A 57671-nucleotide genomic window follows, 5' to 3' on the forward strand; every position below is an offset into this window, starting at 1 on the left:
TAAATCAGACGAAAAACATCCCTTCACCGTTAAAACCGACAAGTTTGATGTGCTGGTTACCGGTACCCGGTTTAATATCAGCAGCTATGCCGACGACCCAAAAGTCAGCGCCACGCTGGCCGAAGGAAAAATTCAGCTTACCGCCGGAGATCACCAGCCGATCGGATTAAGCCCCGGCGAAAAAGTTAGTTTTGATCAGAAAAGCATGATTCCGGTTTTGGAAAAGGCCGATGTTGAATCGGAACTAGCCTGGGTGCACAACGATTTTATTTTCAAAGAAATTTCTTTTCCCGACCTGATTCGACGGTTGGAGCGTTGGTACGATGTCAAATTGGTGTACCAGGGAGCTGAATTCGATGCGATGACTTATACCGGGCGGTTTAAAAACCAGGAAACCATCTGGCAGGTACTGGATGCCTTAAAGCTAACCACTCCGGTTGATTACAAAAAGATAAATTTCAGGGAGTTTGAACTAAGCCTTAAGCCGATGTAAATAAAAAGGAAAGGCGGTTTGTCGCCACAACATCCCGCCTTTTAAAACAATCACATATTAATTGTCTAAACATTACAAATGTATGAAAAAAAAGCGTAATGAGGAGGATGATGTCCAACGGGCTAATCTTCCCAAAATCATTCGAATTATGAAACTAATCTGTTTGTTTATGTTGGTGGCGCTGGTGCAGGTATCAGCGTCAACCTACTCGCAAAACACGAAACTAAACCTAAGCGGGCAGAACCTGAGCATCGAGCAGGTTCTGGGACGCATTGAAGACCAATCCGAATTTTCTTTCTTTTACAATGCCAAAGAAGTGGATCTGTCAAAAACAGTTACGGTAAACATCAAAGATCAGCAGATTGATCAGGTGTTGAACGACCTGTTGGAGGGCACCGGGTTGACCTACACCATCAACAATAAGTTGATTGTTATTCACAAACAACAAAGCGCCGAATCGGGCAAAATGGCTGCTCAGCAGCGGAATGTTTCCGGTAAAGTGACCGATTCCACAGGAGCTCCGCTTCCGGGTGTCAGCGTGGTGGTAAAAGGTACAACCTCCGGCACCATCACCGATTTCGACGGGAACTACCAGCTCTCCAACCTTCCGGCCGATGCCACCCTGGTGTTTTCGTTCGTGGGGATGAAGAGCCAGGAAATACTTGTTTCCGGAAAATCAGTTATTGATATAAGGATGGTTGAAGAATCGATTGGGATTGACGAGGTGGTGGCTGTGGGGTATGGAACGATGAAAAAATCAGACCTTACAGGTTCTGTAACATCTGTATCTTCAACCAAATTAGCTGCTTATCCTGCATTAGGAGCGACACAGGCACTACAAGGGCGTGCTTCAGGAGTAATGGTTACTTCAAGAAATGGTGAACCGGGAACTCAGCCCCGTATTCGAATCCGCGGAGGTACTTCAATTAATGCCAGCAGCGAACCATTATATGTGGTTGACGGCTTTGCTGGAGGTTCGGTACCTGCACCTGAGGATATTCAGTCGATTGAAATTTTAAAAGATGCCTCGGCTACAGCTATTTACGGATCAAGGGGTGCAAATGGGGTTGTACTGGTAACCACCAAAAGCGGTAAATCAGGTAAAACAAACATTGAACTTAATTCTTCATATTCTGTTCAGCAGATTGGCAAAAAATTGGATATGCTGAATGGGCAGGAATTTGCAGAAATGATGAATGATTTGTACAAAAACGACGGATTAACAGCAATTCCTTTTCCAAATCCGCAACAATATGGTGAAGGGACCGATTGGCAGGACGAAATATTCCGGACAGGTATATTACAGAACTACCAATTATCTGCCAATGGTGGCAAGGAGAATTTCAGATTTTATACTTCTGCTAATTACTTTGGGAACAAGGGGACGGTGATCAATTCAAACTTTAACCGGATTTCAGGATTAACAAACTTAGATGTTGACTTTAACGATCATATTAAGTTCGGAACCAAGATGAATTTTACCCGCACAACGCAGGATGGTGTAAGGACTCAGGAGGCAAGCGGGGGAACGACTGGTACAGGAGTGGTTACTGCAGCATTAAAATTCGAACCGGTCCAAGGTGTTTATGATGAGAACGGAAACTATACTCGTCACAAAATTGGGGATCCGCATGATAATCCGGTGGCTATTGCGAAGGAAAGGGAAAATAACATCGTTATCGATGTTTTTCAGGGAAATTCGTATGCCGAAATTGATTTGATGAAAGATTTGATATTCCGGACCACGGTTGGGGTGCAAATTTTAAATTCAAGAAACGGGCTATATGTGCCAACGATATTGAAAGATGGTGAAAACTTTGGGGGTATTGGTTCAATTTCGTCGAATAAAAACACCATTTTGCTGAATGAAAATTACCTGACTTACAACAAAGCTATCAACGATTTAAATAAGTTAAATTTTATGGCAGGTTATTCCTACCAGTCAAACCGGAGTGAATACTGGAATGCGTCTAACCAAAATTTTATTACCAATTCATTCTCGTTCTGGAACCTGGGCGGTGGTTCCAGATTTCAAAATCCTTCATCAAGTTTAACTCAATGGGTACTTGCTTCTTTCTACGGAAGGTTAAATTACAATTTTGCCAATAAATACCTGCTTACGTTCACCGGACGTTATGATGGTTCATCACGTTTTGGGGTAAACCACAAGTGGGCATTTTTCCCATCTGGAGCATTTGCATGGAATGTGAAAGAAGAGCCATTTATGAAGAAAATATCGGAACTGAGTCATCTAAAATTAAGAGCAAGTTATGGAATGACCGGAAATACCGAGATTGGTTCGTATCGATCACTAGCTTTGTTTACACCCTCCACAACAGTCATTGATGGAACTCCGGTTAACGCTATTATGCCCAGCACTGTTGCAAATAAAAACTTAACTTGGGAAAGTACTTCTCAAACTGACGTTGGATTGGATGTGGGATTATTTAACGAACGTTTGATTTTTACAGCCGATTATTATTACAAAAAAACTGAAGACCTTTTGTATAATGTTCCACTTCCCGAATATTCCGGATACACTACTTCTTTGCAAAATATGGGCAGCGTATTAAATAAAGGCTGGGAATTCTCTGTGTCAACTGTCAATCTGAACAAATCATTGAAATGGAATACCGATTTCAACATCTCATTTAACAGAAACAAAATACTTGCTCTGGCAGGTGGTGATGTCTTGTATTCAACAGTACCAGGACACATGCTTTCTTCCGATTCACAAATACTTAGAGAAGGAGAAGTTATAGGCGCATTCTATGGTTGGATATTTGACGGAGTTTATCAGCAAGGAGATGATTTTAGTGCTGAGCCAAATAAAAAACCGGGAAACATCAAATATCGTGATGTAACAGGACGTGATGAGAGTGGCAAGCTTGACGGCAGACCGGATGGATCAGTTAACATGGACGACCGTGTTATCATTGGAAATCCCCATCCCAATTTCATTTTTGGATTGAACAACGATTTTAGATATAAGAATTTTGATCTAAATATTTTTATACACGGTAGTGTTGGAAACGACATGATGAATTATACCCGCATGGAACTAGATTGGATGGCAGGGAAAAGCAATGCGACCAAGGACGCTCTTGACCGATGGACACCAACAAATACAAACACTGATGTTCCTATGGCTTCAGGAGGAAATAAAGCTGAAGTGTCAACTCGCTGGGTTGAAGATGGTTCTTATGTCAGGTTAAAAAATCTTGCATTAGGTTATAATATAGAGGGAAGTATTTTGAATAGGCTTAACATTTCAAAACTTCGGGTCTATGTAAGTGCCCAGAATATGATTACGATCACCAAATACACTGGGTACGATCCTGAAGTTAGTTTCAGGGATTCGAATACCAATGTTGGCCTTGATTATGGGAGCTATCCCAATGTGAAGTCTTTAACATTCGGTGTTAATATCGGTTTGTAAATCGTAAAAAGCTAAAAATATGAAAATGTTTAAGAAAATTATTATAACGAGTTTATTCCTCTCAATTATGTTTGCATGTACTGATCTTGATGAGGAACCAATAGGATTGTTAGCTCCCCAATCATTTTTTAAGACGCAGGCTGATGCTGAAGCTGCTGTCATGGGAGGATATTCCTGGATTGCAAGTGAGTTTCTTTATGGACGGAGGCTTCTGATTGTCCTCCAGTTAGCTGGTGATATGTGCGACATAGGCGACATAGGAACTCCGGCTCAACGTGTTCAGATAAATAATTTCACAGCAGACTCAAATAATGGAGCGGTTACTGACATGTGGCCAGCTTTTTATCAGGTTATCGGGGCCGCAAATTCTGCAATTAGTGGAATACCTGGGGTTGAGATGAATGAAGATTATAAAAACCAGTTAATTGCAGAGGCTAAAATGATCAGGGCACTTTGCTATTATCACATGGTTCAGCTATGGGGTGATATTCCATATATGGGCGAATTTGTTTCGAATCCTGCTTCAATAAAGGATATATCAAAAACACCTGCATCAGAAATTTACAAACATATTATCGCTGATTGTGAGGAAGGCATTAAATATTTGCCTGACACCTATATAAAAGGTATTAGGAGCAGACCAACCAAAGGGGCTGCCAAAACCATGCTGGCTTCAGTGTACCTGACCACGAAAGACTACGCCAAAGCTGCACAATATGCCGAAGAAGTGATTAATAATGCTTCTGTTTACGGGTATGAGCTACTTGCAGATTATCAGGATTTATGGAAAGCCGTAAATGGCGACCACAGTGAACAAATATGGGCTGTCGATTTTAAAGGAAGTTTCCAGGGAGCGACTTACCCTCAGCAGGTCGATTTCATGGCTCCTATTACTGGTATTAGAGATGCGGATATGCAGGGATGGAGCGTAGTTGTAGCTTCTCCGGGAGCATATGCAAGTTTCGATGACCAGGACTATCGGAAAAAAGTTAGTTTCGTAACCGAAACACCGGTAAAAGGAGTAATGACTCCTTATACAGAATGGAGATGGCCGCGTATTCATATTGCTAAATGGTGTTTATATCCGGGTGCTTCGGCTGCCGATGGAACATTATCCGATCATAATTACAATATTTTCCGTTATGCTGAAGTATTGTTGATCGCTGCGGAAGCAATTAATGAGGCCAGTGGAGGCCCAAATGCTAAGGCATACGAATACATTAATAAAGTACGGGCACGCGCAAGAAATTATGACGGCGAACAGACCGAATTTCCGGCTAATCTGATTCCGGGAATGTCTCAAGCTGATTTTAGGGCTGCGGTTCGTGAAGAACGTCGTGTAGAACTTGCGTTTGAATGGAAACGGTGGTATGACATTAAACGCTGGGACATTGGACCAGAAGTTTTCACAGGAACAAACTCGTATGAACCACACACCAATTTTCAGAAATTCCATTACTTACTGCCTTTGCCACAGGACGAACTTGATCGCAATCCTAATTTGCTTCCGCAAAATGAGGGATATTAACTATCTAATTTTGAGGTTTAAATCTAAGGCCAGATTAGTTGAAATTTTGTTTGGTAGTTTTGTGAAGGCAGATATTAAATGAATTAATTAAGAAAACCCGGAGAGAATAAGTTTCTCGGGGTTTCTTAAAATTTTTAATATTAAGAGACTGTTTCAATTTTATTTATTTGTTCCATTAGGAACAAAATATGGGTAGAAATTGAATAATCTTTGATGATGAGGATGTATCAAAAGTCCTTAATCTTTGGGAATCTGGTCACCCCGAATTTATTTCGGGGTCTGTCATTCAACGGGTTGAGATCCTGATCCGGCAACTGCCGGACAGGATGACTCTATTCAAGGCTTTTGATACAGCCTTAACAGAGTGAATAACAATTTTTCTACCTATATATCTTTCCCCCGGGAATTTTTAAACAGTCTAAACTATTCATGAAAAATTACAAAAAATGAACACAAATATTTGAAAGTTAAGAATGAAAACGTATTTAAATATTTTATCTAAAATTTTTAATCCAATGAGTTTTAATCCAATGAGAATGACGAAATTAGCGTTCCTGTTCCTGCTTTTTATCAGTGTTTCGGTGATGGCTGGAGACAATAGCACCGACAAGCTTTTTAAAGATACTTACATAAAAAAGACCATGAAAAAAGCGCTCAACTGGCAGCTCGGGCACCCACTACATCAACTTTACGACTGGACCAACGGTGCATTTTATGCTGGAGTATTTGCTGCATACGAAACGACAGAATCGAAGAAAATCTGGAAAGAACTGGTTAGAATAGGTGAGCAGAACGAATGGAAGCCGGGACCGCGATTACAGCATGCCGACGATCATGCTATTTGCCAGATTTACATAGATATGTACCGGGTTTCAGGCGATAATAAAATGATTGGGCCGTTTACAGAAATCATGGATAATTTTATGCAGACTATCTATGAAGGTGAAGGAATGGAACGGATAACCTGGTGGTGGTGCGATGCCTTGTTTATGGCTCCGCCGGCATTTGCAAAATTGGGTGTTACGCTAAACGACGATAAATACCTGAAACTGACTGATAAACTTTGGAAGGAGACTTATGACCTTCTGTGGGATAAAGAAAATCACCTGTATGCCCGAGATGTTTCATACAAATGGGATGAGCCGGGTGTAGAACCAAAAAAAGAAGCTAATGGTAAAAAAATATTCTGGTCGCGCGGAAATGGCTGGGTGATGGGAGGATTGGTAAGGACCCTTTCTGAACTACCGGTCGACTACCCAAATCGCGATTTCTACATTCAAAATTATAAAGAAATGGCTGCCATGATTGTATCTCTACAGCAGGAAGACGGTTTGTGGCGCTCGAGTCTGCTCGATCCGGAGTCATATCCGGGTGGTGAGGCCAGCGGATCGGGTTTTTACACTTATGCGTTAGCTTGGGGAATCAATAATGATATTCTTGATCGGGAGACTTATTTGCCAGCGGTTATTAACGCATGGATAGGACTGAATGGATTGATACAACCGGATGCCCGCGTTGGCTGGTGCCAGCCGATTGGCGCCGACCCGCGTAAAAACTTTAGTGCCGATAGCTGGGAAGTGTATGGTACAGGAGCGTTTTTGCTGGCCGGAAGTGAGGTCGTGAAACTAGATATTAAATAAAGTTCTGTCAGAGTGAAATATTGAAATTTTTTTATGCTTTATTTTAGGTTACCAGCATCACGGATAATTTATTGAATATACGAGAGTAGGCCAGAGTTTTACAATAAATTCTGTCTGAATCCCCCGATAACGCGCGATTTGATGGAAGATTGCGCTGTAATGGGTTTTTTCAAATACTCATGTACTTGCCCGTAAGATACTAGTATAATCAGATCGAGACGGGAATGAACAGGTTATTTATCCTATCAGGCATGTGTTTGTTATCTTGTAAAGAGAAGTCACAAAACTTATAAGGAGAAGTTCGCAAACTTATACTGAGAAGTGATGAGCACAGATACGGAGAAGTTCTGAAACAGATCAAGAGAAGTTTGCCGACTTATACGGAGAAGTTTGTATGTGCCTGCTCAACCGGGTCGGATTGGCCTGAATCAGAAGTATAAAAACCCCGGGACCAACCGATGGTTCCGGGGTTGTAAAAACCGTTCAAGCAGGCTCGCTTCGCCTCTGCTTAAGGCCGTGTTTTTGGCCAAAGCTTCGGCGATTTCTTTCACACTTTTTTGTCCTATCCGCTTGGGGGAGATGTACCATTTTCGGGCCCCTTCAGTATCCCACGGATTGATTCGCTGAACTTTTTTATGTAAAATTGACATGATATTCTTTCGAATGGCAGACGTCAAATTTTTGAATTGTGGCCTGAATTGAATGGTAGATTTTATTTTCCAGGCTCATCGACCCTTTTCCCGCAATGGGAGCAGATTTGCCCGGATTTTTTGCGCTCAATCTTGTTCATAAAGCCGGCGCATCAATCCGGTTGGTAAAGCAACCAGGCCTGCCCATAATAGCGATCAACCCGCTCAGCAGCTTACCCAAGGCCGTAACCGGGTAAACATCTCCATATCCCACGGTGGTTAATGTGGCTATTGCCCACCAGAAAGCGGCGAGTATATTCGGGAAAGCATCCGGTTGTTTTTCTCCTTCCAGGTAATACATGATAAAAGAAGCAACCAGTAGGGTAATATCCCATAACCGGGATGCCCCATGTGGCATTACCTTAAAAATGGTTAGCGCCGGAATTTTACTCTTGTCCGCAACATTTTTTGTACTTCTTCCCGCTTCCGCAAGGGCAAGGATCGTTTCTGCCAATTTTTGCTTCTGTTCTTACCGAAACAACGCTTCCCCTGTTTTCCTTTTTCGCTTTGGAATTTTCGTTTAACGCAAGCGTTTGTTCAGGATCGAGCAATTTTTTGAATAAGGATGTGTCGAAACGATGATCGACAGGTTTGCCACCTTCGATAATAAATTCTGAAAGTTCCCCGATATGTTCCAATTCATCAGCTATTTCCACCTTTAGTTTTGCAAATTCAAAGTCAGTAAATGATACACTTTTCTGAAATATTTTTCCCTCTTCTTCAAATTCGGTACTTGAAATACCATCGGGTTTTCCCCAACGATGTACAAAATCGGAATTCCATAGCTCTTTTGTAAATTGTCCGATCACTTTGCCTTTTAATACCCGCGATGCCCTTAAGAAGTTATCGTAAGTTTTCTGGCTAATCAACCCAATCGATAATAAAAAGTCATAAATGTAAACACTCCCCCAGAGTATCGCGATCATTTCAGATCGATTATCAACGAACATGCTACCAGATAAAACGGCCAGGTACTTCTCGTATTCTCCGGGATTGACTGAAAAGTACTGATCCGGATCCCGTCTTTTTTTACCACTGTTTTCTTCCCAAAATGCCAACAATTTATCCCATAAGCTGCCACTGAACATAAACGTAAAATTGTGGCTGTACATGTATCTCAAAAAATACCCTTGTAGTGTTAACACGAACAATTTCCTTTTTTTCTCGGCGAATGCTTTTATTAAATCTTCGTTTTGCAAAATTGATCCGAAAAGGCCTTCTTCAATGAATAAAAACGCGTTTTCATCAAAATTAAAACCATACTGGTCGAGGATTACATTTAAGGCGTCTTTATCAAATACGTTTTCTTTTTTATATTTCTGATAAAATTGTTCCAGGGTGATGTATAACTTGCTCGTGGCTAAATCATACGCCGCACTGCCAATTAGCTTATCTGAATTTTCAACCTCATTGTAGTTTGCCGTGATCGCCCTATCCAGAATATTGGCGCGTTGGTAGAAAAGAAGTTTTTTAAAACAAGTCAGGTAGGCGTCAAAATCGTGCACCGGTTTTTTTATAAAATTGGAAAAGGCATTTTCAGCTTTTTCTGTTTCACCGTGAAAAAGATAATAGTCAACCAGGAATTCATCAAAATATTGAAAATATTCTTGATATAACTGACTTTGTTTGTCTTGGATTAACTTTGTGAATTTCAGTACCTTATCAAATTGTTTGGCCGTTTCGTGATGCCCCTTCATCTCTAAAATGACTTCCCCTACATCATAATTTTCCAGAAATTCCTCCGGTAATTTTTGGGAAAAGAAGTCACAGGTGATATCATAAATTTCAAAAATATCCTCATGGGTATATTTGTTCCAAAATTCTTCTGTTGTCATTCTATGTCTGTTTTCAGCAAAATTAAGTGTAATTATTTTGGAATTAGATGATGTTTCAATGAAGTTCTTCACAAGAAATGAACAACCCGCGATGAGACATATTCGTTCTAAAAACGATTTTCAGGGGATTGTTATTCTTCAGAACTGATTTTGGAATTGAAGTGATTATATTTGTTACGCGGTTGGTTATAAAACCGGCATATTAACTGTGCCTCCTCAAGCGGATTGTTTTTTGGAAGAAGATTTACACATATCAGATCGGCAACTTGTTTCATCGGTAAAACGAGGTGATCATGCTGCATTCAATCAGTTATTCCATAAATACGGGCCCTCGTTGTTTTCGTTTGTCGCGGGCATACTCAAAGACGACTATGTCGCGGAAGAAGCGGTACAGGACGTTTTTTTAAAACTGTGGGAAAAACGAAGCGAGTTGGATGTTCGTCTTTCGCTTAAAGCCTATCTGTTTACCATTGCCGTGAATATATCCCGCAAATATTACCGCAAAAAACTACTGGAAGAAAAGTACAAACAGGAACTGGCTTTGGAATTAAATTTTAACAGCAGTTCGGATCTGAGCGTGGCGGATTTCAAGAATATGCTCGAGCACATCGACCGGATTATTGAGTTGCTTCCGCCAGCCCGGCGCGAGATTTTTATTTTAAGCAAAAAACAGGGCTTAAAAAACCCGGAAATTGCCAAAATGTTAAACCTGTCGGAGCAAACCGTAAAAAACCAGTTGGTAGCTGCCCAAAAATTCCTACGGACCGAGGCATCAAAATATGATATAAGCCCCGGTGGTTTATACCTGTTGATCATTTTTTTTACCCGGACATAGTACGTTTTCTTTTCTTGTGGATATAACAGGAAAGCAAGACGAAGAAAATGAGATTTGATTCAAGCATACTCAAGAAATACCTGAACGGAAAATTTTCATTGGATGATAAACGAATTGTGGATGAATATTTCGCCGATGACCGATATGCCCGCTTGTTGGACGCCGGGTTGAACGAATACTGGCAATCCTGTTCCGAAAGTCCTTCCGGTAAGGAATTTGATACCCTGCTCGATAAAATCAATCACCGGATACTTCTTCAGTCTGCGCCAAAAACCAGTAAGCTTAGCCTGCTCTGGCAATTTTATGCGCGGGTGGCAGCTATCCTGCTTTTGCCGGTTCTTATCCTGTCGGTTTATTTTATGCTTCAGAATGAGGATGTTGTTTCTGATGCGGTTTCTTTTGTCGAAGTTCACTCGCCCTATGGTTCCCGGACCAGGTTTTCGTTACCCGACGGTTCAACCGGATGGTTAAACGGAGGCTCATTGATCCGGTACCCGGTTCAGTTTGGGGCCGAGCGAAAAGTAGTTATCGATGGTGAAGCTTTCTTCGAGGTAGCCAAAAATCCCCAATCTCCCTTTATTGTTGATGCCAATTCCATCCGGATCAAAGTGCTGGGAACATCGTTTAATATTGTTTCATACAAAGCAGATTCAATTTCGGAAGTTGTGGTGGCTTCGGGCAAAGTTGAAGTTACGGGAGAAGAACAAGGGTTTAAACAGTTGTTGCTCCCTTCTGAAAGACTGGTGAGCAACCGGGTAAATCAACAGCTAAGCAAATCGAGTGTCCATGTTGAGAACTATATTTCCTGGAAATCAGGCCAGTTAATATTTATGAACGATAAGCTCGACGAGGTTGTCCGGAAACTGTCACGGTATTATCATGTTGATATCGAAGTTCAGGAAGATGTGAGCAAAACACAGCAGTTCAGGGCAATCATGCAACACGAGAGCATCGATGAAATACTCCGGTACATGAAACTGACGATGGATATTGATTACATCATCCGCGAACGGACTGCCGGCGAGGACGATCTGGTTTCGAAAAGAAAGATTGTCATTACAAAAAAATCATAAAAACTGAAAATGCCTATGATATAATATCCTGAAATGATAAAGTCAAAAAAAGGAAGTGCGGCAAACACTTCCTTCCAATTGATTAGCGAGTTTCCACATTATTTTAACTCTACTAAAAATTCAAATTTATGAAAAAAAAACGAATTGGCCGGGCAGGTGAAAACTGGCCGCTAAAAAAAATTTTACGTACAATGAAACTGTCAGTTTTTTTGTTTCTATTAAGTGTTGTGCAAGTCATGGCAACCAGTACATACGCACAAACTACCAAACTTTCAATTGATCTGGATAATACGAGCATTGAGCGGGTACTCCTCGAGATTGAAAATCAATCGTCGTACAAATTCATTTATAATAAAGAAAAAGTAGATGTTGAGTCGCGGGTAAGTATACAACTCAAAGACAAGACGATTTCGGAAGTCCTTGATCGGTTGTTTGCAGGAGCAGACATTGGCTATTTGATCATGGGTAACCAGGTTGTTTTGACCAAAAACCAGGTACAAAGTACGCAACCGCAAGGCCTGTCTGGGAAAGTGACGAACGCTGCCGGAGAACCGGTTCCCGGGGCTACTGTTGTCGTGAAAGGTTCGACCATTGGTACCATTACCGATTTTGACGGAAATTATACCTTAGCCAATGTGCCTTCAAATGCCACCCTGGTTTTCTCATTCGTGGGGATGAAAACCCAGGAGATCCAATCGAATAACCGGCAAAGCATTCATGTGGTGTTGATTGAAGACGCGATTGGCATTGAAGAGGTGGTGGCGATTGGTTACGGAACCATGAAAAAAAGCGACTTAACCGGCTCAATCGGAAGTGTAAAATCTGAAAACATTGTTTCCAGGGGATCTACCTCGGTGATGGAAGGATTACAGGGCCAGGTGGCCGGTGTTAACATCCAGCAGGTTTCCAGTCGTTCGGGCGACGGATTCAGCATCCAGATTCGCGGGAAAAGCTCCATGCAGGGAGGCGAGCCTTTATATGTTATCGACGGAGTGGTATGTGACAACATGAACTTTCTGAACCCGATGGATATTGAGAAAATCGACGTTTTGAAAGATGCTTCGTCAACGGCGATTTATGGTTCGCGCGCCACAAACGGTGTGTTGATGATTACGACAAAAAAAGGAACCGATCTGTCAGATAAAACGAAAACAATTGTGAGCTACGATGCATACTTTGGCGTGAAAAAAACAGCTTACATGCCCGATTTTATGGATGGCGATGAGTTTCTGAAATATCGTTTTTCACGCTACGTGAGTTCCTCGATGAATGCTACCACCGGCGCCACCAGTTGGAACATGACCGAAGCCAATTTCCGGAATTTCTGGGGTGGCGACAGCCCGGTAATCAAACAATTTTATGCCGACAAGAACTACACCGACTGGACCGATATTGTTCTTAGAGACGGACAACAACAAAACCACTTTGTTAATATTTCAGGAAACGGCAAGGATATTAGTTACCGTGTCGGGGTCGGCTACCAGTCCGAAAAGGGAATGATTTATGATAATTATGAGCGCTGGAATATGAAAGCCAGTTTCGATTCCCGGATTTCGGATCAATTAACAGTCGGTTTTAATACCAATTTAGCTACTTCACTTCAAAACAAAGGCAGCCAACGATCGGTGCAAACCGGATTCAATATGACGCCTGTGATGCCGGCCTATTATTGGGAAGGTGAACATGCCGGCGAATTAATCCTTCAACCCGGAAAAGATGAAGCAGTATATCCCGCCGGAGGGGGCCCGACTTCTACGCTGAATCCGGTTGTCGACCGCATGAATTCAACCGACGATGTCCGTGCCTATTACGTGATGGCGAATACCTATTTGCAATTTACACCGGTAAAAGATGTTGTTTTAAAGACCACTTTCTCCCCGATGTACACGAAGGAGCATAACGGTGTTTTTTATGGCGTTGATACCGAAAACAGGCGTGGTAAAACGAATTATGCCGAAGACAACAGCGACGAAGTATTTTCGTACACCTGGGACACCCAGGCAAACTACCTGAGAAAAATCGGAGATCATAATTTTAATCTGTTAGGCCTGGTGAGTGTTTACAGTCAAACAATGGAAGGCAACAACATGACCGTTGTTGACATGCCCTTTGATGTAAAATGGTATAACCTCTCGTCCGGAACGGTTCAAAACCAAGGCAGTTACTTCGAAAAAATTACGATGCTTTCGTATGTCGCTCGTTTGAATTATGATTACAAGGGAAGGTATCTGGCCACGATCTCCAGCCGCTGGGATGGCAGTTCAAAATTCAAGAAAGAGAACCAGTGGGGGATGTTCCCGTCGGCGGCTTTGGCCTGGCGTATGTCCGAAGAGAATTTTATGGATGCAGCCCACTGGTTGACAAACCTGAAACTTCGCGTCAGTTATGGTATTACCGGAAACAACGCGCATGTAGGTCCGTATGACACCCGCGCTTTGGCCGATACCAAATATTATTACAATTTCGGCAACACCATTGCCAACGGTTACGGCTATAGCCTGACAAACTCTGAACTTACCTGGGAAAAAACAAACGAAATTAACTTCGGTATCGATTTCGGACTTTGGGATAACCGGGTGTTCGGCTCTGTCGATGCTTATCACAAAATATCGGAAGATTTGTTGATGGAGATGGATACGCCCTTTGAACTGGGCTCGTCAACCGGTTCCATTTGGAGCAATGTAGGGAAAGTAAAAAATCAAGGGGTTGAAGTCCAGCTAACGACAGTTAATATCCGAAAAAAAGATTTTACATGGACAACATCCTTCACTTATGCCCGGAACAAGAACGAGATTCTTGAATTAAACGGAGGCAAGGAAGATCTGACCGGAAACTGGTGGTTCATCGGTCAGCCGATTGATGTGGTTTACGGCTACGTGTTAGACGGGGTTTGTACCGCTGAAGAAGCAGCTGCATTTGCTGCCGATCCAACAAAAAAGACGAAGTTTTATGAAGGAGAAATGAAAATTAAAGATGTGGACGGATCAGGAACGATTGACCCGAGTGACAAAACCATTCAAGGTCATGTAAATCCGACCTGGACCGGTAGTTTGATGTCTAATCTCAATTATAAAAACTTCGATTTTTCTTTTAGCATATATACTTCGCAGGGAAGTAAAGTGTACAGCCCGTTTATGGGGAATTTTGCCAGCTACAGCAGTCGTGGGACACAGCATATTCAAATGGATTATTATATTCCCGACGGGGCGCCTGTTTTAGGAGAAAATGGTACGATTAGTTCTCAAAATGGCACTCATTACGGTTCCTATCCTTTCCCAACAGGGGGGGCGAATAATGCAGGGGCCGGATCTTTCTGGATTAACAGCAAAGATGGCAGCCAGTATTTTGTCGACAATTCGTTTGTCAAAGTAAAAAACATCACGTTGGGGTATACCCTTCCAAAGAACCTGGTTTCCAAAGCAAAAATTTCGGCTTTCCGGGTTTATCTCAATGTGCTGAATCCATTCACTTTTACCGATTACAAAGGTTTTGACCCGGAGTGGGCCGACGCTGAAATTAGTGATGGTTCGGGCGGTGTTAGCTCCAGGACCTATCAAATTGGTGTAAATGTTAAATTCTAACTCAAAAGACGATTAAGTTATGAAACAAAAATATTTGATCATGGCATTTGCCATACTCCTGTTCACCGGTTGTTCCGATTTTCTTGAGCCTGATATTCGTTCCAGTGAATCAACGACGGGCTTTTACGCTACATCTACTGGTTTTGAGAGTTTAACCAATGCTGCCTATTCTTCTCTGAGAGATTTATACAACATACAGCCACTCCTGTTTTCTGCTGGGACCGACATTTATGGTGACGGAAAATCTCAGGGGGTGATCATGAACCATTATCGGGCTTTAACAGCCACCGAAGGTATTGTGCAGACTTTTTATCAGAATTGTTACAAGGGTATCCAGCTGGCTAACAGTGTAATTCATTACGGAGAAACGACAGAGGAATCGTCCGTGCGAAAACAATACATTGACGAAGCCCGGTTTATCCGCGCCTGGTACTACTTTCAGTTAGTACAGCAATTTGGTGAAGTAGCGCTGAATACGAAAATGTTCGACTATGCCGAAATGAGCCATGAGCGTACGGATTTGGGAACGATCTATTCGTTTATTATTGATGAGTTTACTTATCTCATTTCCGGGAATTCTTCATTGCTCGAACGAAGCGCTTCGGGTGTAGGACGTGCCAACAAACGGGCAGCTGCTTTCTTTCTGGCAAAAGCATACCTTACGCGGGCCTGGTTGAATGGCCAGGGGTATGAATCACTGGAAGAGAATATTGCTCAGTCGTCTGATTTTTCGAATGCTGCCACTTATGCCATGCAGGCGATTAACGGCGAAGCTCCTTCTTTATCCATTGAAAGTGTTTTTGATTTTAAGAATGAGAGTAACTCCGAGATATTCTGGTCGGTTCAATTTGATTATTCAGCAGTAGAAGACCCTTCCGGCGACGGCAGTTATCAGCAAGCTCAATTTGGCGCCTATCTGGGAGGTTCTGAAAATGCCCGGAATAAGGCAATCGATGGTAATCTGTCTCCTTTCCTGCGTTTACACCAACTCTATCACAAAGGAGACGGGCGCTACGAACAAACGTTTATGCAGGAATTTCATACCTGGTATTTCGATTATTATACGGCCCGAAACACTTCGCCAATAAAAATTTACTATGCTCCTGCATGGGCAACCGATGACGATATCGCAGCCTGGAAGGCAAACGACCCGTATGGGCTTAAAGTAAACACTTTGATTTCGAAGACAATTGCTCAGGGAGGTATTGCTCCTTCAAACGGCGCTGCCGAAAGCTATTTCAACCGTCGGAATATGGACTTCGGCGTACCTTGTATCAAAAAATTTGACGATTATTCCGAGACTTCGCTCAGCAACAGAAGTACAACATGCAGTATGCACGATGTGGTTGTTGCCCGTTTGGGTGAAGCATACCTGATTGCCGCAGAGGCGTATCTGAAAATGGATAAACCTGAACAGGCAGCTCCGCTGGTCAATACCTTACGTTCGCGTCCGGGAACAATTAAAGCAGGTTTTGAAAACAGCTTGACTGTCGCTGCCGGTGATATGACTCTCGATTTCATCCTCGATGAGAGGGCCCGTGAAATGGCGGGAGAGTATGTGCGCTGGACTGATTTGAAACGCACCCATAAATTGATTGAATATGTTGTAGCCTATAACGAGGACGGAATCAGCGAGTCAAACATGAAAGGTGATGACGGGAATTACAAGTTCCTTCGTCCGATTCCGCAAATGGCTATCGACCGGAATCAGGCTGATATAGCGCAAAATCCGGGATATTGATCATTTTCTTGAAGCCCGCAAATACCGGGAAACATCCGCAGATTGACCTTATTCGGACGAAGGGGCGTCCTTCCGAATTCTTCAATCAACTTTTCGATGTTTTGCCCCGGTATCGGCGGGCTTTTTTTCTTGTATATTTGAAGGAAACCTGACTTTTAATTCAAAAAACAACCTATGCAGACAAAATCATTCAACAGGTGGTACATGTACGCAATTTGTGTCGTGTTCATTATACTGACAAGCGCTTCCTGTCAACCGAAAAAGGCGGAACAGGGCATTGACCGGTATGCTTTGGTAAGCCGTCATAACCCGCTGATTGACGAATTTGATCCGCTGGCATCCTTGTCGGTTGGTAACGGCAACTTTGCTTTTACAACCGATTTAACCGGTTTGCAAACATTTTACAAAGAGTACGAGGCCGGCGTGTCGTTGGGTACCATGTCGAACTGGGGATGGCATACTTTTCCCAACACCGAAGGTTTCGATATTTCCGAGAGTTATCAATATCACGATGTGAATGGTCGTAAAATTCCCTATCAGAGTCAGCTGCGCGATTCGCCGAGAGCGGTTGCCGCCGTGAATTATTTCAGGGAGAACCCCCATCGGCTGCATTTGGGACTGATCAGGTTGGTTATCCGGAAAGCCGACGGGAACGAAATCACGATCGACGATGTGCAGTTGCCCAGGCACCGGTTAAATCTTTGGAACGGAGAGCTGACCAGTGATTTCGAGGTAGAAGGGAGACCGGTGAAGGTCCGGGTTTTTGCCCATCAGGAGAAGGACCTGATTTCGGTTCAAATTGAATCGCCGCTCATTCAGTCAAACCAATTGGCGGTGGAATGGCTCTTTCCGTACGGGGCGGCTGCACATACTCACGCGGGTTATGACCTGAACGCAGCCGAAAAACATCTGTCAAGCCTGGAAGAAGACGGCCCAAACTCGGCTTTGATCCACCGGCAGCTGGACAACGATCATTATGTGACCAAAATAAGCTGGAACGGCGAGGCGAAGCTTGAAAATCCTGCCCGGCATCAGTTTGTGCTGGAGCCGGCTTCCACTGAAAAACGATTTGAATTTAGCTGCCTGTTTTCACCGGAGCCAATCGTGGACGAATTACCTGGCTTTGATTCTACCCGGCTTGAAAATGAAACTTCGTGGGCAGATTTTTGGAATACAGGCGGCGCGGTTGATTTTTCGGAATGCACCGACCCGCGGGCCAGGGAACTGGAGCGACGGACGGTTTTGTCGCAATACCTGACCAAAATTAACGGTTCCGGAAGCTTGCCTCCCCAAGAAACGGGGCTGACCTTTAACAGTTGGTACGGCAAGTTCCACCTCGAAATGATTTGGTGGCACAGTGCTCATTTTTACAACTGGCAACGTCAGGGGCAAATGGCTGGTCAGTTGAAATATTACAAAGACATTTACCCGCAATCTCTTGAATTTACCCGCTTGCAAGGATACAAAGGAGTGCGCTGGCCCAAAATGGTTGGCCCCGATGGCATCAATAGTCCTTCGTCAGTCGGCTCTTACCTGATCTGGCAGCAGCCTCACCTGATTTACCTGGCAGAGCAACTGTACCAGTCTGATCCGGCTTCGGGAGTGACGGAGGAATTTGCTGATCTGATTTTTGCGACAGCCGATTTTATGGCCGATTTCGCCACCTTCGATGAGGAAACAAACACTTACCGCTTAGCGCCGCCCCTGATCCCGGCCCAGGAGCACTGGAACAAGGAAACAACCGTTGATCCGCCCTTTGAACTGGCCTATTGGTATTGGGGACTGACGGTTGCCCAACAGTGGAAAGAACGGCTCGGGCAAAATCCTGATCCGAAATGGGAAGAAGTCCGTGGCCAACTGGCTGCTCCGCTGGCAATCGACGGCCTTTATATGGGAGTCGGCAATGCGCCCGATTCGTATACCGATCCGAAAAATATGCGCGATCATCCGATGGTGTTGGGCGCCCTGGGGATGTTACCCGTTTGGGAACAATTTGATCAGGAGACCATGCGTAACACCCTGAAATTGATTATGGAAAGATGGGACTGGCCGCATACCTGGGGCTGGGATTACCCGATGGTTGCTATGTGTGCCACCCGTTTGCTTGAGCCTGAGCTGGCGTTGGAGGCCTTACTGAAGGATGTGCAAAAAAATACCTACCTAAAGAATGGTCATAATTACCAGGATGACCGACTGCGTATTTACCTTCCCGGAAATGGCGGCTTTTTGAAAGCGATTGCGCTGATGTGCGCCGGTTGGGAAGGTTGTGACACCAAAAATCCCGGTTTTCCGAATGACGGGAACTGGAACGTGAAATGGGAAAACCTGAATCCCGATTTTTAGTTGTAATTTGCTGAAAAACCTAATTGTCCTGATCATTATCAGCTTTAAGATCCAAGGACGGTTTCGGTTCACCGAAGATCATCAAGCGAAAATCCCTTGTAATCAATTGACTGAAAGGGATTTTCGACGAAGAGCCTCTCACGGGACTCGAACCCGCGACCTGCTCATTACGAATGAGCTGCTCTACCAGCTGAGCTAAAGAGGCAATTTGGTCCGCAAATATATGAATTTGTCTTCATATGAATGAAACGAACCACGGCCAAATTTAATCAATAAAGAACAGATTCGACCTAAATTTGAAAAATTCATTTCCCTTTAAGATAAAAAGAAATCCCGGGTAGCAAGTAGCCAACCGGGATCTTTTATTTTTCAAAAATCAATCTGTTTTAATTGATTAATAGGCATTGATGATTGCCAGAAAATCTTCGGCTTTCAACGACGCTCCGCCAATTAATCCGCCGTCGATATCCGGGTTGGCAAACAATTCATTGGCATTTTTGGGGCTACAGCTTCCGCCATAGAGGATTGAAGTTTCTTCAGCTACCGCAGCGCCAAATTTGTCAGCGATCAGTCCGCGGATAAATGCCAACATCTCCTGAGCTTGTTCCGAGCTGGCAGTAACACCTGTTCCGATAGCCCAGATGGGTTCGTATGCAATCACAATTTTCGAGAAATCTTCGGTCGAAAGATTAAATACGGTTTCTTCCAATTGTGTCTTCACGAAATCGTTTTGAGTTCCGGCGTTGCGGATATCCAGGGCTTCACCACAGCAGTAGATCGGGGTTAATCCGTTTGCTAAAGTCAGGGCAACCTTTTTATTCAGGATTTCGCTGGTCTCGCCGTAATATTCACGTCTTTCAGAGTGGCCTAAGATCACGAATTCAGCGCCGGTCGATTTAACCATAGCCGCAGAAACTTCGCCGGTGAAAGCGCCTTTTGCCTCGGCTGCACAGTTTTGGGCAGCTACGCCAACGCGGCTGTTATCAACCGCTTCAACAACTTTCGTTAAATGGGTGAAAGGCGTTCCTAAAACAACAACGACATCTTTGGCGCCTTCTTTGGCGACCAGTTCGTTTACAGCTTTTGCTAATTCAACACCTTCCTGTAAGGTCGTATTGCATTTCCAGTTACCGGCAACAACTTTTTTTCTCATTTTTGTTTATTTTGATGGATAGTGATTTGAGAATTTTAAAATATCGGCGCAAAAATAGAAAAAGGTGGCCACACCACCTATTATTTCAAAAATGAGCTCACGAATTTAACTATTGTTTAAACCGCGGGTTTAAAAGCTTAATATATGCCAACCTTCTTTAATATAGGCGGTTAGTGGTATTCCCATGGGTTTAACGTCCAGGTCCAGGTCATTCAGTTCCTGCACAATTCCGTACATGTGGGCACAGGTCATACAAGCCTCAACTTCAATCCCCATTTCCATCATTTTTTTTATATCGGCCTGAAGATCTTCATCTTCGGCTAACAATTTGGCCGATGGTCCCCACACAATCAGGACAACTTCGTCGAACCAACCCTGACGTTTGGCATTCTTGGTGTACATGAAACATACTTTCTCAGCAACTTCGGGATCGGCGCTCGACCAGATTACCGCCAATTTATTACTGTTGTCGTCTTTGTTTTTCGGAGTCTGGGCCATCGTATTCATCACAATCCCAACAGCAAACAGCACAAAAAATAGAAATTTCTTCATCTTAAAAATTTGGAGGGCGGCAATTTATCAAGCTTTCGACTAATATCAAAACAGCCGCGGCAATTTTAACATTTCTTAATTATTTGTTATTATTCAAATTGAACAAGTTACCTGAATTATTTACAATCCGAGGTGTTTTCGTACTCCGTGAAATGATTCTTTTTGAGGTTTTTTTATCTTTGTGGCGTGTTTTATAACATGTCAGTTTTATCTTAAAACAAATTCAACATGATTTCATTCTTTAAAACTCCTCAAAGCAGCGTCATTGCTGTTCAATCAACTAATTTATTTGCTGATGCCGACATTGAAAAACTGGTTTGGCTGTTTGGCGAAGCAACTTATGTTGAAGGTGAATCACTGTCTGGCTGGTTTGTGGGGCCGCGAAGGGAAATGATTACCCCCTGGAGTACCAATGCGGTTGAAATTACCCAGAATATGGGTATTTCGGGGATTATACGCATCGAGGAGTTTGTAGAAGCGCCCGATCAGTCGGCTGGTTTTGATCCCATGTTGCAACGGATGTACCAGGGATTAGGGCAGGAAATCTTTACCATAAAAAAACAACCGGAACCAATTATCGAGGTTGATGATATTGCCGCATATAACGAAAAGGAAGGCCTGGCGCTGAGCGAAGATGAAATCAGCTACCTGAACGAAGTCGCTGAAAAGATGGGACGTAAACTGACAGACAGCGAGGTGTTTGGTTTTTCACAGGTGAATTCGGAACACTGCCGGCACAAGATTTTTAACGGAACATTCGTGATTGACGGCGTGGAGAAGGAGATGTCTCTTTTCCAGTTGATTAAAAAGACTTCGAAAGAAAACCCGAATAAAATTATTTCGGCCTATAAAGATAACTGCTCGTTTGTGCAGGGGCCGGTGGTGGAACAATTTGCGCCGAAAACGCAGGACAAACCCGATTATTTTGAAGTAAGAGATATTGAGACCGTGCTTTCTCTGAAAGCCGAAACACATAACTTTCCGACAACGGTTGAGCCTTTTAACGGGGCGGCAACCGGAACCGGCGGTGAAATACGCGACCGGATTGCCGGGGGAAAAGGGAGTTTGCCAATTGCCGGAACAGCGGTGTACATGACTTCGTATCCGCGCACCGAAGATGCCCGCAGTTGGGAACAGGCCACCGAACCGCGTCCGTGGTTGTATCAAACACCCGAAGAAATCCTGATCAAAGCATCGAACGGGGCCAGCGATTTTGGCAACAAATTTGGCCAACCGCTGATTTGCGGCTCGGTGCTCACCTTCGAACATTTCGAAAACTACAAAAAATACGGTTTTGATAAAGTGATTATGCTGGCCGGAGGGATCGGTTTTGGTCGTAAAAAAGACAGTCTGAAAGATTTGCCTAAAAAAGGGGATCAGGTGGTGTTGCTTGGCGGCGATAACTACCGGATCGGCATGGGTGGCGGCGCTGTTTCGTCGGTAGCTACCGGCCAATTTGAAAACGCGATCGAACTGAATGCGGTGCAGCGCGCGAACCCCGAAATGCAAAAGCGAGCCTACAATGCGATTCGTGCCCTGGCCGAGTCGGACGAAAACCCGATTATTTCCATCCACGACCACGGCGCCGGCGGTCACCTGAACTGCCTGTCGGAGTTGGTGGAAGCGACCGGCGGATTAATTGATACCGCCAAATTGCCTGTTGGCGACCCGACCTTATCGCAAAAAGAAATGATTGGCAATGAGTCGCAGGAACGTATGGGGCTGGTGATGCACGCAAAAGATGTGGACTTGCTGCAGAAGATTGCCGACCGCGAACGGGCTCCCATGTACGTGATTGGCGAAGCTACCGGCGATATGCAGTTCACCTTCAAAAACTCGAAAACCGGCGAAACGCCCATCGACTGGCAGTTGGCTTACATGTTTGGTAATCCGCCAAAAACGGTTCTGACGGATACGACCGAAAAAGCAAAATTTGCCGGCCTGGCGTACGATCAGGCAAAGATTGAAAGCTACCTCGAAGATGTGCTGCAACTGGAATCGGTTGCCTGTAAAGATTGGCTCACCAACAAAGTCGACCGTTCGGTAACCGGGCGGATTGCCAAACAACAGGGAGCCGGAAAATTGCATCTTCCGTTAAATAACCTGGGGGCTATTACGCTCGATTACCAGGGAGAAAGCGGTTTTGCCACCTCCATTGGCCATGCGCCGGTTGCCGGAATGGTTGATCCGGCCAAAGGTTCGGTCCTTTCAATCGCCGAAGCGCTGACCAACATCATCTGGGCGCCTATGCCGGATAAATTAAGAAGTATTTCGTTGAGCGCCAACTGGATGTGGCCGGCAAAAAACCAGGGTGAGAATGCCCGTATTTATGAAGCCGTGAAAGCTGCCAGCGATTTTGCCTGCGCCCTTGGCATTAATATTCCGACGGGAAAAGATTCCATGTCGATGACGCAGAAATATAAGGACGACGTGGTTTATGCGCCGGGAACAGTAATTATTTCGGCTTCGGGCGAGGTAAGCGACGTGCGAAAAATTGTGGAGCCGGTGGTTGTCACCGATGCGGGCAAACCGCTTTATTATATCGACTTTTCTTCTGACTCGTTTGCTTTGGGCGGAAGCGCTTTCGGGCAGATCATCAATAAGATTGGCCAGGATGCCCCGACAGTGGCTAAGCCTGCATATTTTGTAAATGCGTTCAATGCCATTCAGTCGTTCATTGAAGATGAACTGATTCTGGCCGGGCACGATGTGGCTTCGGGCGGTTTGATTACCACCTTGCTGGAAATGTGTTTCAGCGATAACGAAAGCGGCCTGAACCTGGATTTGACCGGTCTGGGAGAGGAAGACAGTGTGAAAGTGTTCTTCAACGAAAACCCGGCGATTGTTATCCAGGCGGCTGACGCTGCGAAAGTGGAAGCCGGTTTGACCGAAGCCGGCATTCGTTTTGTGAAAATAGGTGCGCCGTCGGCCAAACGCGAACTGACAGTGAAGAACTTCAGCCAACAATTCGAATTGGATATCGACTCGTTGCGCGAGTTGTGGTTCAAAACTTCGTATTTGATGGACCGCAAACAGAGTGGCGAAAAACTGGCCCTGGAGCGTTTCCGGAATTACAAGAAAAATGAACTGAGCTACGACTTTAAAAACTTCACCGGCAAAGCGGCTGATTACGGGATCGACCTCAAACGCCGTAAACCGGGTGACGTGAAAGCAGCCATCATTCGTGAAAAAGGGGTAAACGGCGACCGTGAAATGGCGTACATGCTTTACCTGGCCGGTATCGACGTGAAAGACGTGCACATGACCGACCTGATTGCAGGGCGGGAAACGCTCGAAGATGTGAACCTGATTGTTTTTGTGGGCGGATTTTCCAATTCCGATGTGCTGGGCTCGGCCAAAGGTTGGGCCGGCGCGTTTAAATATAACGAGAAAGCCCGCGTGGCGCTCGAAAAATTTTACAAACGCGAAGATACGCTGAGCCTGGGCGTCTGCAACGGCTGTCAGCTGGTGGTTGAACTGGGGTTGATTTATCCGGAGCATGAAAAAATGCCGAAAATGCTTCATAACGAATCGCACAAGTTTGAGTCGGCCTTTGTAAGTGTTGAAATTGCAGAGAATAATTCGGTGATGCTGAAAACCATGGCCGGAATGAAGCTGGGCGTTTGGGTGGCTCACGGTGAAGGGAAATTTAGCTTCCCCTATGCCGAAAGCGAATACCATATTCCCTACAAGTATGCCAACCAATTTTATCCGGGAAATCCGAACGGTTCAGACTATCACGCGGCGGCTATTTGTTCGAAGGACGGCCGTCACCTGGCCATGATGCCTCACCTGGAAAGGGCTTTCGGCCCCTGGCACTGGCCGTATTACCCGGCTGCGCGGAAACAGGACGAACTTACGCCCTGGATCGAGGCATTTGTTAATGCACGGGAATGGATCCGCAATCATAAAAAATCACTGGCTTGATGAAATGTAAAACAGGAGATTTTTCTTTGTTTATTCTTTCACCACCAGTTTGCCGGTCAACAGTTCGCTGTTGTAATTTATAATGTCGGGTCAGGTTTAAACTGACGGTCTGAATCAGAACAAGAGATTCACCCTGCCGTGAAAATTAAACTTCTGCCAGTTTATCTGTTTATTGTTGACTGATCACTGTTGACTTGACAATAAACGCCGTCTTTCCAAAACTATAACTTAATCTTTTGAAAATTATGCATTTAAATTTTCACCATGATCAGTTAATCTTTTGGACATGATCTGTTCTGATTTTTAGGCCAATTATATTACATTTGACCCTAATTAACCTAAAATAACGAATGGCGTTCGAGTGTCGTCAAGTATAGACTGGCGGTCTGAATCAGAACAAGAGATTCAGCCTGACGTGAAGATTAAACTTCTGCCTTCTGCCTGTTTACGGTTGACCCGGCACGGATGCCGGTAATTTATTAACATCATGAAACAAAATCAATTATTGATCTTTCTGGCGGTAAGTGTATTCTGTTCATTTACGGCGTTTTCGCAACCGGTAAACAAATTATCCAAAAAGGAGAAAAAGGACGGTTGGGTGTTGTTGTTCAACGGGAAAAATTTTGACGGCTGGCGCCAGTGCAACGGGACTGAAATGCCTGCCAACTGGCTGATTGAAGACAATGCCATGAAAGTTTTCACCGGCGAAGCCAAAAATCCGGGACAAGGTGCAAACGGCGACATCCTTTTTGGCGATAAAAAGTTTAAGAACTTTGAACTCTCCATTGACTGGAAGGCCGGTAAGATGGCCAACTCGGGAATCTTTTACAACGTTCGCGAAGTTCCCGGGAAACCAATTTATTACGCGGCGCCCGAAGTTCAGGTGCTTGATAATGCGGATGCAACGGATAACAAAGTTGCCAGCCACCTGGCCGGTTCTCTTTACGACATGATTGCCGCCGATCCGAAAACGGTTCATCCTGCCGGTTCATGGAATACCATTGTGATCACCGTGAAAGACGGTTCTGTGGTACATCGGCAAAACGGGACCGACGTTGTTTCTTATACCTTGTGGACGAAGGAATGGGATGAGCTGGTAGAAAACAGTAAGTTTAAGAACTTCCCGGGATTTACCGAAGGGATTTCCAAAGAAGGATATATCGGCTTGCAGGACCACGGTTATACCGTTTGGTTCAGGAACATTAAAATCCGCGAACTGTAAGGCATTGTCCTCTTTAAAAAGATACAGGTGGCTTACCCGGGGGTAGCTCACCTGTATCTTTTTTGCAAAAACGGAGCAGGAATCCTGCCCGGCAGTCGCTTATAAATCACCAATAATAATGGATGGTATTTTCAATAAGATGTTGGTTGCCTGTTCGAGGCGGGCATTGTCTTTTGCAAAGCACAGCCGGAGGTAGCGTCCCCTGGTTTTTTCGTGATAAAAGGCCGAAACAGGCATGGTGGCTATGCCAAAATCACGGGCCAGCCGTTCTGCAAAAACAGTATCGGGCTCGTCCGACAACCTGGAATAGTCAATCAGTTGAAAGTATCCGCCCTGCGCAGGCTGAATGTTGTACAGGCTGTTTTCGAGCAGGCGGATAAAATAATTTCGTTTTCCCTGGTAGTACTCTGCCAACTCTTCCGACGGATAATTACGGGGCAAATAATCGGCTAAAGCATACTGAAACGGGGTATTGACGTTATATACCTGGAACTGCTGCATTTTACGGAATTCTGCCATCAGCTTTTCGGGGGCCAGGCAGTACGAAATGGTCCATCCGTTGATGTTGTAAACCGGACCCAACGATGATACGATGAAACTGCGTTCGATGAGTTTCCGGTAACGGGAGATACTGTGATGCACCTGGTGGTCAAACACGATCGATTCAAAAACTTCGTCGCTCAGAATGGTGATGTTTGTTCCGTTGGTGAGTCGCTGCAATTGCAGCATGTCCTCTTCCGACATCACGCTTCCTGTTGGATTATGGGGCGAATTGATGATGATCATCCGGGTTTTGCTGGTAATCATTTTACGGAGTTCTTCCCAATCAATCTTAAAGCCGGGCGATTTCAGTTGAACATAAACCGGCTTTCCACCGTTCAGGATGATCGAAGGAACATACGATTCAAAAGCCGGTTCAAAAACGATGACTTCATCTTCTTCTTTTACCACCGCGCTGATGGCCGTATGTATGGCCTGAATGGCGCCCGCTGTTATGGTGACTTCAGTTTGCGGATTATACTCGTACCCGTAGCTGCGGGCTACGCGGGCAGAAATTTCTTTACGCAACTTGTAAAGACCTTCCAGCGGCGCGAAATTATTGTAGCCGGATTTCAGGTAACTGACAGCCAGGTCAAGTAATTCATCGGGACAGGGAAAATCAGTTTTTCCGATTGCCAGATCAAGTGCGCCCGTTTCTTCAATGAGACTGCTGACAGAAGAAAATATACTGCGCGTTGTATTAGGAAGTTTTGATTGAACCATATTAAAAAATCAGGCGGCAAAATTAATTTAAAGCGCCGGGTTGTGTTTGAATTTTCAAATTTACGCAAAAATTAGACTTGGCGACTATTTTAAAACTTCTTTTAAAACAGCTAAAGATTTTATTTCTCCCGACAAATCCATATGGATCCGGTAATATTCCAGTAAGCCCGACAAAAGTTCTGTTCGGTGACGATTCAACAAGGGAAGCTTTTCCAATTCACTCAGTTCGAATTGAGATAATTCGGCAAATTTTTGGGTCGTTTCAACCCCTAAAAAATGATTGTGAACCGGTTCTTCCTGTTTGAATGATGCAGAAACCAAATCAAAAAAGCGAAAATCAGAACGGAGAGGCATTTGCGGGGCCACACCCAGATAGCGGGTCAGGCGAAACAGAAAAGCGACCAGGAAATTTTGCATGCCTTCATCCTGCAAATCGAGCAGCCGGGCTGCATGAAACACAAAATTAAACAGCTCAGGATTGGCTTCTTCTTCCTTCAGACATTTCATCAGAATTTCGGCGATAAAAATTGCCTGTGAGCTTTTGATGATATTGAACGGAAGATGGTCGAACGGTACGGCAATACGCGCGTTTTTCAGCCGCTGGATGTTTCGTCCGGTCTTGTGGTAAACCTCCAGATCCAAGAGGAACAAGGGCTGAAACAGGTTAATTTTCAGATCAGACTTTTTCGACCTCAGCCCGTTGACGATGTAGGATTGCTGGCCGAATTTTTCGGTGTAAATCCGGGCGATAATGCTTGAATCGGAATAATGAATGTAATGCAGGAATATGCCTCTTGTTTTTTCGAGCACGGTGTTTTTGTTTATTGGCGTTTAAAGGTATGTATCTTAGTTTCTGTGTTTTTCTGTTATATTATCAACGATTCAGAAAAGCGACTAATTTTTGCACGGCCCGGGCCCGGTGGCTGATTTTATTTTTCTCAGCCAGGTCCATCTCTGCAAAACTTACCTGGTACCCATCCGGCTGAAAAATCGGGTCGTAGCCAAAGCCTTCGGTTCCTTTTTTTTCTTCCAGTATTTCTCCGTCAACAGCGCCGTCCATGCGGGTTTCTTTCCCGTTTATGACCACCGAAATTACGGTACGGAAGCGGGCTTTTCGGTTTTTTGTTCCGTTCAACAAGCGCAATACTTTCTCCATATTGGCTTCAGCATTTTTGTCTTCGCCGGCATAGCGGGCCGAGTATACGCCGGGATCGCCGTTCAATGCTTCAATTTCCAGCCCGGTGTCATCGGCAAAACAGTTATAACCGTATTTGTTGTAGATGTAAAACGCCTTTTGCGACGCATTTTTTTCCAGGGTCGGACTGGTTTCCGGGATGTCTTCCGTGCAGCCGATATCTGTCAGGCCCAGCAGTTCAATCTCATCTCCCAGGATATGCCTGATTTCTTTTAATTTATGTTGATTGTTAGTGGCAAAAACAAGTTTCATTTGTCCTGTATTTTTATGATGTTCCTCCATGTTTGAGAAGTCAAATTTACAAATTTCAGTAAAATATAAAGAGGCGTAAAACAAAGCTGATCAATAAAAATTTTAACTTTGAAAGACATATCATCAAAATCGGTTATTATGAGATCAGCTTTGTTTTTGATTATTTTTTCACTGTTTTCAGTCTTACTGGTACAAGCACAGGATGACGGAGAAAATACCGGTAAAACGGGTCAGGAAAAACTTGTTTACAAGTTTAATATCAAAGAAAACATTGCACCCGCTATCTGGCGCCAAACCAAGCAAGCCTTTGCCGAAGCCGACAGTTTAAAAGCCGACCTGATTCTGATTCACATGAATACCTATGGCGGAACGGTCCTCGATGCTGATTCCATTCGCACAAAGATTATCAATCATCCGATCCCTGTTTATGTTTTTATCGACAATAACGCCGCCAGCGCCGGGGCGCTGATATCCATTGCCTGCGACAGTATTTACATGCGAAAAGGAGCATCCATCGGGGCGGCAACCGTGGTTAACCAAACAGGCGCGCAAATGCCCGATAAGTACCAGTCGTACATGCGTTCGATTATGCGGGCCACCGCCGAATCGCATGGCGGCGACACGATCATCAGCGGGAAAGATACCACATTTCGCTGGTTTCGCAATCCGCGGATTGCCGAAGCAATGGTCGACGAAAGCGTGTACATCAAAGGAATTATTGATACCGGCAAGGTGTTGACCTTTACCCCGACCGAGGCGATGAAACACGGCTTTTGTGAGGGAATAGCCGAAACAGTACCCGAAGTGCTGGAAAAGATTGGCGTTGAAAACTACCGCATTGTAGAGTATAAACCCACCATGCTGGAGAAGATCATTGGCTTTTTGGTTAATCCGATTGTTTCCGGAATTTTGATCATGGCCATTTTAGGAGGGATTTATTTTGAGATGCAGACTCCCGGAATTGGTTTCCCGCTGGTGGTTGCCATTATTGCTGCTGTTACCTATTTTGCCCCCTTATATCTGGAAGGTCTGGCCGAACACTGGGAAATTCTCTTGTTTGTTGTTGGTCTGATACTCATCGGGATTGAGATTTTTGTTTTACCCGGCTTTGGTGTAGCCGGAATCCTGGGCATCTTGTTTAGCTTTACCGCCTTGGTATTGAGCTTGCTGGATAATGTGCATTTTAATTTCGAGGGCGTAAACCCGGAGAAAATTACCACGGCGCTCACCACCGTTGTGATCGGACTTTTTACCGGCTTTGTACTGAGCCTGTTTCTTAGTAAACGTGCCTTTTCAGCAGACCGGGGCATGTTCAAAAACTTATCTTTACACGAAACCCAGGAAAAAGAGAAGGGTTTTGTAGGGGTAGATACCGGTATCAAAAGGTTGACCGGAAAAACAGGAACGGCCTATACCGTTTTGCGTCCTTCCGGAAAAGTGCTGATTGAGGGAAAGATTTATGATGCCGTTTCTAATTTGGGCATGATCGATAAAGGCGAAACGATTATCGTGGTAAGGGATGAAGCGGCCCAATTGTATGTCGAAAAGGCATAAGACAATTTGTTATTCGTTGATCATTTATCTGAACACCGGAACAGAAGATGTATACTTACCGATATCCGCGGCCGGCCATAACGGTTGACGCCATTGTGCTGAAGCGTGAAACGAATGAGTTATTGCTTATTCAGCGCGCGAAAGAACCGTTTGCCGGCAAATGGGCTTTGCCCGGAGGTTTTGTTGAAACGGGAGAGTTACTGGCCGACAGCTGTAAACGCGAGCTGGAAGAAGAAACCGGTTTAAAATTGCTGGAACTCATTCAGTTTAAAACCTACGATGCCCTTGACAGGGACCCCCGCGAACGGATTATCTCTGTTGTATTTTACGGTTTTGCCGACCGCGATGCGATGGCCATCGGCGCCGACGATGCCATTCGTGCGGCCTGGTTTCCGCTTGATCAACTTCCGGAACTGGCCTTTGACCATGCGTTGATTATTTCGGAGTTTAAGGCAGAGCTAATCCCGTAACCAGGGAAATCGCATTTGGAAAAATATTCGCAGGGGAGGCTATGAGCGAAAAGCTGTCCCGTCGCTGTGAGGAGCGATGCTTTTTAATAAAATTTCATAACTGGCCGATCCGCAGTTAAACAGCAAATCGATAATGCTCAGGTTGGGCATAAAACCGAATTTGTCGTCAAAAACCTGCGAGTAGGGCGCCGGCGAAAATGAAATATCCGCCTGGTTTTTTTGCTGTTTTGGCTGAATGGCTTCCCTGAAATTCAGACATCCTTCCGGAACTTCTTCAAACTGTTCGGTAAGACGGATTTCCGGGGTAATTTCCAGGATATCAAACACGACCTGCAGCAATTGGTTATTGAAATCGAGTAGAAAATCAAAGCGTTTTTCGTAGAAAGGCCGAAAATCGGCCTCAAGGATTTCAAAAAAAGGAGAGGTATTGTAGGCCGAAACAATGGCTTGCCAGTGAATGTGCGGCCAGTTGGTGTCGTATGAAATACGGAGATCTATGATCTTTTGTCTGGGACTGCGTCCTTTTTCCACCGGAATAATCAGCGGTTCAGGTCCATTGGCTGCCAGAATAATGGTCCGGTTCCGGTAAGTTTGTTTTATGAAATGCTCCTGGCTTTCCATCCAAACCGTCCGGCAGCTTAAAAACTTTGTGAGGTATTGAACGGGCGGCAGATAAGCCGTACTTAAAAGAATTTCCGGTCGCATCGGTATCATCAGCTAAAAAAACCTTTTTCAGATCCGCCGGTGATTTCAATCCCTTCCGGATGATTATCTTTTTCAGACGGTTCTTCTGTCAGTTCATCAATTTCTTCCTGTTGCGCACGAACCTGTGACTTCAGTTTTAATATCCCGGGATAATAAAGCACGAAGGCAATCACAAAACCAAGAATCAGGCTGACTATCAGCGCAAGGATCAGCGGAATATCGCTGATTTGCCAAAAAAGCAGCTTTACAGTGATTAAGGTCGAATTTTGCAAGGTGAAAATAACCAGCAGCAAAATCAAAATCAGGACAAAAATAACTCCGGCAGCCATGATATTTCTTTTTTCTGAAAAGTATGAAAAAAAGGGCAATCAACCAATCGGATAATTGCCCTTTTACGGAATGAACCCCTAAAATATCTTTTTTAATGAACAAGTTTAAACAGGCGGTTAAAACGGATTTTTCCAGGCAAGCTCTTTTCTTTGTCTAACGACAGCCAGATAAATACGGCTTTCCCAACGACATGATCTTCTGGAACAAATCCCCAATAGCGCGAATCGGCCGAGTTGTGGCGGTTATCGCCCATCATCCAGAAATAATCCATCCCGAAGGTATACGTAGTGGCTGCAGCGCCGTCAATATAAACGGTATTGTTTTTCACCGACAGGTCGTGCCCTTCGTATAGGTCGATAATGCGCTCGTAAAGAGGAAGATTGTCGGTGGTCAGGCTAATCGTTTTTCCTTTTTTCGGGATTTCGAGCGGACCGAAGTTATCTACATTCCAGGGGTAATTTTCGTGGAACGGGAAAATGTTTTTATCCCAGTTGCCGGCAGCCATGTTGACCTTTTTTACCGAGGTTACATTGCTCAGTTTCTCAATTTCGGCCACTTGTTCGGCCGACATCGGGAACAAAAACTGCGAGCTGTTAAATACCTGCTGGTCGGCGCGTGAGATGCCGATTTTTTCGAGCGTTCGTTTATTGATTCCTGTCCCGTTGGTGGTAACAATGTAGTCGTACTGGACGCCGGAAAAATGTTCCTGCTCTTTCCCGTTGACATAAACCTGCCCGTCTTTGAGTTCGATCACATCGCCAGGCAAGCCAATGCAGCGTTTGATGTAATTTTCGCGTTTATCAACCGGGCGGCTGATAATTTCGCCGAAGGTGCGCGTGTCGGACCAAACCCGTTCGCGCCCATAGTTGCGCACCAGGTTGTAATAACTTTGCGTGGGCATATTGGTTGCCACCGTGTCGCCTTCGGGAAAATTGAATACCACGACATCGTTGTTTTTTACCTCACCAAAACCTGCGATTCGTTTATACGGACGTTGAATCCATTCGGAATAGGATTTTGTTTTTTGGGTCAGCGGCATGGTGTGGTGGACAAAGGGGAAGGAGAGTGGCGTGTTGGGCAGTTTGGGTCCGTACGATGTTTTGCTGACAAACAAAAAATCGCCGACCAGCATGGATTTTTCCATCGATGAGGTGGGGATGGTGTAAGCTTCGATGAAAAACATCCGGATGAAGGTAGCGGCAATCACGGCGAAAATGATGGCGTCGACCCATTCAACCACCTTGGTTTGTTTTCCGTCAGGCGGGTTTTTCTTTTTCCAGAATGCCCAGTGAACTTTTTTGGTAACATACATGTCGAACAGGATTGCCAGGCCGATAAACCACCAGTAGTTTTCGAGCCACAAAACCCACAAACTGTAGATCAGTCCGACAAGGATGAACTTGAACCATTTGTTGGTTAATATATTTCTCATAAGGATATATTTTAAGATAAGTTTAACAGATCGTTCATGCTTAAAAGGCCTTTTTTGCCGATGCTGAATTCGGCTGCCAGCACGGCGCCCAAGGCAAAGCCCTGCCGGCTTTTGGCGCTGTGTTCAATCAGGATGTGGTCGACATCTGATTCGTATTTAATGCGGTGAATGCCCGGAACCTGCCCTTCCCTGATCGCACGGATGTGCATTTGATCGGCGGTTTGGGGCTCATCAAGCGTCCACGATTTTTTTCCCGGATGATTTTCAAATAAACCTTCGGCCAGCGTAATGGCTGTTCCGCTCGGGGCATCCAGTTTCTGGGTGTGGTGTACTTCTTCCATCCGAACGTCATATTCCGGGCGGGTTGCCATTAATGCAGCCAGCTTTTCATTCAGGGCAAAAAACAGATTTACCCCCAGGCTAAAGTTCGACGCGTAAAAGAAAGTTCCTTCCCGCTGGTTCATATCCGAAATAACCTCACTTTTCCTTTCCAGCCAGCCGGTTGTTCCGCTTACAACGGGGATGCCAGCCTTAAAGCAAAGTTTATAATTGTTGATTGCCGAGTCAGGGATCGTAAATTCGATGGCTACATCGGCTTTCTTTAAATTATCAATGGTCAGTTCGTGTTGGTTTGTAATGTCAATTTTCAATACAATTTCATGACCGCGGTCGAGGGCAATCTGTTCAATGATTTTACCCATTTTCCCGTATCCAATCAAGGCAATCTTCATATCTTAAGTCTAAATATTATCAATCTTTGGGCTTGATTTCTGTTCCATAAAACGGCTTGTCGGGCGAATCAGGCTGTTCCTGTCTTCCCGTATTTCGACAAAGCTTACAAAGATATAAATTACAGGCTAAAACTATCATTTGTTTGAGTCCGGTTCATTTTTTTTCGATAAACCGGCCCGGAGTTTCGGTATAAAACGTATCGTGGTCCTTTTTTACAGATCAAAATACTTTTGTAGATTTATCAAAATTTTTAGGGTATCAGAATCAACTTGCTGGATGGGTATGGATAAAAATATCGGATTAGTGGCCACGGATTTGGATGGGACCCTGTTGCGGAATGATAAATCAATCAGCCCGGAAGACCTGGATATGTTACATCTGCTGGGCGAACGGAAAATTACGCGGGTAGTGGCTACAGGGCGCAATTACCTGAAAGTAAGGGAGGTTGTTCCCGATCATATTCCCTTTGATTTTGTCGCTTTTTCGTCGGGGGCAGGTATTTTCGATTGCCGGAACAACCGTTTGCTCTATCAGCAAAATATTCCGAAAGATACGGTCAATATGATACTGAGCTTGCTTATCTCGAGTAATTTGAACTTTCATTTGTTCCGCGAGGTACCCGATAACTTCAGGTGCTGGTATCACCGGGGAGCAGAGATTTGTCACGAGTTTGAGCGTTATTTTACCTATCATAATTCGGTGTCGGAAGCGCTTCCCTCCAGTGGTTTGATCGATTCGGATGCCTGCCAGTTCCTGGTTATTTTTAAAGAAGCCGAACGGTTTTATGAGCTTAAAGATATTTTGGAACAGCGCTTTGACGACATAAAAGTATTGCGGGCAAGTTCGCCTTTACTGACGGGTTATGTTTGGATGGAAATTTTTCATGCGGGCGTTTCAAAAGGGAATGCCATCCGGTATTTGTGCGATTATCTGAATATTCTTCGGGAAGCAACTTTTGGTATTGGCAACGATTACAACGATCTGGATTTACTCGACTTCACCGGCTTTTCGTACCTGGTTGCAAACGGGCCCGACGAATTAAAACACAGGTACCGTCCGGCGCCAAGCAACGAAGCCAATGCATTCAGCGAAAGCCTTAAAAAGCATTTGTAATGAGATGACACCGACAGATACTTATTTAAAAATAAAATATTAAACTATGAAGCAGCTTTTCAGTTTTCTGTTTTTATTGTTGTCCTTGTTTGGCGTTGCCCAGCAACCGCAGGACAGCTTACTTCCGATTGATCACAAGGTTAGCAAAGGCGTTTTGGAAAACGGGATGACCTATTACGTGCGGTCGAACAGTACGCCCAAGAACAGGGCCGATCTGTACCTGGTGGTTCGCGCCGGTTCAATTGATGAAGATGATGACCAACAGGGGCTGGCTCATTTTGCCGAACACATGGCCTTTAACGGTACAAAAAATTTCCCAAAAAATGAATTGATCAAATACCTCGAATCCATCGGAATGGAATTCGGGCCGGAGGTAAACGCGTATACCAGCTTCGATGAAACCGTTTATATGATTAAAGTTCCGCTGGATGAGGACGAATACATCGAAAAAGGCCTCCAGGTGTTGTACGACTGGGCTTGCCAGACGACCGACTCGGATGAAGAAATTGAAAAAGAACGCGGCGTCATTCATGAAGAATGGCGTGGTGGCCGCGGCGCTAACGAACGGATGATGCAGAAATGGATTCCGGTTTTATTGCACGAAAGCCGCTATGCCGAGCGCCTGCCGATTGGAAAGATTGATATCATCGACAACTGCCCCCCGGAAGCTTTACGGCGCTACCGGAGTGACTGGTACCGGCCTGATTTGCAGGCAGTAGTGGTTGTAGGTGATTTTGACCAGGAAGAAATGGTGAAACGGGTCAAAGATAAATTTTCAGACATTCCTGCAACGAAAAAACCAAGGGAAAAAGAAATTTTTGCCATTCCCCGACATGCTGAAACCCTCGTTTCGGTAGTGACCGATAAGGAAGCCAGGTATCCCGTCGCCAACATCTACTATAAACATCCTTTGAAAATAAGTAAATCCCTGGCAGACTACCGTGAAGGAATTAAACATAGCCTGTTTAACGGCATGATCAATAATCGCCTGCAGGAATTGGCCCAATTGGCTGATCCTCCCTTTATTACCGCCGGATCGGCCTACGAAGAGCTTTTTGGTCCGGTAAGTGTTTACAGTTCCGGCGTTTTATGTCAGAACGGGCATATTGAGCGGGGGCTAAAAGCGGTTGTCGAAGAAAATGAACGGGTGATGCGTTACGGTTTTACCGCTTCCGAACTCGAACGGATGAAAAATGCCTTGCTGGCATCTATCCAAAAATCATATAACGAACGGGACAAGCAACGCTCGGAAGCTTATGCCGAAGAATATAAACGAAACTTTTTGATGACCGAAGAACCGATCCCGGGTATTGAAAACGAATTTTTGTATTATCAGCAGTTCCTTCCCGGAATTAGCCTGGATGAAGTGAATGCCCTGGCGAAGAAATGGATTACCGACGAAAACCGGGTTGTGGTTGTCACGGCGCCCGAAATTGAGGGTGTAAAGGTTCCGTCGGATGACGAGATCCTGGCCATCCTGAAAGACGTTGAAAACAGCCATTTGGTCGCATACGATGACGTTGTCGCCGATAAACCCCTGATTGATCAGGAAATTACCCCCGGGAAAGTTGTTGGCGAAAAACAGCTCGATGAAATTGACGCCCTGGAATGGACCCTTTCGAATGGCGCCGTGGTGGTACTGAAAACAACCGATTTTAAAGATGACGAAGTGTTGTTTACCGCCTATAGCCTGGGTGGAAAATCGCTGTACGGACAGGAATATGATATCTCGGCCGATTTCGCGGCTACCATTGTCGCCATGAGCGGAATAAGCGGATTCGATAAAGTGACCCTGGATAAAATGATGGCCGGCAAGGTTTTCTCTATCTCACCTTTTATCCGCGACCTGACTGAAGGTTTTTCGGGCCGTTCGTCGGTGAAGGATTTGGAAACCATGATGGAAATGCTTTATCTGTATTTTACCGATTTGCGTGTCGATTCGCAGGCATTTTCGTCGTACATGAGCCGGTACGCCAGTTTTATTGAAAACCGGGTGGCCTCTCCCGAAGATGCCTATAACGATACCCTCCAGGTGGTGTCGGTCAATTATCACCCAAGGAAACGGCCTCTGACCAAAGAAATCCTTCAGGAGGCCAGCTTTGAGGCGATTGAAAAAATTGCCCGCGAACGTTTTGCCAATGCAGCCGACTTCAAATTCTTTTTTGTTGGAAATATCGATCCGGAAACCTTTAAACCCGTGGTTGAACGGTATATTGGCGGACTACTTTCTTCGGCAGAACGTGAAAATTGGGTCGACATGCAGGTGAAATCGCCCGATGGGGTGATTGAGAAAACGGTTTTTCGCGGGCAGGAAGAGAAAAGCCTGAGTCACATTACATTTCACGGCAACTTCAATTATTCCAGGGAAAACCTGGTGATGATTGATGCATTGGGGAAAATATTGTCAACCCGTTTGCTCGAAGTGATCCGCGAGGACAAAAGCAGCGTGTATTCCATCGGCGCCAGGCCGTCGGTTGAAAAAATGCCCGTTCCGAAATACAGTATGTCTATCTATTACGGAACATCACCCGAAAAAGTAAAAGAACTGCAGGAAGATATCTTCCGCGAAATCGCGGACATTGCAGGGAATGGTTTGTCGGATGAAGACCTGCAAACAGCAAAAGAAAAAATGCTCAGGGAACGGGAAAATAACCTGCGCGAAAACAGTTTCTGGCTTTCGGTGATCAATAACGGATATTTATACAAGGATGGTGATTTCAGTGATTTTTCAGGTTATGAAGAGCTGGTTAATCAGTTGACAAAGGGAAAAATCATGGAGGCTACCAAAACTTACTTCAATTTTGAGAATTATTATCAGGTCATCCTGAAGCCGGAACTGAAATAGAACCAGGCCTGTGCCAAGCGGATGATGCGGATGTTTATTGATTATACGATCAACTGCTATCCGGATCATCCGCCTGAATAATATTCCGTTTCTTTCATGAATTAAACCAATCTCAAAAACCGGAGTCAAAGCAACCGAGTGACAAACAAGTTTATTTTTCATTTAAACGAATAAATATGAAAAAGCTTTTTTTGATAACAATTCTATTTCTTGGTGTATTTTCTCTGGCACAGGCACAACGGGGTACCGGCGAACGTCCTTCTCAGGCGGGAGGCGAACGCCAGCGGATGGACCCGGCAGAACGGGTTGAACGTCAAACCCAACGCTTAAAAGAGACCCTGTCTTTAACCGATGAACAAACCGTGAAAGTGAAAGCAATTTTTACAAAGTATAGTGAAAAGCAGCGCGAAGCTTTCGACAAGGCTCGGGCATCAGGCGAGGAATTTGATCCTGAGAAAATGCGCTCGCAAATGCAGGCAACGATGGCCAGCCAGGACAACGAAATTAAAGCCTTGCTGACTGCCGAGCAAAAAGTAAAATATGAGGCCCATATCAAAGAGCGGCAGGAGCGAATGCAAAATTTTAGAGGGGGAAGGCCTGGAGACAATTAGTGGCGGATCTTTTTACCCGCTAAAAAGGCTGTCAGAAAAACGCTTTAATTCAGACGAATCATTGAATTTGCTTTTTTTTGACAGCCTTTTTGTTTACTTTTCGATTTGTTGAATCAAGCGGCCGGCTTCAGCCAACTCATCATATCGGCCTAAATCCATCCAAACCGATTCGGTATCTTCGAAAGCGATTATTTTCTCGCTTGCCGCCAGGCGCAGGTATAAATCAATAATAGAAAATTTCCCGTTTTCGGTGATTTTCCCGGGTAGTTTGGGGTCAATCAGGTGGATACCGCTGAAAGCCAGTTGCCGGGAGTCATCGGTTGCTCCGGGGCGGCTGATCTTCAGTTCCCCGGTCTTTACATTTTTCCAACCCGATAGTTGCCGGTTCCGGTCAAAAAGCAAGTACCGGGAGGTAACGCGGTTTCTGACAACCAGGCTGGCCAGCGCCCCCGATTCTTTGTGGGCCTGCAACAGCCGGTTGAGGTTTAAGTTGGTCAGGATGTCGACGTTGATCAGCAAAACCGGTTCATCGCCCTGCAAATAGCGTTTTGCGTGTAAAATACCTCCGCCGGTATCCAGCAGGGCATCGCTTTCGTCCGAAACCGAGATCCTGATCCCGAAGTTTTTGTTTTGTGCCAGAAAACCGGTGATTTGCTCCGGAAAATGGTGGACATTTATCGTGATATCGCTGATACCATACGATTTTAAATAGCAAATACTTCTTTCCAGCAAAGTTTTCCCGGCGATTTCGACCAAGGCCTTGGGCCGGGTTTCGGTCAGGGGTTTTAGCCTCGTACCAAGTCCCGCTGCAAAGATCATTGCTTTCATAGTTGGAGTTTAGATATGAGTACGAGTACCGAGTACTGTTGACTTACCACTAATTGCCATTAGACATTAGTCATTAGTCATTAGTCATTAGACATTAGTCATTAGTCATTAGACATTAGTCATTAGTCATTAGACATTAGACATTAGTCATTAGTCATTAGTCATTAGTCATTAGTCAATAATCAATAATCGATAGTTTGTCTTCGTTCTGATTCGTGTGCCGGCTACCTGGTTAAGCCATGTTTTTTTGTAAATCGACCATTTTAATGGCGGTTACCGCAGCTTCGTCTCCTTTGTTGCCCAACTTGCCTCCTGCCCGGTCAAGCGCTTGTTGCTCGTTATCGGTTGTTAGTACGCCAAAAATGAACGGTTTGTTATATTTCAGGTTTAAGTCGGTTGTTCCTTGAGTAACGCCCTGGCAAATAAAGTCGAAATGGCGGGTTTCGCCATGTATGACGCAGCCAATCAGGATGATCGCATCTACTTGCGTGTATTCTGCCATAAATTGTCCGCCCAGCGGCAACTCAAATGTTCCGGGAACATGTTTGACGATGATGTCCTTTTCGCTTACACCATGCCTGATCAGGGTGTCAAAAGCGCCTTGGGCCAAAGCTCCGGTAATTTCGTAATTCCATTCGGCCACCACGATGCCCACTTTCATGCCGGCGGCAGAGGGAACCGATTCGATGTCGTATACGGATAAATTTTTTGTTGCCATAACAGTGTTGTTTTTGCAAAAATAAAAAATCCCCTGGAAGGAGGGGATTTTAAATACTATTTTGGATTGATTTATTTTTTTAACTGATTTTCGGCCCGGGCGATGTACTTGTCAATGGTGCGGGCTTCGGTTGAAGCCGGGTAGCCGGTTTTAATTTCCTGGTAAGCTTTCAGCGCTTCGTCAAATTTACCTTGCGACTCAAGTAAGTTCCCGGCTTTCAGCAGGTACACCGGCGTAACAAATTCATTTTTGTACGAATAGGCTTTTTTGTATGCGCTTAATGCCTTTTCGGGCTCATTTAATTCGTGATAAGCATCGCCTTTGGCGCCGGCGGTAACCGGGGCAAGCAACAGGTCGTCGGTTTTAAATTTGTTTAGATAGCTGATGGCTTCTTCGAACTGACCTAAATGCAGGTACGAGATTCCGGTATAATAATTGGCCAGTTTACCGGCTTTTGTCATGCCGTAATCATCAATAATATCCAGAAAACCCAGGTAGTTACCATCGCCGTTAATGGCCAGATTGAACGAATCTTTCTCGAAATATTGCTCCGCCATAAACATTTGTTCCTGGGCGGTTTTTTCTTTCGGGAAAATATAAAGCCGGGTGAAACCAAGATAACCGGCCACCACTGCCACAATCACAGTAATCACGATGGTCAGAATTTTCTGATTATCTTCGATAAACTGTTCGCTCCGGGTTAACGCGATTTCAACTTCCGATAAGCTGTCTTCTTTTTTTATGTCTTTATTCTTTGCCATTTTCAATAAGGTTATTCCAAATTTGTGACGCAAAAATATGCTTTTTTATAAAACAATAGCCACAAAGCGCTTATAAAATTTAATATTAATAAACACATTGTTGTTGGCAAATAAGCCTGCGAATAAATCATTCACCGTTCCCGCTATATTTTTATTAGTTTTGTTGTTACTAAAGATTGACATGGATGTACCTTGATCGTTTATCCTTACTGAATTTTAAAAATCTGGAAGAAGTTGATTTGCAGTTTTCACCCGATTTGAATTGTTTTATCGGCAATAATGGCGCGGGCAAAACCAACCTGATGGATGCCATTTATTACCTGTCGTTTTGTAAAAGCTTCTTAAATCCGGTTGATGGACTGAATATCAGGCACGATGAAGATTTTTTTGTGATCCAGGGAAAGTACAGCCGCTTGGAACAGGACGAGCATATTTACTGCGGCTTAAAGCGGGGGCAAAAAAAACATTTTAAACGGAATAAAAAAGAATACAGCAAACTGGCCGGGCATATCGGTCTGCTGCCCCTGATTATTGTTACGCCTTCCGACTTTGACCTGATCATGGGTGGCAGCGAAGAACGCAGGAAATTTTTGGACGCCCTGATTTCGCAATACGACCAGATCTACCTCGATCAACTGATCCGGTACAACCGGGCGCTTTTGCAGCGGAATAAACTGTTGAAACAGTTTGCCTCGGAACGCATATTTAATCTCGACAGCCTGGAGGTTTGGGATGATCAGCTGGTGCATTACGGCGGCTTAATCCATCAAAAAAGGGTGGAATATATCCGGCAACTGCAACCGGTTTTTCAGCAATATTACGAGCTGATCTCTTCGGGAAAAGAGAAGATCGGGATGATTTACCAGTCGCAGTTGGATGAAGGCGATTTTTCGCTGCTTCTGAAAGAAAACCTGCAGAAAGACCGGATGATTCAATTCACATCTGTTGGAATACATAAAGATGATATTCTTTTCAATTTGGGTGAACATCCGATTAAAAAATTAGGATCGCAGGGGCAGAAAAAAACCTATCTGGTATCGCTGAAACTGGCCCAGTTTGATTTTATCAAAAACATGTCGGGAATAACCCCGATTTTATTGCTGGATGACATTTTTGATAAACTGGATAAAAACCGGGTGGAACAAATCGTGAAGTTGGTGGCTGAAGATCATTTTGGTCAGATTTTTATCACCGATACCAACCGCGAACATTTGGATCAGATTATCGGGGAAGTTGATGCCGATTCAAAAATATTCAGGGTGAGCGAAGGAACCGTAACCGAAACCGAAACAGGAAATGAGAAAAAGTAATACAGAAAAGTTAAGTCAGGTAATCCGGAATTACATCGAAGAAAACAAACTTCAGGCAAAATTATCCGAGGTCGACCTGATTGCGTCATGGGAAGAGCTCATGGGGAAAACGGTAGCTTCGTACACCGAGGAGTTACGCATTAGCCAGGGCACCTTGTTTGTAAAGACCAGTTCGCCGATATTACGGAACGAACTGCTGATGATGAAGGAAGAGATCAGAAAACGACTGAACGAAAAAGCAGGGGTGGATTTAATTCGTCAGATCGTTTTTCGTTAATCAAAACCGTTCAACACGCGAAAAAAAGAAATCGCATTCTTTTATGGCATTTTCATCACTGTCTGAACCGTGAACGGCATTGTGCGTTTTCGATTCGGCAAATAATTTCCGGATGGTGCCTTCGGCTGCTTCCAGCGGGTCGGTTGCACCGATCAGTTCGCGAAAGTCGGCTACGGCATTTTCTTTTTCCAGAATTGCGGCCACAATGGGAGCCGAACTCATAAAATCAGTCAGATCTTCAAAAAATGGTCTCCCTTCGTGTACCTGGTAAAATTCGCAAGCCTGCTCTTTTTTCAACTTGGTGTATTTCAGTGCTTTTATGACAAAGCCGGCTTCGTTGATTTTTGCTAGTATCGGACCAATCAGGTTGCGTTCAACGGCGCCTGGTTTGATGATGGTGAGAGTTCTATTGCCACTCATAAAATTAAAGTTGTTTGTTGTTAGTTAAGAATGGCGGTGAATTTAAAAAATTAATTAATGAATTATGGATTGGGGCGTAAAATTTTATCTTTGTAACTCCTAAAAAAAAATACTGTTTTGAAATCTTTTGATATTGAAGTTATTAATCTTTTTAAGGCGACGTTGGACAAGCAAAACTCGCCGATTGTGATTTTGCCGCATGTGAATCCCGATGGCGATGCCGTTGGATCGGCGCTGGGTTTGGCGCGGGTTTTAAAGAATGCCGGGAAGCAGGTTGCCGTAATTTCTCCAAATTATTATCCTGAATTTTACAGATGGATGAGTGGCAGCAGCGAGACGCTGATTTATACCGGGGCCAAAGAAAAAGCGGCTAAAATCATGAAAGAGGCCGGGATGTTGATTTGCCTCGATTTTAACCACCTTTCCCGGACAGGCGATATGAAAGAGCTGGTCGAAAATTATGCAGGTGAAAGTATCCTGATCGACCATCACCCGTATCCACAGGATTTTACCCGCTTGCAGATCTCGCATCCCGAATATTCGTCGACGGCCGAACTGGTTTTTCATGTGGTGAAGGCTCTGGGCTACGAAAAGTTTTTCGATAAAGAATCGGCCGAGTGTCTTTTTTGCGGAATCATGACCGATACGGGATCTTTCGATTATAATGTTTCGGACCCGCAAACCTTTCAAACCGTGAGTGAACTGCTGGCTTACGGGATTAATCCGGAAGAAATTCACAGCCAGGTGTTTGATAATTATTCGGTCGATCGGATGCGTTTGCTGGGTTATTGCCTCAGCCAATGTATGGAAGTATTTCCCGAGTACCATGCCGCCGTGATGTACCTGACCAAAGAGGTACAAAAACAATTTAATTTTGTTTCCGGCGACAGCGAAGGTTTTGTCAACTACCCGCTTTCGATCAAAGGAATTCACTTTAGTACTTTATTTACCGAAAAAGATGATCATGTGAAAGCCTCATTCCGCTCAAAAGGGAAATTCGCGGTGAACGAGTTTGCTTCGGAACATTTTAACGGGGGAGGGCATCGCAATGCAGCAGGGGGCGAGGTTTTTTCAACTTTACAGGAAACCCTGGATCAATACAAAAAACTTTTACCCGAGTTTAAGTCGAAATTGGTTGAAACAAAATGTTGAAAATACAACCAATTTTATTGGTTTATAATCAACGATTTACGAAGATATAAATTTTACAAGATGACAAGAATAAAAGGGCTTTTCAAATATGTTCTGCCGGTAGTGATGGCAGTTATGGTTTTCGCTTGTTCTGACGATCCTGAAGTGGAACAAATCGATTATACCCCTCAGCGGGAGGCTGCGATTATTGATGAATACATCGATTTCTTGGTCGAGGAAGGCTATGATGTCGACACAACCGCTTTGGGTGTTTTTTATGTGATCCTCGAAGAGGGCGAAGGCGAATTTGTTCAGCAGGGAAATTCCATTGGGATTAAGTATGTTGGCTTTTTCCCGGAGAGCGGGGCGGTTTTCGATCAGTCGGCTTATTGGTACGACAATGGCATTTGGAAATTTACCTATCCGTCAACCGGACTGATTTCCGGCTTTAACGACGCTATTGGGCAGTTAAATCCCGGGGCCAGAGGATTGTTTCTGATTCCGTCGATACTGGCATACGGAACAACAGGTTATGGCAGTATTCCTCCGTACTCGCCCCTGGCTTTTCAAATCGAACTAAGCGGGGTTTATGAATAATCCGATTGTTTATTCCATGACCATCATGCCGTCGGAAATGGGGAGCCGGCTTACTTCCGTATGAACAGACAACAAACCGACCTGCTGAAAAAAATGCTGCCGGGTTTTATCCCGCTGTTTGTATTCATTCTGGTGGATGAATTCTGGGGGACCCGCGCCGGGTTGATTGCCGCGCTGGTTATTGGTATGGCCGAGTTAATCTGGATTGGCCTTCGTGAAAAACGTTTCGACCGGTTTGTGCTGTTTGATACGGTATTGTTGCTGGTTCTTGGCGGGATTTCGATCATACTTGACAATGATATTTTCTTCAAGCTGAAGCCTGGCCTGGTTGAGTTAATTCTTTGCGCGGTACTGGCCCTGTCGGCATTTTCGAAGGTGAACATTGTAGCATTAATGAGCAAGCGCTACATGAAGGATATGACGCTTTCGGGCGAACAGATGGCGAAGATGAGGCGTAGCCTGAAGCTGATGTTTTATGTGTTTTTTGCGCATACCCTGCTCGTTTTTTATGCGGCTTTTTATTTATCCGATACGGCCTGGGCATTCATCAGCGGGGGATTGTTTTACATCTTGTTTGGTCTGGTGTTTCTGATTGAATTTATCCGTCAACGATCAGCCAATAAGAACGTTGAAAACGAAGAGAGCCTGCCTGTCGTCAATGAGGACGGGCAGATTTTGGGAATGGCTCCGCGCTCGCTGTGCCACAGCGGACAACAGTTGCTTCACCCGGTGGTGCATTTACATGTATTGAATAAGCATAAGGCCATTTATCTGCAAAAGCGGCCGATGGATAAACTGGTTCAACCCGGGAAATGGGATACGGCAGTAGGTGGGCATATCGCCTATGGCGAAGACCTGCAAACGGCGCTGAAACGCGAAGCCTGGGAGGAACTCGGATTGAACGGTTTTCAGGCAAAGCTGGTAAAAAAATATGTTTGGGAAAGCGAGCTGGAACGAGAGCTGGTTTATGTGTTCGAAACTTACGATTATCAGAGTATCAACCTGCACTCGGATGAAGTAACTGAAGGTAAATTCTGGACCAGGGCGCAAATTGATAAAAATCTGGGACAAGGCGTTTTTACTCCGAACTTTGAACACGAATACCGGATGCTTTTTCGTTAAGCAAGTATTTTGTTTAATCCGCGCTGCCCACTGCGACCGAAAACTAATTCATCTTCCCAAAACAAAGATTGTTGGCCGTTTTTGGATATCCGGTTTTTTCGTTTTCCACTCGGTGATTGATCTGGTACGGATAAACTCGGTTTCGAGGGTTAAGTCGCAGGCAATGCAAAGCCGGGTTTGCGGCTGACAGTTATTCAGTAAATCGTCCAGTAGTTGCAGGTTTCGGTAAGGCGCCTCAATAAACAACTGGCTTTGATTTTCGGCATAAATACGTTTTTCCAGCAGTTTGATTTGTTGCACTTTCTCGTCTTTTTTGATTGGCAAATAACCGTTGAACGCAAAATTCTGTCCGTTCATACCCGAAGCCATCATGGCCAGCAGGATGGAAGAGGGCCCGACCAGCGGGATGACCCGAATACCTTTCTCGTGGGCAATCCGAACGACGTCGGCGCCCGGATCGGCCACTCCCGGGCAACCGGCTTCCGACATCACCCCGACGTGCTGGCCTGCTTTGATGGGTTCCAGGTAGGCGTCGAGCTGATTTTTGTCGGTGTGTTTGTTCAATTCGTAGAAATGGAGCGAATCAATATCAATAGTCTGGTCTGTTTTTTTTAGGAAACGCCGGGCTGTGCGAATGTTTTCAACAATAAAATGAGAAATGGAATGAATGATTTCCCGGTGATGCGCCGGGATCACCGTCTGTAATTCACTTTCGCCCAGCGTGAGGGGGATCAGGTAGAGATTCGCCATGTATCAATTTTTTTTCAAAAATAATTAATTTCAATCCACAGGCCCAAAAAATCAAATTTTTGTAGTTTTGCAAACTGCATGGATACCCCGCTACACATCAGTCTGGAATTTTTGGGTACCGGCACTTCACAGGGAGTTCCGGTGGTGGCTTGCGATTGTCAGGTTTGTTTGTCCGCTAACGAGAAGGATAAGCGACTGAGGGCGTCGGTTTTAATTGAAGTAAATGGTTTAAAACTGGTTATTGACGCGGGGCCGGATTTTCGCCAGCAGATGTTGCGTGTGGGCTTGCGTCAGTTGGATGCCATTTTGCTGACCCACGAGCATACCGATCATATTTTTGGTTTGGATGATATTCGCGCATTCAACTGGGTGCAGCGGCATCCGACCGATATTTATGCCGAAGAACGGGTGCAGGAAGCGATTAGGCGCGTGTTCAGTTATGTTTTTGCCAGCAACCGGTATCCGGGAATTCCGCAAATGACACTGCACCTGGTTGAAAACAAACCATTCCGTGTGAAGTCGCTGGAAGTTCTTCCCATCCGTGGTTTTCACCACATGTTGCCGGTGTTTGGTTTCCGGATTGGCCGCATGGCTTATTTGACCGATGTTAATTCGCTCGAATCAGAAGAAAAAGATAAATTGTTTGGTTTGGATGTATTGGTTGTCAATTCGTTGCGTCTTGAGCCGCATGTTTCGCATTTTAACCTCGAAGAAGCCTTGAATCTGATTGATGAGGTAAGGCCCCGAAAAGCCTACCTCACCCATCTTTCCCACCAGTTGGGCTTGCACGACGAGATTCAGCGGCAACTTCCGGAGCATGTTTTTTTGGCGTATGACGGGCTCCGGTTGGAGATTTGAGCCATGCTTCCTGTTAAAGATCCAGTGTTTTTTTTAGCTTAAAAAATTGATTTTCAGTAATAACCGCTAAGAAAGCGGACATGAAAACCGATTGCCTCAGAAATGGGCGAGGGTTCATTCAATATGAACCCTCATGCAAACTTCGTTTTTAGATCCCTGCGTAAATAATTAGCGAGATTCCGGCGACAAACAGCAGAAACATGGCCGTTAGTAAGCCCGAAGTGCCACCTGTATGCTTGAATTCTTTCCAGATAAAAACGCCCCATAGAGCAGCGACCAAAGTGGCTCCCTGACCTAATCCGTATGAAATGGCAAAACCGGCTTTTCCTGCAGCAAGAATACTGAACGACATGCCGATGCACCAGATCAGTCCGCCTAAAATGCCCGTCAGGTGTTCTTTCGGCCTTCCGGAAAAATAGTTGGCATATGAAACGGGTTTCCCTTCAATGGGCTTTTTCATCAAAATTGTGTTAAACAGGAAGTTGCTTGCCAGGATGCCCAGTGCAAAAATAAACACAGCCGTGTAGGGGCTGAGGTAACCGCTTTCCGGTTGTTCGAGATTGCTTGCCATCGAACCGGCGACAAAGCGATAGAACAGAGCCATTAAAATACCTCCGCTTACAGACAAAAGAATTCCTTTGGCCGGGACTTTGCTGTTTTGAGATGCTTTTTTGCGGTAAGCCAATGCATCCAGAACGATGGCAAGAGTAATTAAGCTGACACCTGCGAACAGCCAGGTAGCGTCGCCCTGAGGACTGGCAATATAATTGATCAGCACACCCAGTACCAGTGCAATACCAATGCCCACCGGGAACGCTACAGCCATTCCTGCCACCGAAATAGCGGCAACAACCAGAATATTGGCTGCATTGAAAATGATTCCTCCCGTAAAAGCGTTTAACAGCTTTCCGGGTTCGGCTTGTGCCAAATCGCGGAGAAATGAACGTCCTTCATTTCCAAAACTACCCAGAGTAAAAGCAAAAAGTAACGACATAAGAACAATTCCCGCCACATAGTCCCAATAGAACAATTCGAAACGCCACGATTTCTCGGCCAATTTTTGAGTGTTGGCCCACGACCCCCAACAAAGCATGGTGATCATACACAGGAAAACAGCAACCGGATAAGATGATACAATATACATAAGTTAAGGTTTAAAGAGGTGTAACTTGTTGCGCTATATTTGCCTCCGGTTTGCGTGAGTAGATCAGATAATGATTCATCCGAACCGGGTGACATCTTTCTTTTGAGATTAATTTTATGCGAACTTCGTGTTTCCCTTCCGCGAGCCCAAAACGCCAGCATACGTCGTGTTTTCGTTCTTTAAAACCTGCAGGCATCATAAACGTTTCTGTCTTTTGCCCGTCAATAAATACTTCTATTTCAGGATCCGGTAATGTTTCGTGTTGCCTTTGGGTTCGGCCATTGACAACAAATCCGTTTCCTTCAAAATTAAATAGAAACTCATCATTTCCGGGTTCTAACATTTGATTGATCTCATTTTTGAGAACAGGGAAATGATCATGAAAGCCTATTTCCAACGCAACGGCCTTAATTTGTTGCCGGGGAAGCCGGATCACGGAGGCGGAAGTATCGGCTCCGTTTTTTTCCAATACGGCCAACGCGTGTTTGTAGCCAATTGCGTAAACATCATTCAGCGACATTGTCGTGTATCGGAAATTCAGGTCTTCAACCGGATAAAGCGGTATTTTCCAATATTCAGGAATTTGGGAATAGCCCAGCATGGTTCCCAAAATTCCACCGGCGCTGGCCGGGTTGCAGTCTGAGTCCTGGCCGCAGCGTGTGCTGATATCGATGGTTTTGGTAAAATCGCCTTCACCGTAAAGTAATCCGATGACGATGTAGGCGGCGTTAATTTTTGCATCAATATTGAAAGCCGAAAAAACGCCGTCGGGACATCCGATATCAGAAGACCATTTTCGTTCGCATTCGAACCAGGTTTGTTTCCAGTCATTGGGAAACTGCTTGTGCCAACCGATGACGTCGGTTATGCACTGATGAAATTGAGATTCGGATGGAATGGTTTTTAAGGCTTCCGATACCACCCATGTTACATCATCGGAAATGAAAGCCAATGAATACATGGCTGCCACGTATACGCCTCCATACCAGCCATCACCATAATTCATAATGTGGCCGATTTTGTCGCAGATTTCCGAGGCGGTATTCACCATTCCGGGCGACATCAAGCCTGCGAAGTCTGCTTCTATTTGAAAATCAATATCTTCAGAGTGGGGGTTGTTCATCCAGAAGCCTGATTCGGGCGGCATCATTCCGTTGAGAATATTGTACCGTGCTGCCTGGTTGGCATGCCATAAGTCATAATCAGCATGGGCAAAAGCCAGCGCATGCGAACTTGCCGGCGCGTCCATACCTTCTTTTTCAAAAACATCCACAAAGGTGAGGTCCATGTAAATGTCATCGTAGAGCCCTGGCGAATTTTCGTAATACCATTTGCATCGGTTTTCATCCCAGGGAATGGGGTGGTAGTCCTGAATCATGGTTCCGTTAAACCTGAATTCTGTCGGTCCTCCGTAAGTACATCCAATTACCTGGCCGGCCCAACCACCTTTGATTTTATCCTGAAGTGCGTTTTTTGAAATTTCGTTGCTGTAGGTCTGATCCGCTCCGTACCTCTTTTCGGTACAGGACATGATTGTCAGTAAAATGGTTGTCAAGTATATGAATTTTTTCATCGGTTTGTTTTTAAATTATTCGTGTCAGGTGAAATTTATCTCGGTTCGTACATCATCAATTCATCAATAACATCTGCAATTTTTTGATAAGGGTACTTGTGCGAGAGAAAATAGTGGTTTGCATTCGTATCCGGGTCCCAGGCATTTTGTCCGTTTTCGAAGATGATGAACTTGCCGGGACCATTCACATAAAAATATTTTTTCGGATTGCGTATGGCACAAAGTACGGCTGTTTGGTCCCATGAATTTCGTTTTTCCGATTTTTTAGACTCATAAGTATCCAGATTGTACCGATATGCCCAGGCCAACGGGTTATCAGCCGAACCTTCGTCAGCAAGCTTGCAACCGGTCATTATGCTGACTCCGATTTCAAATCCGCTGAAAAGGATGGTCGTCGGCCAGTTTTGAAAGACATAAAACGATGCTTCCGGGTGTTTATTCACGTTAAATTCACCTCCCTCCGGAAAACGGCCTGCCATGGCGACCCAGCATTTCACTTTCTTTTTGACCAGTTCCATCCCGCTTAAAGGTGAAAAATGATCAGGTCCTGATTTTAGCAAACCGGCCAGATTGCTTGTGAATCCAACAGTAACAATGGTGACGCTTTTATCTTTTTGTTTTGCCAGCGTTTTTCGGTAAACATCAACGGCAGAAGGATAGTCAGCATTTGTTTTTCTTTCACTTAAAAACAGGGAAACAATGGAATCATTCCAGTGATTTCGGGCAGTAAAGTCGGGTGCATCGGGCACTGCTGCGCCAACAGGGATGTCCGGCCTTCTGAAAAAGCGGTTAAAGGCTTCTATGGTTGGGGCAATAGTCGGGTAGGCATCGCTGGCGCAACAGGCCAGTATTTCACACTCGCCCTTGTTGGCCAAAGCATGCAGCACGGCGATTGCTCCAACATCGTCATAATCGGGTCCCATATCGGTGTCGAAAATGATTTTTACAGGTTCAGCGGAGTTGCCGGTAAAGGCGTAAGCTATTGAAATGGAAATTGCTAAAAGTAAGCTTCTCAGTTTCATCGATATCTGTTTTAAGTTGGTTTTTAATTATTGGTATGGGTTTCGACTTCTTTTCGCGACGGAATGGAAGATTGTGCGCCGATACGGGTAACAGATACTGAGGCCGCTTTGCAGGCAAACTCAACAGCTTGTTGCAGGGGCTTATCTTCGGAAAGCGCAACGGCCAGGGCGCCGTTAAAGGTGTCGCCGGCGGCAGTTGTATCGGTTGCAACCACCGCCGGGGCGCTTATCAACCCCGAAAACCCGTCGCTTAATACATAGGCACCTAATGCCCCCATCGTAATTATGACAATTTGAATTCCTTTTTCTTTTAGTTTTATGGCAACTGTTTTCGCCGACTCTTCGTCGGTTACCCGTAAGCCGGTAAGAAGTTCAGCTTCGCTTTCATTGGGAGTTATCAGGTAAATATTTTTCAACAATCCATCGGGCAACTGATCGGCCGGGGCAGGGTTCAGAATTACTTTTTTCCCTTTCCGGGAGGCAATTTCAGCAATATGGGCAACCGTTGACACCGGAATTTCCAATTGCAGCAAAACGATTTCCGAGTCTTCCATGACCGAAATTGCCTGGTCAAAATCGGTTTCCGAGAGCGTTCCGTTCGATCCGGGCGCTACAACAATCGAATTTTCTCCTTTCGAATCAACCGTGATCAGCGCAACACCACTCGGATTTTCGGGATCGGTGGCTACAAAATCAACATTGATTCCTTCGTCTTCCAGTAATTGCATGGCTTGTTTACCAAAAATGTCGTTGCCAATTTTTCCAACAAACGAAACCATTCCGCCCAATCGCCTGGCAGCTACAGCCTGGTTGGCCCCTTTACCTCCCGGATTCATCAGAAACCGGCCACCAAGGATCGTTTCTCCGGGAGCAGGAAATTTTCGCGTTTTTATAACCATATCGGTGTTGGAACTTCCAACAACCAGAATTTTTTTGATTGTCATATTCTTGTTTTATCGGCACACTAAATTATCTGATTTTGGCGTTTAATTTGTTCCAATATTTACTCATTTATATATTTTTAGCGAATAAATTATGTCTTAAAATATGATTATTTATTTGATATATAACGATTTAGTAAGATAAAACCGGCTGGTATTTTATATTTTTAATGCTTCGTAGATGAATACAATGTTTTTAAACAGCATATGACCAAAATTGATACACTTTTGCATCTGGTGAATTCGATGACAAAAGCAGAAAAGCGTTTTTTGCAGTTAAATATGAAAACCTACGGTGCAAATAAGGATTATCAGACTTTGTATAATTTGCTGCAGTTGCCAAAAACCAACGCTGCCTTAGTTCGGAATCTTTTTAAGAAACAACGTCCGAAAGCTGGTTTCGACATCTGTTGTCATCATCTGTACCGCTTGATCATTAAAAATCTGATTGCTTTTGAAGCGGAAAAGGATATTGAAAATATTTTGCTCAAGAACCTTCAGGAATGTAAAATTCTGTTTCAACGGAGTCTCTACAGCGATTGTTTTAAGCTGATAAATAAAAGTCAGGAGATAGCGCAGAAACAAGAGAAATTCAGCATTTTTTGTTTATTTGCGCGCCTCGAGTTACAGATGCTTAATCAGCTTGAATTTAATGAGATACCCGAAGAGGAACTGATCAAAAAGCAAAGCCGGCTGGAAGCGGTTTCGCGCCAACTGCGGGCGATCGATAACCATTACGCGTTGTATTATCTGATCAGACACAAACAGGTAAACCAAGGGCCAACCCGCAGTAACGCGGAAAGAGAAAAATTAAACGACCTGGCGTTTAATGAACTTCAGGCAAACGTCGGTCAAGTGAAAAATTCGTTTGAGGCAACTAAAATCCACCTGCTTTTTCAAACAGCTTATTTTATGATGACGGCCAATCCGCGTTCGGGCCTGAAAACCTGCTACGAGTTAAACGATTTGTTTGAGTCGAATAAACACCTCTGGGCTTCGCCTCCTGTTCACTATATATACCATATCCAGGGAATTCTCCATAGCCTGAGGGTATTCGGACAATATGGAGAGATACCCTATTTTATCAGCCGGCTGAAAGAAATTGAGACAGTCGACTCAAAAGCGCGGGCTTTGGTTAATCACCTGACTTTTATTTTCGAAAGTTATCTGCTGACCGACCAGATGAAATACGCTGAAGCTTTACATCATCTCGAACATTCGCAATCAGAACCTGATATCCTGCAATCAAACCTGCCGCTGGCCTTGTTTGCCGAGCTGGTTTTGCAGATTGCCCTGGTACGCTATCAAAACAAACAATGGAGAGAGGCGATAAAAACGCTTAAACTAATTTTAAGCCGCGGCAAATCAATTCAACAACTTGCCGTTTATCCGTCTTTCCGTCTTTTTACGGTGATAATACATTTTGATTTGAACGACTTCGAGTTTATTACTTATGAGATACGGTCGTTTGAGCGGGAGCTGAACCAACTGGCCGGATCAAAACAAAGCGAACGGCTGATACTCGCCCTGATAAAAAAACTGATATATACCAATGATCAGGAAAAGCGGAGACTTTTGATTGAAAAGTGCATTTCGCAGCTTGAACAGTTGATGATCAACCCCAACGAGAACTTGCGGATCAGATCGATCGATTTGACCGGCTGGTTGATTTTGATTCATAAAAAATACGGCGGGTGATCTTTTATTCAGAACCTCTCTCCAATGGTTTCTTCAACAACGGCAAAGCGCTGATCACCGCAATAATTAAATAACTCAGTCCGGCAAACAATAGAGCGATCTGCAGGCTGAAACGGTCGGCGAGGTAGCCAAGTAAAGGACCGATTATGGCAAAATTAATACGGATCACAAAATTGCGGACCGACAAAATTGTTGCGCGTACTTCGGATTGGGTATAGCGGTTGATGTAATCTTTAAGAATCGGATGCGCGATTCCACGAAACAGGTAAAACATGAATAAAATGGCCATACCGGCCAGGCTGATTTCTGCTGCCGACAGGAAATACCCCAGGCTTAACCCCCCGATGATGAGTAAAATCGATTTGCGTTGTCCCAGCGCCAATTCTGCTTTATACGAAAACATCGACGAAATGCCTACCGACAGGTTCAGTAGGGTCCACATCAGGCCAAAGAGCGGGAGCGGCAGACCGGCTTCTTTGAAATAAGGTTGTACAAACCAGGCAAAGGTCAACGAAGCCGTCCCGGTAGCCGACGAAACAAGCAGGGCTGAGCGAAGTTCCCGGTGCAGAAAGGTGTTACGGATGGTTTGCAGCGTATCCTTAAAGGTGCGAACCAGCCCGGGAGCATGTATTGCAGGTTCTTTTAACAACAAAGTCGCCGGAATGGCCAGGGAGGCTACGCCAAGCTGAACGTAGAAAGGCATGCGTAAACTCAGTGTCGCCAGCAAACCGCCGCAAACTCCGGCAATAGCTTCCGAAAAATTGCCGGCTGAGGTAATCCAGCCTTCCTGTTTCATATATTCTTTGTCGCGTTTTGCCTGTTTCAATGTATCGTAAAGCATCGCCGAATCGGCTCCCGAAACAAAACTGTGCCCGACTCCCAATATCACCTCCGCTATAGCAAATGCCCAAAATCCGTAGGAAAAACTGTAGAGCGAAAAACCGGCTGCTCCCAGCAGGCCGCCTGCGATCAGGGTTTTCTTTCGGCCCCAAACATCGGCCATGTAGCCCGAGGGAATTTCCATCATCACAATAGCTGCCGAATAGATTGATTTCAGCCAGAAGATATCCTGCATGCCGAGCCCGTTATCCTGATAAAAGAGAACAACGACCGGCATCACCAGGTTAAACCATTTCGAGAATTTAATCAGGTACAGGTTGATGATATTTGTCCGGATGGTACGGTTTGCCATGCTGCAAAAATAGAAAAACGGACGTGTGTATTTTGCCGTCAGAACCAGGGAAATGAAAAAAATGTTCGGTAAGCGCTGTCAGTTTTAAAGTTTTGCCTATAAAAAAATGTCAAAATGAAAGATTCTTTTACTACTTTTGGCCGGATAAATTATTTATTGTAGGTTAATCTGTCTATCAGGCAGTAAATTAAGACGAATATGAAATTGTATTTTCCGGAAAACTATGAGTCCTACCTGAATCTTAAACAGACAGAGAAGGCAATTAAGTTGGTGAAAGATTTCTTTCAGCAGGATTTAGCCTCGGAGCTAAAACTGAGCCGGGTTACCGCACCGCTTTTTGTAATGAAAGGCACCGGTATTAATGATGACCTGAACGGGATTGAACGGCCGGTTGCCTTCCCGGTGAAAGAATTGGATGACAAGGTTGCCGAAGTTGTTCACTCACTGGCTAAATGGAAACGCATGACCCTGGCGGACCTGGAGATCGATCCCGGTTACGGTTTGTATACCGATATGAATGCCATCAGACCTGATGAAGAGTTGGATAATATACATTCGCTTTACGTTGATCAATGGGACTGGGAACGGGTAATTATCCCCGATGAACGAAACCTGGATTTCCTGAAAAAAATTGTTAAAAAGATTTATACGGTGCTGTTACGGACCGAATTCTTTGTATACGAGCACTATCCTCAAATAAAACCGATCTTACCCGAAGAGATTACCTTTTTCCACACCGAAGAACTGGCCGAAATATATCCCGATCTGACGCCGAAAGAACGGGAAACTACGGTGGCTCAAAAGTACGGGGCTGTTTTTATTATTGGCATCGGAGGCGAGCTTCCCTCGGGCGAAAAACACGACGGACGCGCTCCCGACTATGACGACTGGACAACCGAAACAGTAAACGGCTACAAAGGATTAAACGGTGATATCGTGATTTGGAATCCGGTATTACAAAGCGCCTTCGAGATCTCCTCGATGGGGATCCGGGTGGATAAGGAAGTTTTATTGCAACAATTGAAGATGACGAATACCGAAGACCGTAAAAACCTGCTTTGGCACAAACGCTTGCTCAACGACGAGTTTCCGCTGTCGGTGGGAGGAGGGATCGGGCAATCGCGCATTTGCATGTATTTCTTAAGAAAAGCTCATATCGGCGAAATCCAATCGAGCATTTGGCCCGATGAAATGTATGAGCAATGCCGTAATCACAATATTCACCTGGTCTAAACCGGATCGTCCGGAATCGAAAAATAGGCTTTTATTGGGTTGCTTATTTTGATATTTTTATATCTTTGCAACCGCTTTAAGGATGCCTCGGTAGCTCAGTTGGATAGAGCAACTGCCTTCTAAGCAGTAGGTCATGGGTTCGAATCCCGTCCGGGGTACTTGCAGAAAAGCTCTGATAATCAACAAGATGTAAAGATTGCCAGAGCTTTTTTTATTGCTAAAATCTTTTGGATTCGACATTTTTAAAGGTTAGTGATTGAAATAAAAAAAAAAAACGGCAATGCCGCTTAGGTGTGACTTACAACTCTGACCACGAAGGCAAGAATCAGCAAGATAGTTTCCTCCCGTGCCACCGTACGACCCTGCCTTAATATTTGTGTGAGATGTAGCATAGCCGTACCTTCGTGAATATTTCAGAATTGTAAGTCGGAATATATAGTAGAAAAAATAGTCATAACGTAATCCTGTTGATGTTATATAGAATAGGTCCAAATTTAAAGGTGGTTCAGAGGGGGTATTTTGATATGTTAGAACTTTTTCAGCAAATAAATTCGTATTTGCAACTAAAAATAGTTACATTTGCATGAATGATATTTTTAATGACAACAAAAGACAAGCTAATAGAAAGGTTTAAGACATTGCCAAAGGATTTTACATTTAATGAATTGTCGAATCTTTTAAAAGGGCTTGGATTTGAGATAAGCAATAAAGGCAAAACGTCGGGTTCGCGCGTAAGATTTATCAACATTGCAAGCAAATCAATTATCGACTTGCATAAGCCGCACCCTGGCAACGTGATTAAAGAAAGCGCCTTAAAGGATGTTTACGAAAAACTTATTCTTAATGGGTTTATAACTAAAAAAGAGGGGAAATAGTCATGGACAATCTGGAATACAAAGGCTATTATGGTAGCGTAGAATACAGCAAAGCAGACAACTGCCTTGTTGGTAAAGTGCTTGGTATGAATAAAGATTCAATCACTTACGAAGGTGCAACGATTGACGAACTTAAAGCTGACTTTGAGCATGGGATTGATAGTTATTTAAGCGGGTGTGAAGAATTGGGGATTAAACCAAGAAAAGCCTTCAGTGGCTCGTTGAATGTACGGATACCATCTGACGTACATAGCAAGGTTGCTTTACTGGCAGAAAAGGCTGGTGTTTCTATCAATGCTTTCATCAGGGAAGCGATAGAAGAACGTGTACAGGTTATTTAAATAATAATTGTATCACATTTAAAAAAAGCAAGTTATAATAAATTAAAACAGAGGGAACGTTTTGTTTTCGTTCCCTCTTAAGTGCATAAAATTCTCAATAACTGTTGCCTTATTTTCCCATACAATTTAGGCGTAGACTGCACTGCTATGCTGTTTATGGCCCTCCGTGTATTAAATCAGCGATGAACACGAAAACAAAGTATTTTGCCTTTGAAAAGGCCCGTGAAAGCATTATGTCGGTAACCTTCCCTGTTCGTCTGTCAACCCCGGCCAGACAGGTTCAACGCTGCAAATCATTTGATCCGAAAAATGCTTATGAGCGAGTAG

Annotated in this window: 48 protein-coding genes and 2 tRNA genes (1 of these 50 running past the window's edge); 27 read left to right on the forward strand and 23 right to left on the reverse strand. The window is 44.5% G+C overall.

Annotated features, from left to right (window positions below; translation table 11 throughout):
- The 4 genes from AC6H3C_RS08875 to AC6H3C_RS08890 form a co-directional block, all read left to right on the forward strand.
- Positions 1-493, forward strand: the 3' portion of a protein-coding gene (locus AC6H3C_RS08875) for a FecR family protein (protein WP_497520400.1). It extends 491 nt beyond the left edge of the window; 493 of the gene's 984 nt are visible here — the last part of the coding sequence; its start codon lies off the left edge, out of view; its stop codon occupies positions 491-493.
- Positions 494-575: 82 nt separating this feature from the next.
- Positions 576-3932 (forward strand): TonB-dependent receptor, encoded by a 3357-nt coding sequence (locus AC6H3C_RS08880; RefSeq protein ID WP_497520401.1) that lies wholly within the window; start codon positions 576-578, stop codon positions 3930-3932.
- A gap of 19 nt (positions 3933-3951) precedes the next feature.
- Positions 3952-5460, forward strand: a complete 1509-nt coding sequence (locus tag AC6H3C_RS08885; RefSeq protein ID WP_497520402.1) for a RagB/SusD family nutrient uptake outer membrane protein — start codon at positions 3952-3954, stop codon at positions 5458-5460.
- A gap of 536 nt (positions 5461-5996) precedes the next feature.
- Entirely contained in the window at positions 5997-7100 is a 1104-nt protein-coding gene (locus tag AC6H3C_RS08890; protein ID WP_497520403.1) for a glycoside hydrolase family 88/105 protein, read from the forward strand.
- Positions 7101-7528: 428 nt separating this feature from the next.
- Here AC6H3C_RS08890 and AC6H3C_RS08895 read toward each other — a convergent pair whose 3' ends face one another.
- The 3 genes from AC6H3C_RS08895 to AC6H3C_RS08905 all read right to left on the reverse strand — a co-directional run bounded on the left by AC6H3C_RS08895 (position 7529) and on the right by AC6H3C_RS08905 (position 9624).
- The gene (locus tag AC6H3C_RS08895) at positions 7529-7750 is read right to left on the reverse strand and encodes a hypothetical protein (RefSeq protein WP_497520404.1); all 222 of its coding nucleotides are present in this window, start codon (positions 7748-7750) and stop codon (positions 7529-7531) included.
- Between the two features lie 136 nt (positions 7751-7886).
- Positions 7887-8147: a potassium channel family protein gene (locus AC6H3C_RS08900; protein ID WP_497520406.1), complete on the reverse strand. Its 261-nt coding sequence runs from the start codon at positions 8145-8147 to the stop codon at positions 7887-7889.
- A gap of 28 nt (positions 8148-8175) precedes the next feature.
- Complete coding sequence (locus AC6H3C_RS08905; RefSeq protein WP_497520407.1) at positions 8176-9624, reverse strand: YecA family protein; 1449 nt, start codon at positions 9622-9624, stop codon at positions 8176-8178.
- Positions 9625-9856: 232 nt separating this feature from the next.
- On the opposite strand from AC6H3C_RS08905, the gene AC6H3C_RS08910 reads away from it, so the two are divergent.
- The 5 genes from AC6H3C_RS08910 to AC6H3C_RS08930 all read left to right on the forward strand — a co-directional run bounded on the left by AC6H3C_RS08910 (position 9857) and on the right by AC6H3C_RS08930 (position 19197).
- Entirely contained in the window at positions 9857-10459 is a 603-nt protein-coding gene (locus AC6H3C_RS08910) for an RNA polymerase sigma factor (protein WP_497520408.1), read from the forward strand.
- Between the two features lie 47 nt (positions 10460-10506).
- A complete protein-coding gene (locus AC6H3C_RS08915; protein WP_497520409.1) occupies positions 10507-11532 on the forward strand; it encodes a FecR family protein in 1026 nt (341 codons plus the stop codon).
- Between the two features lie 128 nt (positions 11533-11660).
- Entirely contained in the window at positions 11661-15113 is a 3453-nt protein-coding gene (locus AC6H3C_RS08920) for a TonB-dependent receptor (protein ID WP_497520410.1), read from the forward strand.
- A 19-nt stretch (positions 15114-15132) separates the two neighbouring features.
- The gene (locus AC6H3C_RS08925) at positions 15133-16854 is read left to right on the forward strand and encodes a RagB/SusD family nutrient uptake outer membrane protein (RefSeq protein WP_497520411.1); all 1722 of its coding nucleotides are present in this window, start codon (positions 15133-15135) and stop codon (positions 16852-16854) included.
- Between the two features lie 174 nt (positions 16855-17028).
- Complete coding sequence (locus AC6H3C_RS08930; RefSeq protein ID WP_497520412.1) at positions 17029-19197, forward strand: hypothetical protein; 2169 nt, start codon at positions 17029-17031, stop codon at positions 19195-19197.
- A 132-nt stretch (positions 19198-19329) separates the two neighbouring features.
- Here the strand turns inward: AC6H3C_RS08930 and AC6H3C_RS08935 are convergent.
- From AC6H3C_RS08935 to AC6H3C_RS08945, 3 genes are all read right to left on the reverse strand, one after another.
- Positions 19330-19402: transfer RNA gene (locus AC6H3C_RS08935), tRNA-Thr, on the reverse strand.
- Positions 19403-19591: 189 nt separating this feature from the next.
- On the reverse strand, positions 19592-20350 hold the full coding sequence (gene tpiA / locus AC6H3C_RS08940; RefSeq protein ID WP_497520413.1) for a triose-phosphate isomerase: 759 nt from the start codon (positions 20348-20350) through the stop codon (positions 19592-19594).
- Between the two features lie 129 nt (positions 20351-20479).
- Positions 20480-20902: a DsrE family protein gene (locus AC6H3C_RS08945; RefSeq protein ID WP_497520414.1), complete on the reverse strand. Its 423-nt coding sequence runs from the start codon at positions 20900-20902 to the stop codon at positions 20480-20482.
- A 228-nt stretch (positions 20903-21130) separates the two neighbouring features.
- Between AC6H3C_RS08945 and purL the strand changes: the two genes are divergently transcribed.
- Positions 21131-24829 (forward strand): phosphoribosylformylglycinamidine synthase, encoded by a 3699-nt coding sequence (gene purL, locus AC6H3C_RS08950; RefSeq protein ID WP_497520415.1) that lies wholly within the window; start codon positions 21131-21133, stop codon positions 24827-24829.
- A 487-nt stretch (positions 24830-25316) separates the two neighbouring features.
- Positions 25317-26051: a 3-keto-disaccharide hydrolase gene (locus AC6H3C_RS08955; protein WP_497520416.1), complete on the forward strand. Its 735-nt coding sequence runs from the start codon at positions 25317-25319 to the stop codon at positions 26049-26051.
- A gap of 99 nt (positions 26052-26150) precedes the next feature.
- On the opposite strand, the gene AC6H3C_RS08960 is transcribed toward AC6H3C_RS08955, so the two are convergent.
- From AC6H3C_RS08960 to AC6H3C_RS08970, 3 genes are all read right to left on the reverse strand, one after another.
- On the reverse strand, positions 26151-27314 hold the full coding sequence (locus AC6H3C_RS08960) for a methionine aminotransferase (RefSeq protein WP_497520417.1): 1164 nt from the start codon (positions 27312-27314) through the stop codon (positions 26151-26153).
- Positions 27315-27398: 84 nt separating this feature from the next.
- The gene (recO, locus tag AC6H3C_RS08965) at positions 27399-28124 is read right to left on the reverse strand and encodes a DNA repair protein RecO (RefSeq protein WP_497520418.1); all 726 of its coding nucleotides are present in this window, start codon (positions 28122-28124) and stop codon (positions 27399-27401) included.
- 64 nt (positions 28125-28188) lie between these two features.
- Positions 28189-28761 carry a non-canonical purine NTP diphosphatase gene (locus tag AC6H3C_RS08970; protein ID WP_497520419.1) on the reverse strand — a complete coding sequence of 191 codons (573 nt, stop codon included), beginning with the start codon at positions 28759-28761 and terminating at the stop codon, positions 28189-28191.
- 138 nt (positions 28762-28899) lie between these two features.
- Between AC6H3C_RS08970 and AC6H3C_RS08975 the strand changes: the two genes are divergently transcribed.
- Together AC6H3C_RS08975 and AC6H3C_RS08980 are read left to right on the forward strand one after the other, a co-directional pair.
- Positions 28900-30315, forward strand: a complete 1416-nt coding sequence (locus AC6H3C_RS08975; protein ID WP_497520420.1) for an NfeD family protein — start codon at positions 28900-28902, stop codon at positions 30313-30315.
- 47 nt (positions 30316-30362) lie between these two features.
- Entirely contained in the window at positions 30363-30785 is a 423-nt protein-coding gene (locus AC6H3C_RS08980; protein ID WP_497520421.1) for an NUDIX domain-containing protein, read from the forward strand.
- Positions 30786-30824: 39 nt separating this feature from the next.
- Here AC6H3C_RS08980 and AC6H3C_RS08985 read toward each other — a convergent pair whose 3' ends face one another.
- The 4 genes from AC6H3C_RS08985 to dapB all read right to left on the reverse strand — a co-directional run bounded on the left by AC6H3C_RS08985 (position 30825) and on the right by dapB (position 33983).
- Positions 30825-31499, reverse strand: a complete 675-nt coding sequence (locus AC6H3C_RS08985) for a WbqC family protein (protein WP_497520422.1) — start codon at positions 31497-31499, stop codon at positions 30825-30827.
- Entirely contained in the window at positions 31499-31819 is a 321-nt protein-coding gene (locus AC6H3C_RS08990) for a LapA family protein (protein WP_497520423.1), read from the reverse strand. The genes AC6H3C_RS08985 and AC6H3C_RS08990 overlap by 1 nt, the downstream gene beginning before the upstream one ends.
- 92 nt (positions 31820-31911) lie before the next feature.
- Positions 31912-33252, reverse strand: a complete 1341-nt coding sequence (gene lepB / locus AC6H3C_RS08995) for a signal peptidase I (protein WP_497520424.1) — start codon at positions 33250-33252, stop codon at positions 31912-31914.
- Positions 33253-33263: 11 nt separating this feature from the next.
- Entirely contained in the window at positions 33264-33983 is a 720-nt protein-coding gene (dapB, locus tag AC6H3C_RS09000) for a 4-hydroxy-tetrahydrodipicolinate reductase (protein WP_497520425.1), read from the reverse strand.
- 283 nt (positions 33984-34266) lie between these two features.
- Here dapB and AC6H3C_RS09005 point away from each other — a divergent pair, with 283 nt between their 5' ends.
- From AC6H3C_RS09005 to AC6H3C_RS09015, 3 genes are all read left to right on the forward strand, one after another.
- Positions 34267-35097: an HAD family hydrolase gene (locus AC6H3C_RS09005; protein WP_497520426.1), complete on the forward strand. Its 831-nt coding sequence runs from the start codon at positions 34267-34269 to the stop codon at positions 35095-35097.
- Between the two features lie 46 nt (positions 35098-35143).
- Positions 35144-37942: a M16 family metallopeptidase gene (locus AC6H3C_RS09010; protein WP_497520427.1), complete on the forward strand. Its 2799-nt coding sequence runs from the start codon at positions 35144-35146 to the stop codon at positions 37940-37942.
- Positions 37943-38118: 176 nt separating this feature from the next.
- Positions 38119-38553, forward strand: a complete 435-nt coding sequence (locus tag AC6H3C_RS09015; protein ID WP_497520428.1) for a Spy/CpxP family protein refolding chaperone — start codon at positions 38119-38121, stop codon at positions 38551-38553.
- Positions 38554-38646: 93 nt separating this feature from the next.
- On the opposite strand, the gene AC6H3C_RS09020 is transcribed toward AC6H3C_RS09015, so the two are convergent.
- The 3 genes from AC6H3C_RS09020 to AC6H3C_RS09030 form a co-directional block, all read right to left on the reverse strand.
- On the reverse strand, positions 38647-39381 hold the full coding sequence (locus AC6H3C_RS09020; protein WP_497520429.1) for a nucleotidyltransferase family protein: 735 nt from the start codon (positions 39379-39381) through the stop codon (positions 38647-38649).
- 232 nt (positions 39382-39613) lie between these two features.
- Complete coding sequence (gene ribH, locus AC6H3C_RS09025) at positions 39614-40099, reverse strand: 6,7-dimethyl-8-ribityllumazine synthase (protein ID WP_497520430.1); 486 nt, start codon at positions 40097-40099, stop codon at positions 39614-39616.
- A 71-nt stretch (positions 40100-40170) separates the two neighbouring features.
- A complete protein-coding gene (locus tag AC6H3C_RS09030) occupies positions 40171-40860 on the reverse strand; it encodes a tetratricopeptide repeat protein (protein WP_497520431.1) in 690 nt (229 codons plus the stop codon).
- Positions 40861-41045: 185 nt separating this feature from the next.
- Between AC6H3C_RS09030 and recF the strand changes: the two genes are divergently transcribed.
- Both recF and AC6H3C_RS09040 read left to right on the forward strand, forming a co-directional pair.
- Entirely contained in the window at positions 41046-42170 is a 1125-nt protein-coding gene (gene recF / locus AC6H3C_RS09035; RefSeq protein ID WP_497520432.1) for a DNA replication/repair protein RecF, read from the forward strand.
- Positions 42157-42447, forward strand: a complete 291-nt coding sequence (locus tag AC6H3C_RS09040) for a DciA family protein (protein WP_497520434.1) — start codon at positions 42157-42159, stop codon at positions 42445-42447. The genes recF and AC6H3C_RS09040 overlap by 14 nt, the downstream gene beginning before the upstream one ends.
- On the opposite strand, the gene ndk is transcribed toward AC6H3C_RS09040, so the two are convergent.
- Positions 42448-42867 (reverse strand): nucleoside-diphosphate kinase, encoded by a 420-nt coding sequence (gene ndk, locus AC6H3C_RS09045; protein WP_497520435.1) that lies wholly within the window; start codon positions 42865-42867, stop codon positions 42448-42450.
- 117 nt (positions 42868-42984) lie between these two features.
- Here ndk and AC6H3C_RS09050 point away from each other — a divergent pair, with 117 nt between their 5' ends.
- From AC6H3C_RS09050 to AC6H3C_RS09060, 3 genes are read left to right on the forward strand one after another with little or no spacing between them, the layout of a single operon-like run.
- The gene (locus tag AC6H3C_RS09050; RefSeq protein WP_497520436.1) at positions 42985-44019 is read left to right on the forward strand and encodes a DHH family phosphoesterase; all 1035 of its coding nucleotides are present in this window, start codon (positions 42985-42987) and stop codon (positions 44017-44019) included.
- A gap of 60 nt (positions 44020-44079) precedes the next feature.
- Positions 44080-44595 (forward strand): FKBP-type peptidyl-prolyl cis-trans isomerase, encoded by a 516-nt coding sequence (locus AC6H3C_RS09055; RefSeq protein WP_497520437.1) that lies wholly within the window; start codon positions 44080-44082, stop codon positions 44593-44595.
- Between the two features lie 60 nt (positions 44596-44655).
- Positions 44656-45717, forward strand: coding sequence for a septation protein IspZ (locus tag AC6H3C_RS09060; RefSeq protein WP_497520438.1), 1062 nt, complete (start codon positions 44656-44658; stop codon positions 45715-45717).
- Between the two features lie 48 nt (positions 45718-45765).
- Here AC6H3C_RS09060 and AC6H3C_RS09065 read toward each other — a convergent pair whose 3' ends face one another.
- Positions 45766-46467, reverse strand: a complete 702-nt coding sequence (locus AC6H3C_RS09065; RefSeq protein ID WP_497520439.1) for an SAM-dependent methyltransferase — start codon at positions 46465-46467, stop codon at positions 45766-45768.
- A 78-nt stretch (positions 46468-46545) separates the two neighbouring features.
- Between AC6H3C_RS09065 and AC6H3C_RS09070 the strand changes: the two genes are divergently transcribed.
- Positions 46546-47325 (forward strand): MBL fold metallo-hydrolase, encoded by a 780-nt coding sequence (locus tag AC6H3C_RS09070; protein ID WP_497520440.1) that lies wholly within the window; start codon positions 46546-46548, stop codon positions 47323-47325.
- Positions 47326-47473: 148 nt separating this feature from the next.
- On the opposite strand, the gene AC6H3C_RS09075 is transcribed toward AC6H3C_RS09070, so the two are convergent.
- Genes AC6H3C_RS09075 through rbsK form a run of 4 tightly spaced genes read right to left on the reverse strand, consistent with a single transcriptional unit; the run spans position 47474 to position 52008 of the window.
- The gene (locus AC6H3C_RS09075; RefSeq protein ID WP_497520441.1) at positions 47474-48469 is read right to left on the reverse strand and encodes a GRP family sugar transporter; all 996 of its coding nucleotides are present in this window, start codon (positions 48467-48469) and stop codon (positions 47474-47476) included.
- A gap of 10 nt (positions 48470-48479) precedes the next feature.
- Positions 48480-50042: an ADP-ribosylglycohydrolase family protein gene (locus AC6H3C_RS09080; protein WP_497520442.1), complete on the reverse strand. Its 1563-nt coding sequence runs from the start codon at positions 50040-50042 to the stop codon at positions 48480-48482.
- Between the two features lie 35 nt (positions 50043-50077).
- Positions 50078-51064, reverse strand: a complete 987-nt coding sequence (locus tag AC6H3C_RS09085) for a nucleoside hydrolase (RefSeq protein ID WP_497520443.1) — start codon at positions 51062-51064, stop codon at positions 50078-50080.
- 23 nt (positions 51065-51087) lie between these two features.
- The gene (rbsK, locus tag AC6H3C_RS09090; RefSeq protein WP_497520444.1) at positions 51088-52008 is read right to left on the reverse strand and encodes a ribokinase; all 921 of its coding nucleotides are present in this window, start codon (positions 52006-52008) and stop codon (positions 51088-51090) included.
- Positions 52009-52212: 204 nt separating this feature from the next.
- Here rbsK and AC6H3C_RS09095 point away from each other — a divergent pair, with 204 nt between their 5' ends.
- Positions 52213-53703: a hypothetical protein gene (locus AC6H3C_RS09095; RefSeq protein WP_497520446.1), complete on the forward strand. Its 1491-nt coding sequence runs from the start codon at positions 52213-52215 to the stop codon at positions 53701-53703.
- A 4-nt stretch (positions 53704-53707) separates the two neighbouring features.
- On the opposite strand, the gene AC6H3C_RS09100 is transcribed toward AC6H3C_RS09095, so the two are convergent.
- A complete protein-coding gene (locus tag AC6H3C_RS09100; RefSeq protein WP_497520447.1) occupies positions 53708-54895 on the reverse strand; it encodes an MFS transporter in 1188 nt (395 codons plus the stop codon).
- 198 nt (positions 54896-55093) lie between these two features.
- Between AC6H3C_RS09100 and asnA the strand changes: the two genes are divergently transcribed.
- The 4 genes from asnA (at position 55094) to AC6H3C_RS09120 (ending at position 57344) form a co-directional block, all read left to right on the forward strand.
- Positions 55094-56128, forward strand: coding sequence for an aspartate--ammonia ligase (asnA, locus tag AC6H3C_RS09105; RefSeq protein WP_497520448.1), 1035 nt, complete (start codon positions 55094-55096; stop codon positions 56126-56128).
- Positions 56129-56212: 84 nt separating this feature from the next.
- Positions 56213-56286 (forward strand) — tRNA-Arg (locus AC6H3C_RS09110).
- 441 nt (positions 56287-56727) lie between these two features.
- On the forward strand, positions 56728-57003 hold the full coding sequence (locus AC6H3C_RS09115; protein WP_497520449.1) for a type II toxin-antitoxin system HicA family toxin: 276 nt from the start codon (positions 56728-56730) through the stop codon (positions 57001-57003).
- A gap of 2 nt (positions 57004-57005) precedes the next feature.
- The gene (locus AC6H3C_RS09120) at positions 57006-57344 is read left to right on the forward strand and encodes a type II toxin-antitoxin system HicB family antitoxin (RefSeq protein WP_497520450.1); all 339 of its coding nucleotides are present in this window, start codon (positions 57006-57008) and stop codon (positions 57342-57344) included.
- The last annotated feature ends 327 nt before the right edge of the window (positions 57345-57671 follow it).

The organism is Gaoshiqia sp. US2 (assembly GCF_059705485.1).

Excerpts from the sequence above, each read along its gene's own strand:
- AC6H3C_RS08880 (WP_497520401.1), top strand. The coding sequence starts at position 576 with ATGAAAAAAAAGCGTAATGAGGAGGATGATGTCCAACGGGCTAATCTT.
- AC6H3C_RS08885 (WP_497520402.1), top strand. The coding sequence starts at position 3,952 with ATGAAAATGTTTAAGAAAATTATTATAACGAGTTTATTCCTCTCAATT.
- AC6H3C_RS08890 (WP_497520403.1), top strand. The coding sequence starts at position 5,997 with ATGACGAAATTAGCGTTCCTGTTCCTGCTTTTTATCAGTGTTTCGGTG.
- AC6H3C_RS08895 (WP_497520404.1), bottom strand. The coding sequence starts at position 7,750 with ATGTCAATTTTACATAAAAAAGTTCAGCGAATCAATCCGTGGGATACT.
- AC6H3C_RS08900 (WP_497520406.1), bottom strand. The coding sequence starts at position 8,147 with ATGCCACATGGGGCATCCCGGTTATGGGATATTACCCTACTGGTTGCT.
- AC6H3C_RS08905 (WP_497520407.1), bottom strand. The coding sequence starts at position 9,624 with ATGACAACAGAAGAATTTTGGAACAAATATACCCATGAGGATATTTTT.
- AC6H3C_RS08915 (WP_497520409.1), top strand. The coding sequence starts at position 10,507 with ATGAGATTTGATTCAAGCATACTCAAGAAATACCTGAACGGAAAATTT.
- AC6H3C_RS08920 (WP_497520410.1), top strand. The coding sequence starts at position 11,661 with ATGAAAAAAAAACGAATTGGCCGGGCAGGTGAAAACTGGCCGCTAAAA.
- AC6H3C_RS08925 (WP_497520411.1), top strand. The coding sequence starts at position 15,133 with ATGAAACAAAAATATTTGATCATGGCATTTGCCATACTCCTGTTCACC.
- AC6H3C_RS08930 (WP_497520412.1), top strand. The coding sequence starts at position 17,029 with ATGCAGACAAAATCATTCAACAGGTGGTACATGTACGCAATTTGTGTC.
- tpiA (WP_497520413.1), bottom strand. The coding sequence starts at position 20,350 with ATGAGAAAAAAAGTTGTTGCCGGTAACTGGAAATGCAATACGACCTTA.
- AC6H3C_RS08945 (WP_497520414.1), bottom strand. The coding sequence starts at position 20,902 with ATGAAGAAATTTCTATTTTTTGTGCTGTTTGCTGTTGGGATTGTGATG.
- purL (WP_497520415.1), top strand. The coding sequence starts at position 21,131 with ATGATTTCATTCTTTAAAACTCCTCAAAGCAGCGTCATTGCTGTTCAA.
- AC6H3C_RS08955 (WP_497520416.1), top strand. The coding sequence starts at position 25,317 with ATGAAACAAAATCAATTATTGATCTTTCTGGCGGTAAGTGTATTCTGT.
- AC6H3C_RS08960 (WP_497520417.1), bottom strand. The coding sequence starts at position 27,314 with ATGGTTCAATCAAAACTTCCTAATACAACGCGCAGTATATTTTCTTCT.
- AC6H3C_RS08970 (WP_497520419.1), bottom strand. The coding sequence starts at position 28,761 with ATGAAACTTGTTTTTGCCACTAACAATCAACATAAATTAAAAGAAATC.
- AC6H3C_RS08975 (WP_497520420.1), top strand. The coding sequence starts at position 28,900 with ATGAGATCAGCTTTGTTTTTGATTATTTTTTCACTGTTTTCAGTCTTA.
- AC6H3C_RS08980 (WP_497520421.1), top strand. The coding sequence starts at position 30,363 with ATGTATACTTACCGATATCCGCGGCCGGCCATAACGGTTGACGCCATT.
- AC6H3C_RS08985 (WP_497520422.1), bottom strand. The coding sequence starts at position 31,499 with ATGATACCGATGCGACCGGAAATTCTTTTAAGTACGGCTTATCTGCCG.
- AC6H3C_RS08990 (WP_497520423.1), bottom strand. The coding sequence starts at position 31,819 with ATGGCTGCCGGAGTTATTTTTGTCCTGATTTTGATTTTGCTGCTGGTT.
- lepB (WP_497520424.1), bottom strand. The coding sequence starts at position 33,252 with ATGAGAAATATATTAACCAACAAATGGTTCAAGTTCATCCTTGTCGGA.
- dapB (WP_497520425.1), bottom strand. The coding sequence starts at position 33,983 with ATGAAGATTGCCTTGATTGGATACGGGAAAATGGGTAAAATCATTGAA.
- AC6H3C_RS09005 (WP_497520426.1), top strand. The coding sequence starts at position 34,267 with ATGGATAAAAATATCGGATTAGTGGCCACGGATTTGGATGGGACCCTG.
- AC6H3C_RS09010 (WP_497520427.1), top strand. The coding sequence starts at position 35,144 with ATGAAGCAGCTTTTCAGTTTTCTGTTTTTATTGTTGTCCTTGTTTGGC.
- AC6H3C_RS09015 (WP_497520428.1), top strand. The coding sequence starts at position 38,119 with ATGAAAAAGCTTTTTTTGATAACAATTCTATTTCTTGGTGTATTTTCT.
- AC6H3C_RS09020 (WP_497520429.1), bottom strand. The coding sequence starts at position 39,381 with ATGAAAGCAATGATCTTTGCAGCGGGACTTGGTACGAGGCTAAAACCC.
- ribH (WP_497520430.1), bottom strand. The coding sequence starts at position 40,099 with ATGGCAACAAAAAATTTATCCGTATACGACATCGAATCGGTTCCCTCT.
- AC6H3C_RS09030 (WP_497520431.1), bottom strand. The coding sequence starts at position 40,860 with ATGGCAAAGAATAAAGACATAAAAAAAGAAGACAGCTTATCGGAAGTT.
- recF (WP_497520432.1), top strand. The coding sequence starts at position 41,046 with ATGTACCTTGATCGTTTATCCTTACTGAATTTTAAAAATCTGGAAGAA.
- AC6H3C_RS09040 (WP_497520434.1), top strand. The coding sequence starts at position 42,157 with ATGAGAAAAAGTAATACAGAAAAGTTAAGTCAGGTAATCCGGAATTAC.
- ndk (WP_497520435.1), bottom strand. The coding sequence starts at position 42,867 with ATGAGTGGCAATAGAACTCTCACCATCATCAAACCAGGCGCCGTTGAA.
- AC6H3C_RS09055 (WP_497520437.1), top strand. The coding sequence starts at position 44,080 with ATGACAAGAATAAAAGGGCTTTTCAAATATGTTCTGCCGGTAGTGATG.
- AC6H3C_RS09060 (WP_497520438.1), top strand. The coding sequence starts at position 44,656 with ATGAACAGACAACAAACCGACCTGCTGAAAAAAATGCTGCCGGGTTTT.
- AC6H3C_RS09065 (WP_497520439.1), bottom strand. The coding sequence starts at position 46,467 with ATGGCGAATCTCTACCTGATCCCCCTCACGCTGGGCGAAAGTGAATTA.
- AC6H3C_RS09070 (WP_497520440.1), top strand. The coding sequence starts at position 46,546 with ATGGATACCCCGCTACACATCAGTCTGGAATTTTTGGGTACCGGCACT.
- AC6H3C_RS09075 (WP_497520441.1), bottom strand. The coding sequence starts at position 48,469 with ATGTATATTGTATCATCTTATCCGGTTGCTGTTTTCCTGTGTATGATC.
- AC6H3C_RS09080 (WP_497520442.1), bottom strand. The coding sequence starts at position 50,042 with ATGAAAAAATTCATATACTTGACAACCATTTTACTGACAATCATGTCC.
- AC6H3C_RS09085 (WP_497520443.1), bottom strand. The coding sequence starts at position 51,064 with ATGAAACTGAGAAGCTTACTTTTAGCAATTTCCATTTCAATAGCTTAC.
- rbsK (WP_497520444.1), bottom strand. The coding sequence starts at position 52,008 with ATGACAATCAAAAAAATTCTGGTTGTTGGAAGTTCCAACACCGATATG.
- AC6H3C_RS09095 (WP_497520446.1), top strand. The coding sequence starts at position 52,213 with ATGACCAAAATTGATACACTTTTGCATCTGGTGAATTCGATGACAAAA.
- AC6H3C_RS09100 (WP_497520447.1), bottom strand. The coding sequence starts at position 54,895 with ATGGCAAACCGTACCATCCGGACAAATATCATCAACCTGTACCTGATT.
- asnA (WP_497520448.1), top strand. The coding sequence starts at position 55,094 with ATGAAATTGTATTTTCCGGAAAACTATGAGTCCTACCTGAATCTTAAA.
- AC6H3C_RS09115 (WP_497520449.1), top strand. The coding sequence starts at position 56,728 with ATGACAACAAAAGACAAGCTAATAGAAAGGTTTAAGACATTGCCAAAG.
- AC6H3C_RS09120 (WP_497520450.1), top strand. The coding sequence starts at position 57,006 with ATGGACAATCTGGAATACAAAGGCTATTATGGTAGCGTAGAATACAGC.